Origin of the sequence: Kerstersia sp., from assembly GCF_052103615.1 — a bacterium.
Lineage (GTDB): Bacteria > Pseudomonadota > Gammaproteobacteria > Burkholderiales > Burkholderiaceae_B > Kerstersia.
Genome location: NZ_JBQEKA010000001.1, coordinates 96024 through 150927, shown reverse-complemented (window position 1 = coordinate 150927; position 54904 = coordinate 96024). Strand labels below are relative to the sequence as shown.

Genomic DNA, 54904 nt, shown 5'->3' with positions numbered 1-54904 from the left:
GCGATGAGCATGAGATTTTCAGGTGAATAGATGAAGTCCACTTCGTGTTTCCTGCGGGCTGGCGCGGGCCGAGGAAAGGCGGCCCGGATTGATCTGAATAGCAGATATTACCGCAGTCGCGGCGCGCCGGTGCTACCCGGGGTGCCGTGAGTGGCACGGCGAATGGACGGATGAATGGGAGGACGAATGCCACAAGCGCCGCCAAGTGCTGCCGAAGCCATTAAAATGGCCGGGTTCTACAACTCTTTTTGAAAGCCTGCCATGTATAAATTAGTGTTGATGCGTCACGGCGAAAGCCAGTGGAATCTTGAAAACCGCTTCACCGGCTGGACCGATGTCGATTTGACGGACACCGGCCGCGAGCAGGCACGGCAGGCAGGCGAACTGCTCAAACGTGAAGGCTATACCTTTGATGTGGCCTTTTCTTCCGTGCTCAAGCGTGCCATCCGCACGGCCTGGATCGCGCTGGACGCCATGGATGCCATGTATGTGCCGCTGGGCCTGAGCTGGCGCCTCAATGAGCGCCACTATGGCGCGCTGCAAGGCCTCAACAAGGCGGAAACGGCAGCCAAGTACGGCGACGAGCAAGTGCTGATCTGGCGCCGCGCCTACGCGATTGCGCCTAACCCGCTGGATCTGGACGATCCGCGCCACCCCCGTTTCGACCCGCGCTACGCGCGCGTGCCTGCTGAAAGCCTCCCGGCCACCGAGTGCCTGAAGGATACGGTTGAGCGCGTGGTGCCGTTCTGGAACGATTCCATTGCGCCGGCCATCCGTGCCGGCCGCAAGGTGCTGGTGGCGGCACACGGCAATAGCCTGCGCGCCCTGATTAAGTACCTGGATGATGTGTCCGAAGAGGAAATCGTCAACCTGAACATCCCGACCGGCCAGCCGCTCGTGTACGAGCTGGATGAAAACCTGCGTCCGATCCGCCATTACTACCTGGGCGATCAGGAAGCCATTGCGGCGGCAGTAGCTGCGGTGGCGGCACAGGGCAAGGCGGCGAAGTAAAGCGGGTATTCACAAGGGGCTGTCTATCATGAACCTCCGTCCGGGCGCGCTGTGCCGTCTGTGCCGATCGAGCCTGTTGTGGCTGGCGCTGCTGGCGCCGCCATGGGCCAGTGCCGCGCCGGATACGCAGCAAGTGAGCGACAGCCAGCGTGAAGCGCAGGAGCGCCGCAAGGAATTGCAGCAGCGCATTCGCAACGTGCAGCAGGAGCTGGAGCTGCGCGAAGGCGAGCGCAAAGATGCGGCGGACGCCTTGCGCCAGTCCGAACAAGCGCTGTCCGAGAGTAACCGGCGCTTGCATGAACTGGCCGAGCAGGCCCGCCAGCAGCAGGCTGCCTTGGCGCGCCTGGAGCGCGATATGGCGGCTTTGCAGCAGGATCTGGCGCAGCGCCGCCAGGTTCTGTCTGGCCAGCTGCGCGAGCAGTATGTCAATGAATTGTCGCCCTGGAGCGTCTGGTTGTCGGGGGGCGACCCGCAAGACAATGGCCGTCACCTGGCCTATCTGGATTATGTCGCGCAAGCCCGGGCGGAAACCGTGCGCGGTCTGGACACGGAAATCAGCCGTCTGGAGGCTTTGCAGGCGGAACAGCGCGCGGGCAATGAACGTTTGGCGGCCTTGAATCGCGATGCCGAGGCGCAGCGCAGCCAGCGTGCAGCCCAGCAGCGTGAGCGTGCTGCCGTGGTCGCGCGTCTGGAGGACCGCATCCGCGCCCAGCGTGTCGAAGCCAGCCGCCTGAACCGTGACGATGAACGGCTGGGACGTCTGGTCGATGACCTGGGCAAGCAGCTTGAGGCGGCTCGCCGCGCCGCCGAAGCGCGCCGCCAGGCCGAGCTGCGGCGTCAGGAAGAACTGCGTCTGGCGCGGGAGCAGGCGCAAGCCGAGCGTGCGGCGCGCCAGGCGGCAGCGCGGGAGGCGGCCAGGCTGGCTGCCGCGGAGAAAGCGGCGGCGGAGCGTGCGGCCCAGCGCGCCCGCGAGCGTGAGCGCGCTGTAGCGGCCCGTGAAACCCCCGCGGCAACCGGGCCGGTATCGACACTGCGGCAGGTGGAAGGCCCGCGTCTCGGAGCGGCAGCGCCGGCCTTGGCGCAGGCGGAATTGGCTCGCGACGAGCCGGTGGGCACGGTGGATGTGAGCCCTGCGGAACCGCCAGCGCCCGCGCCTGTCGAACCGACGGTGACGCAACGGCCAGCGGAACGGACAGTGGAACGGGCGGCAGTGGCAACAGTGGCGCCTGGCGGGCAGGGGCAGGCAGGCCTGAGCAATGGCTTGCGTTCTGGCTTGAAGGGACCGCTGTCTGGGCAAGTGCTGGCCCGGTTCGGCACACAAAAACCGGATGGCGGCGCCTGGCGCGGCCAGCTGATCGCCGCGCCGGAAGGAACGGCGGTGCGGGTCGTTGAATCCGGCACGGTGGTGTATGCGAATTGGTTGCGGGGTTTCGGCAACATCATCATCGTGGATCATGGCCGGGATTACCTGTCTGTTTATGCCCACAATCAGAGCCTCCTCAAGCAGGTTGGGGATGCGGTGGCGCGTCAGGAAGCCATCGCCCTGGCGGGTGCGACAGGCGGACAGGTGGATTCGGGCCTATACTTCGAGGTCAGGCATCGTGGCACGCCTGTCGATCCTGCGCGCTTCATTGCGCGTTGATTCCGGCGGCATGATGCCTTGGCAAGGCGGCAATCTATCGCCGGCGTTTTACCGCCGGCCTTCATACGGGAATGTGCATGAGCACTCGTAAAACGCGGAGTTTCGGCCTGGTTGCCTTGGGCGCCGTGGCCGGCGTATTGACCAGTATCGGCATCAGCGCCGTGGCAGAACGCAGCGGCACACCGCTGCCACTGGATGAACTGCGCCAGTTCACCAGTGTCTTCGGCGCCATCAAGAATAACTACGTCGAACCCGTCACCGATACCAATCTCATCAACGGCGCCATTTCCGGCATGCTGTCCAGCCTGGATCCGCACTCCGCCTATCTGGATGCGGAAGCCTTCGAAGATATGCAGACGGCGACTCAGGGCGAGTTCGGCGGCCTCGGGATCGAGGTCGGCGCCGAGGATGGTTTCGTCAAGGTCATTTCCCCCATCGAAGACACCCCCGCTGCGCGCGGCGGCGTGCTGGCCGGCGACCTGATCATCAAGATCGACGACACGCCGACCAAAGGCATGACTTTGACCGATGCCGTCAAACTCATGCGCGGCGCGCCCAAAACGCCTATTCGCCTGACTGTCGTGCGCGACGGGGTGGATCAGCCGATTGTGATAGACATCATGCGTGATGTCATCAAGGTGCGCAGCGTGCGCAGCAAAATGCTTGATGACGGTTACGGCTATGTCCGCGTGTCGCAGTTCCAGGAGCGCACTGGCGCTGATCTGGTGCAGCATTTGCGTGAGCTAGGCCGCAACGGCACGCCCAAGGGCCTGGTGCTCGATCTGCGCAATGACCCGGGCGGCCTGCTGACCGGCGCCATCGGCGTGTCGGCGGCATTCCTGCCGCCGGATGTGCTGGTGGTTTCCACCGATGGCCGGGCGCCGGAATCGCGGCACCGTTATCTGGCCAATCCCGTGGATTTCGCCCGTGGCGAAAGCAACTACATGCGCGATCTGCCCGAGTGGGCCAAGACCGTGCCGCTGGTGGTGCTGGTGAATGCCGGGTCGGCCTCGGCCTCCGAAATCGTGGCGGGCGCCTTGCAGGATCACGACCGCGCCAAGGTCATGGGTAACCGTACCTTCGGCAAGGGCTCGGTGCAGGTCATTCTGCCGCTGTCCGAAAATACCGGCATCAAGCTGACGACCTCGCGTTACTACACGCCCAATGGCAGCTCTATCCAGGCCAAGGGGATTGAACCGGACATCGTCGTTTCCGATACGGAAAAGGGCGATCTGTTCCGTCTGCCGCGTGAGGCTGATCTGCAGCGCCACCTGTCGAACAAGCAGACGCCGGAAGACGAAGTGCGCTCCAACGAAATGGACAAAGAACAGCTGAAGGACTTCAAGATGTTCGAGTTCGGCGGCGCGGATGACTTCCAGTTGCAGCAGGCTATCAATCAGTTGCGGGGCAAGCCTGTGGAAACCGGCGGCCCTGGCGGCAAGAGCGTGGTCGAAGCTGCGCCCGCAGCGCGCCAGCGCATCACGGTTGACGGTGTTGTGCCCGGCACGAAGTAAATGACCTGCCGTCATGAATGACGATCAGCTGTTGCGCTATGCCCGCCATATCCTGCTGGATGAGGCGGGCATAGAGGCCCAGCAGCACTGGCTGGACAGCACCGTGCTGATGGTAGGCGCTGGCGGCCTGGGCTCGCCAGCGGCGCTGTATCTGGCTGCCGCGGGCGTGGGCCGTCTGATTCTGGTCGATGACGACCATGTCGAACTCAGCAATCTGCAGCGGCAGATCCTGCACGATACGACGACAGTTGGCGAGTTCAAGGCTGAATCCGGCAAGCAGGCGCTGGGACGTCTGAACCCCGAAGTCGAGGTGCGGGCTGTGTGCCAGCGGCTGGATGAAGCGGGGCTGGCAGCGCTGGCGGCGGATGCGGATCTGGTACTGGACTGCACCGACAACTTCGAGACTCGCCATGCGATCAACCGGGTGTGCGTGCGGCTGGGCAAGCCCTTGGTCATGGGGGCGGCGATCCGTTTCGATGGCCAGATCAGCGTATTTGACAGCAGGCAGGCGCATTCACCCTGTTATCACTGCCTGTTTCCGGTCTCCGATGAGCCGGACACCATGACTTGCGCGACTTCCGGGGTCTTCGGCCCGGTGGTGGGCATTGTCGGGGCCATGCAGGCGGCAGAGGCCCTCAAGGTGCTCGCAGGGATGGGGCAGAGCCTGATAGGCCGCTTGCTGCGCCTGGAGGCGCTGGGCATGCAGTGGCGCAGTACCAAGGTCGTGCGCGACCCAGGCTGCCCTGTCTGCGGCACGCGTCACGGCGGATAGCCGACGGCGGCGCGCCGTGTGCCGATAGTCTGCCGGCCAGGCGCAATGGCCTGGCTTGAAACAATAAAAATGCCCATCCTGCTTCAGGATGGGCATTTTTTTCCGGCAGTCCCTGGCCGCCACGGCGGGACTGCCAAGACTGACGGCCAGGACGGCCAGCAGGATTCAGGCGCCCTGAATCATGGTGCCGACGCCCTTGTCGGTCAGGAGTTCCAGCAGCAGGCAGTGCGGGACGCGGCCATCGACCACGTGGACCGAGTTCACGCCATTGCGGGCGGCGTCCAGGGCGGATGAAATCTTGGGCAGCATGCCGCCGGAGATCGTGCCGTCATCGAACATGGCGTCTATGGTGGCGGCTGACAGGCGCGTCAGCAGCTTGCCGTCTTTGTCCAGCACGCCCGGGGTGTTGGTCATCATCACCAGCTTTTCCGCGCCCAGCACTTCCGCCATCTTGCCTGCGACGACATCGGCGTTGATGTTGTAGGCGTTGCCGTCCTCGCCGTAGCCGATGGACGAAATCACAGGAATGAATTGGTCGTCCTGCAAGGCCTTGACCACCGCCGGTTCGATGCGGGCGATATCGCCCACAAAGCCCAGGTCGATTTTCTGGCCCGGGTTCTCGCGGTCATCCATCAATTTGTGCGTTGCCTGGATCAGGCCGCCATCCTTGCCAGTCAGGCCCACGGCCTTGCCGCCAGCGGCATTGATCATCATCACGATGTCCTGCTGCACCTGGCCGCCCAGCACCCATTCCACCACTTCCATGGTTTCTTCGTCGGTGACGCGCATGCCCTGAATGAACTTGCCTTGTTTGCCCAGGCGCTGCAAGGCGTTGTCGATCTGGGGGCCACCGCCGTGCACGACGACCGGATTCAGGCCCACCAGCTTCAGCAGCACGACGTCATGAGCAAAGCTGCGCTGCAGGCGCTCTTCCGTCATGGCGTTGCCGCCGTACTTGACCACGATGGTCTTGCCGTGAAAGCGGCGGAGATAAGGCAGGGCCTCCGACAGCACTTCGGCCTTGATATCCGAGGGCAGTTGCGCGGTGGAGAGAGTAGAAGATTCAGACATGGCGATCGGGTCTCGTTCGGTAGCGGTTCGGCTGCAGCGGTGCAGACCATCGGTGCAGACCATCTGCGCGGCATTGTATCGCGCCCGCGGCAGGATTCACGCGGGATGGCGGGTGCGTGCCCTGGCGGCAGACACGTCTCCTGCGCTGGCCCGCCCGATGGCGGAGGGCTGATGGGCCAGGCAAGCAGACGGCAGCGCCCGCTGGCCGGAGCGGGCGGGGAAAGGCCGGATATTCCATTTATTCAATTAATTAATTCTTATGTTTCAGGCATTGAGAAGATGCCCATTTATGGCATGGCTTAGCACCTTTCCAGTGCTTTTGGAAATGCTGCAATGCACCAGATAGCGGCATCGAAAGTTTTTTCTTGAATTCATATTTATTTTTTCTGCATGGCCTAAGTCCATGAATGAAAAAAGGTTTTTCAAGAGTGAATTATTGGCTGAAAAACGCCATTTATTCCGTATTTGAAATGCTGTGATTTATTAGTGAAACGTTAATTCGATAGCGGAAATTTGGCACGGAATTTGCATGGCATTGAATGCGGGCTAAGGCAGTGTTTTCACTGATATCGGCTCAAAGGCGATATTGATTTAATTCATTCAAATTCCATTGGTGAATTGTTGTTTTACATATGAAACAAAGGGCGGAAATGCACCACCATATCGAATTCAATAGTGTCGCCAAACGTTTTCCGACGCGTATGCAAGCGGAACCGCCGTATGCCGTCCAGCACTTGAATCTGCAAATCGCGCGTGGCGAAGTCGTTTCGGTCATCGGCCCTTCGGGCTGTGGCAAAAGCACGCTGCTGAACATGGGTTCAGGGCTGTACCTGCCGACGGAAGGCAGGGTGACAGTAGATGGATCGCCCGTGACAGGCCCGGTGCGCCAGGTGGCTTTCATGCTCCAGAAGGACTTGCTCATGCCCTGGCGCACCATTTGTGAGAACGTCGAGTTGGGGCTGGAAATCAATGCCGTGCCGCGCGCCAAGCGGCGCGCTGTGGCTGAGGCGCTGCTGGTGCGTTGCCATCTGGGCGGCTTTGAAAACCACTACCCCTATCAGTTGTCCGGGGGCATGCGTCAGCGGGCTGCGCTGGCGCGTACCTTGGCCGTGAATCCTGATGTCCTGCTGCTCGACGAACCCTTCTCGGCGCTGGATGCGCAAACCAAGATGGTGTTGCAGCAGGATCTGGCAGCCACCTTGCATGAAGAAAAGAAAACCGCCCTGTTTATTACCCATGACCTGATCGAAGCCATTGCGCTGTCTGACCGGATTTTGGTGATGAGTGAGCGGCCTGGCCGGATCATCGAAGAAATCATCGTGGATCTGCCGCACCGGGACAACCCGATGCAGCGCCGCAGGATGCCCGAAGTGGCCCCGATTCAGGGGCGCCTGATGGAACTGCTCAAAGTCGGGCAGGACTCGCTGCACTGACGCCGGAACATCCGGCCCGGGCCTGGCGGCCTGCGCCGGGCTCCCACCCCCACCCCTTGAGGACGCTTTGTGATGACTCTGAACGGCATACCCGCAGTACGCAAATGGCTGGCGCCGCTGGCGCTGATCTGTAGTCTGGCCGTGCCGGCCGGGGCGCAGGCCCAGGCCGGCAAACTGGAAGAAGTGACGTATCTCCTGCCGGCGCCCGCGACGCTGACGGCGTTTGCGCCGTGGATGCTGGCCAAGCAGCGTGGCTATTACGAAGCGGAAGGGCTGGATGTGAATTTCGTGGCTGGCCGGGGGGGTGTGGATGTGGCCAAGCAAGTGGGCGCGGGCAATGCGCCTGTTGGCGGCGCCATCGGCGATACGCCAATCATCGTGCGCGCCAACGGGATTCCGGTCAAGGCGGTTGCGGTGCTGGGCGGCGGGTCGCTGACCTTGTTGGCTGCCAAGGAGGATGGCGATATCCAGCATGTCAAAGATCTCAAGGACAAGACGGTGACCGTCATGGCCTATAGCGACACGACGTTCTATGCCTTTCTGGGGTCTCTGGAAAAAGCGGGCCTGAGCCGGCGCGATGTCGATGCCCAGGCAGCCGGCCCGGCAGGGGTCTGGCAACTGTTTAATGCCGGGCGCGCCGATGCCATGGCAGCTGTGCCGGATTGGATCGCCAACGTTGAACAGACCGGCACCAAGGTGCGGATTCTGCCCAAGGACGAAACCTTCCAGAGCATGGCGCAGGCCATTCTGGCGTCCGAGCAGACCATCAAGGACAACCCTGAGCTGGTGCGCAAACTGGTGCGCGCCACGCTGCGCGGCATGGACGACATCATCCGTGACCCCAAGGCGGCCGCGGCGGCTTATATCGAGGCGGTGCCGTCCTACCGGGGGCAGGAAGCCATGATCGAACGGATTTTCGATCTCTACCGTGAATACGTGTACGCCGACCAGGAAGTGTTGGGGCGCATGGACCCCAAGCGTCTGCAGGACGTGCAGGCTTTTTATGTCGAGCAAGGCATCGTGCCCCGCGCCCAGCCGCTGGACGAGCTGTACACCAACGAATTTGTCGAGAGCCGCTGACGCCCAGGCGGACGGCGCATTACTACAAGGCAATGGCGCAATGAAGAAAGATTATTCCACCTACCTCAGCAGCGCAGCCGTGCTGCTGGTTTTCCTGGCACTGTGGCAGTGGGGGCCGGGCCTGTTCGGCATGCCCGAATATGTCTTCCCGAAGTTCACACGGGTGCTCAGCGAAGCCGGGCATATGTGGCACAACAGTGATCTGGCCTCGCACTTCTGGATCACCATGCTGGAAGTCGTGCTGGGCTTTGTGCTGGGGTCGCTGCTGGGGATCATGTTTGGTGTCGGCCTGGGTTTGTCCCCCAAGGCGGAATCCGTGCTGTCGCCATACATCCTGGCCTTGCAGATTGCGCCCAAGGTGGCATTCGCGCCGCTGTTCGTGATGTGGCTGGGCTACACCATCTATCCCAAGATTCTGGTCGCCATCCTGATCGTATTTTTCCCGGTCATGATCAACGTGCTGTCGGCCGTGCGAACGGTGGACCCGGATATGGTGAACCTGGTGCGCACCCTGAATGCGGGCCGGGTGCAGATCTTCCGCCTGGTGGAGTTTCCGTCTGCGCTGCCGTCGCTGTTTTCCGGTCTGCGGATTGCCGCGACGCTGGCGGTAATCGGTGTGACGGTGGGTGAGCTGGTCGGCGGCAACAAAGGCCTGGGCTACCTGCTGGTCGATGGCGAGGGGCAGGGCAATACCGCGGCGGTATTCGTGGCCATTGCCGCACTGACGCTGGTCGGCCTGCTGGCCTATTGGGCAGTGGTCTGGCTGGAACGCCGGGTGCTGCATTACCTGCCGCGCGCTTCGGTCACGACGACTTAAGGGCGGGCAAGCATCATGCAAAGTCAAAAGAATATTGCGCCAACGCTGGGAGCGGCAGACGATGCCAGCTTGCAGGGCTGGCTGGCATCTGTCCCGGCAGGCTTGCTGCAAGGCCGCCGCATTTTGGTGACGGGGGCCGCGCGCGGACTGGGGCTGGCCTTTGCGCGCAGCATCGCCAGGGCGGGTGCCAGCGTGGTGCTGGCCGACCGTCTGGAAGCGCAGCTGGCGCAGGCGGGCGAAAGCCTGCGCGCGGAAGGGGCCGATGCGCATACGGTCATGCTGGATCTGGCTGATCCCGCCAGTGTCGAGCGGGCCGTTGAAGAGGCGCTGGGCAGGCTGGGGGGATTGGATGGCCTGGTCAACAACGCTGCCATCACCAATTCCGGCGGCAAGGATGCGCACGCGCTGAGTGTGGCGACCTGGGATCAGGTCATGGATGTGAATGTGCGCGGCACCTGGCTGGCTAGCCGGGCGTGCCACGCCGCGCTCAAGGCCAGCGGCCGGGGCGCAATCGTCAACCTTTCGTCCGATACCGCTTTGTGGGGCGCGCCCAATCTGCTGGCCTATGTCGCCAGCAAAGGCGCGGTCTCCGCGATGACGCATGCGCTGGCGCGCGAATGGGGCGCTGACGGGATCACCGTTAATGCCGTGGCGCCAGGTCTCACGCTGGTGGAGGCCACCGAATATGTGCCGCAGGCGCGTCATCAGAAATACCTCGATGGCCGGGCGCTGCCGCGTGAACAGCAGGCTGCGGATGTCTGCGGCGCCGTGCTGTTCGCGCTGTCCGATCTATCGCGTTTTGTCACCGGCCAGGTGCTGCCGGTCAACGGCGGTTTTGTCATGCAGTGACGCGCCATACGCGTACGGCACCAAGCACCAAACCGCCAATTTCATCCCGCCCATCCCACTGAGCTTACGCAGGAGTCCGCCATGTCTGAAGTCGCTGATCAAACCCGCCACACCGAGCCTACCTGGACGCGTCCCGAAGGCGCGACATTCGAGGAGTGGATCAATAGCCGTATCGCCCGTTTCGCGACCCGCAAGTATGACTGGGATGCGCTGAAATTCCAGGCCGATTACGACCCCAAGTACCGCCGCGCGCAAATGCGTTATGTCGGCACTGGCGGCACCGGCGTGACCGCTGACACCAATACCGTGCCCAGTGAGCACTTCACGTTTTCCACGATGGTGATTCCCGCCGGGCATGAAGGCCCGCCCCATATTCATGTTGATGTGGAAGAAATATTTTTCGTCATTCGCGGCAAGCTCAAGCTGGTGATCACGCAGGGCGACCAGCGCTATGAAACCATCCTGACCGACCGCGACCTGGTCTCCGTGCCGCCTGGCGTCTATCGCGAGGAGATCAATATCGGCGATGAGGATGCGCTGATGTGCGTGATGCTGGGCGCAAAAAAGCCGGTCACCCCGACCTACCCCGAAGACCACCCGCTGGCCCATATCAAGCGGGCGCCCAAGTAAGCAGCGCCGCTGGCGTTGCTTCTTTCCTGGCATGGACAACATGACTGAGACCCTGACGGCTCCACTGGCGATGACAGCCGCGCAACTGGCGGATCTGGAGGCCACGTTCGGCCTGTTCAATATCCGTCTGGCGGATGGCGAACTGGTCTCCGTGCGCGATACCGTCGCGGGCGATGTGCGCAAGCCGGTGCTGGTCTGTTTGCACGGCATCGGCTCAGGCGCGGCGTCGTGGCTGGAACTGGCGCGTATTTTCAATCTGAAGTACCGGCTGCTGGCCTGGGATGCGCCGGGTTACGGCGAATCCACGCCGCTGTCCGCCGCCAGGCCGTCGGCGCTGGATTACGCCGCATCGCTGCGCCGTTTGCTGACGTCTTTGTCCATCGACGATTTCGTGCTGGTCGGGCATTCGCTGGGCGCTTTGGTCGCCGCTGCGTTTACCGCGCAGCAATGGCCGGGCTGTACGCCGCGCGGGCTGGTGCTGGTCAGTCCGGCGCAGGGTTACGGCACGCTGGCGCGCGAGGCCCAGGGCGGCGAAGTCCGGCAGCGCCGGCTGGCGGAAATCGCGCAGGCCGGGGGCATAGCGGCCATGGCTGCCAGCCGTCATGGCCGGCTGTTGGCCCCGCAGGCGGATGGCCGGGCGCGGGCCTGGGTGTACTGGAATATGGCGCGCCTGAATGAGGCGGGTTATGTCCAGGCGGTGGAGATGCTGTGCGGCGGCGATTTGTTGTCGGACTGCCGCCATATCGCTGCTGTGCAGCCTGCTTTGCCGGTGCAGGTCTGGTGCGGCGCCGAAGATATCGTGACACCGCCGGACGCCTGCGAAGCGGTGGCGGCAGCGCTGGATGTGCCTTTGCAACGCATCAGCGGTGCCGGGCATGCCTGTTATGTGGAGCAGCCGGCAGCACTGGCTGCCATGGTGGGGCAGGTGCTGCAAAACCTGCCTGCCCGAACCGATCAAGGAGTGGACAGATGAACGAGCAGATGGACGAGCAAAGCGTCATCAACACGCAGGATGACGATGCCCTGCGCTACATGGTGCCGGCGCTGGAGCGCGGCCTGCTGATATTGAGCGAGTTCAGCCGGGAAAAACGTCAAATCGGCGCGCCGGAATTGACGCAGCGCCTGCAATTGCCGCGTTCTACCGTTTTCCGGCTGCTCAATACGCTGGAATACATGGGCTATCTGGAACGCTCGGAAAACGGCCGCGAATACAAGCTGGGTCTGGGCGTGCTGCGGCTGGGTTTCGAGTATCTGGCGTCACTGGATCTGACGGAACTGGGCACGCCCCTGATCAACCGTTTGTGCCATGAAGTCGGCCACGCTGCCAACTTGGTGGTGCGCGACGGCCAGAACATCGTGTATGTGGCCAAGACCACGACGCCGAATACCCCGTTCATCGGGTCTGTGTCTGTCGGCACGCGCTTGCCTGCGCATGCCACGGCGCTGGGGCATGCCTTATTGGGCGGCCTGACGCTGGCGCAGCTCAAGGAACTGTATCCGGAGAACAGCCTGGAAGTGTTTTCGCCGCAAACGCCGAAAGATGTCAATGAACTGTATGAGTCCGCCATGCGGATACGCGAGCGCGGATATATCGCCGCCGAAGGTTTTTACGAGCTGCATATCTCGACCGTGGCGGCGCCGGTTTACAACCACCAGGGAAAGATTGTCGCGGCGCTGGGCCTGACGCTGGGCATGCCGCACATAGACCCGGCGCAGAAACTGATGCTGATCGACAGCGTTTGCCAAGTGGCCAATGAATTGTCTGGCTTGCTGGATTACGCGCCGGCGCAGCAGCGCCGCAAGCCGCAGTACTTGCTGAAAGGAGCGGCATGATGGGCATGAGCCAAGGAACGGGTGTGATGCCGCCGGAGCGGGTTGCGCCGGGGGCAATGCCGCCAGTGGCGGGCTGGCGTCCTGACGCGCTGGCAGGGCGGACGGCAGTGGTCACAGGCGGCAGTTCGGGCATAGGCCTGGCCACCGCTGAACTGCTGCTGGCCTGTGGCGCTTCGGTCGCGATCTGTGGCCGTGACAGCGCGCGCCTGGATGCTGCGCAGGCAAGCTTGCGGCAGCGCCATCCCGGTGCCCGGTTGCTGGCGCAGACCTGCAATGTCCTGGATGAAACCAGCGTGCGCGATTTTGCCAGTGCGGTGGAATGCGAGCTGGGGCCGGCGGCGATGCTGATCAACAATGCCGGCCAAGGCCGGGTCTCCACGTTTGCCAGTACGGGCGATGACGCCTGGCGTGAAGAACTGCACCTGAAATTCTTTTCCGTGATTTACCCGACGCGAGCCTTTCTGCCGCAGCTGGCGCAGTGCGCCAGTGAGCTGGGGGATGCCGCCATCGTTTGTTCCAACTCGCTGCTGGCGCGGCAGCCCGAGCCGCATATGGTTGCGACCTCGGCCGCCCGTGCCGGCCTGCTCAATCTGGTGCGTTCACTGGCAACGGAGTTCGCGCCTCAGGGGGTGCGGGTCAACGGCATCCTGATCGGTCTGATCGAATCCGGCCAGTGGCGCCGTCGTTTCGAGGCGCGCAGCGAACGCGGGCAGGATTGGGCGGAGTGGACGCGTGAACTGGCGCGCGCCAAACATATTCCCCTGGGCCGTCTGGGCCGTCCCGAAGAGGCCGCGCAGGCGGTGGTTTTTCTTGCTTCCCCTCTGTCCAGCTATACGACGGGCAGTCACATGGATATTTCTGGAGGTCATTCGCGCAATGCCTGAACATCAACACCCCCCGATGGTGACCGTAGGTGCGGTCGTCGCTGCCTTCCTGGAAAAGTGCGGCGTGCGCGCCGCATTCGGTGTCATTTCCATCCACAACATGCCGATACTCGATGCCTTCGCGCAGCGCGGCGTGGTGCGCTTTGTGCCGGCGCGCGGCGAAGCCGGCGCGGGCAATATGGCTGACGCTTATGCGCGTTCGACGTCCCAGCTGGGCGTCTGCATTACCAGCACCGGGCCAGCCGCCGGCAATATCGCCGGCAGCATGGTGGAAGCCTTGACCGCTGGCGCGCCGGTGCTGCACATCACGGGCCAGATCGAAGTGCCGTATCTGGATCGGGGCATGTCCTATATCCACGAGGCGCCGGCCCAGTTGAAGATGCTGGAAGCGGTATCCAAAGCCGCGTTCCGCGCCTACAGCCCGGAAAATGTGCTTGGCGTGCTGAAGAAGGCCGTGCAGGCGGCGCTGAGCGCGCCTAGCGGCCCGGTCAGCCTGGAAATTCCGATTGATGTGCAGCAAAGCCTGATTCCGCTGCCCGATGAACTGGCGCTGGAACCGCTGCCCGTGCCGCGCGCTGTCCCGGACGCGGCGCAGCTCGATGGCCTGGCTGACCAGCTCGCCGCCTCCCGGCGCCCTTTGCTGTGGCTGGGCGGCGGCGCGCGGCAGGCGGGCGCTGCCGTGCAGCGGCTGCGGCGCCTGGGTTTTGGCATCGTTGCCAGCGTGCAAGGGCGCGGCATTGTGCCGGAAGACGAACGCGGCTCGCTGGGCGCCTATAACCTGCAAAAACCGGTAGAAGCGTTTTATCAGCGCTGCGATGCCATGCTGGTCGTCGGCTCGCGTCTGCGCAGCAATGAAACCCTGAAATATGAATTGAAGCTGCCCAAGCCTTTGTACCGGGTAGATGCCGATGCGGCAGCGGCTGGGCGTTGTTACGCCAATGATTTGTTTGTCTGGGGCGATGCGCGGCTGGTGCTGGAAGGGCTGGCCGACCGTCTGGAGCAGCGCGGCTGGCAAGCCGATGCGGCGCTGATAGACGACCTGGAGGCCGTTAAGGCAGAAGCCGTGGCTACCTTGCGCGATGGCCTGGGCCCTTATCAGGCGCTGGTGGCGCAATTGCAGCAGGCCTACGGGCGCAATTTCAACTGGGTGCGCGATGTCACGGTCTCGAACAGCACCTGGGGCAATCGCGAGCTGCGAATTTTCGAGCCCAACCAGGGTGTGCATGCGACCGGCGGCGGCATTGGCCAGGGCATGCCCATGGCCATTGGCGCGGCGGTGGGGGCGGCGGTCACGCAGTCGGGCCGCAAGACGCTTTGCCTGGCGGGTGATGGCGGCTTCATTCTCAATCTGGGCGAATTGGCCACGCTGGTGCAGGAAGCTTGCGATGTGCTGATCGTGCTCATGAATGACAAGGGCTATGGCGTCATCAAGAACATTCAGGACGCCCAGTACGGCAGCCGCCGCTGCTATGTCGATTTGCACACGCCGGATTACGCCCAGCTGTGCCAGAGCATGGGCCTGGCGCATGCGCGTGTGTCGGATCTGGCGCAATTGCCGGGGGTATTGCAGCAGGCCAACCGCCGTGCCGGCCCGTTCCTGCTGGAAGTGGACATGCTGTCCATCGGTCAATTCAAGTCCGTGTTCGCCGGCCCGCCGGTGAATCAGCTCAACCAAATTCCGGCGTTGCAGCCGGCCACACTGTGAGCAGGAGCGTCTGACTATGTTACGCATCGCCCTGATTGGTTTTGGCGCCATCGGCAGCGCGCTGGCTGAATTGCTGGCGCAGGAGCCGGCAGTCAGCATCGCAGCGGTCGTCACGCCGGACGACTCGATGGTGGCGCGCCTGGCGGCGGCCTTGCCGGGCGTGCCAGCCGTGCGTCAGGTTCCCTTGGCGGATGTGGACCTGGTGGTGGAAGCGGCCGGCCACGCTGCCGTGATCCAGCATGTGCTGCCCGCGCTGCGTGCCGGGATGCCTTGCATCGTGGCGTCCATGGGGGCGATGGCGGAGCCGGGCATGGTGGAGCAGATAGAGCAGGCGGCGCAGGCCGGCGGCACTCAGGCTGAATTCGTGGCGGGCGCCATCGGTGCCATCGACGTGTTGGCGGCGGCGCGGCTGGGCGGGCTGGCGCAGGTGCGCTATATCGGGCGCAAGCCGCCGCAGGCCTGGCGCGATACGCCTGCGGAGCAGGTGGCCGATTTGGCCAGCCTGACCCAGCCGCAGGTCATTTTCGAAGGAACGGCGCGGGAAGCCGCCCGGCTGTATCCGCGCAATGCCAATGTGGCGGCAACGGTGGCGCTGGCCGGATTGGGGCTGGATGCCACGCAGGTGCAGCTGGTGGCCGACCCGGGCGTGAACGACAACATTCATCGCGTCGAAGCCGCGGGCACCTTCGGCAGCGTCGAACTGAGCATGCGTAACCTGCCCTTGGCCAGTAATCCCAAAACCTCCGCGCAAACGGTTTACAGCCTGGCGCGGGCGATACGCAACCGGGTTGCGGCCGTGGCGATTTAGCGCGACGGCCAACCTTAACGCACCAGGAAGATTCATCATGTATCCAGCGCTTTTGCCTATCAATATTGCCGGTGAATGGCGTCCGGGCCGCGGCGAGGAATACGCCAGCCTGTACCCGGCGACGGGCGAGGAAGTGGCGCGTCTGAATGCGGCCAGTGCTGCCGATGCGGAAGAAGCCATCGAGCGCGCGCATGCGGCTTTCTTGCGCACGGATTGGGCGCGGCGCCTGCCGCACCAGCGCGCCGAAGTGCTGTACCGGGTGGCTGCGCTGATTCGCCAGCGGGCTGAAATGCTGGCGCAATTACAGCGCCAGGACAACGGCAAGCCCATTCAGGAAACCCGCGCCCTGGTCGCCAGTGCGGCGGCGACGTTCCAATACTTTGGCGCGGCCTGCGAAACGCTGGGAGATGTCATTACGCCTTCGCGTGGCGATTACGTCACCATGAGTGTGCATGAGCCTATGGGGGTGGTGGCCGCCATCACGCCCTGGAATTCGCCCATTGCCAGCGACGCGCAGAAGCTGGCGCCAGCGCTGGCCGCCGGTAATGCCGTGATTCTGAAACCGGCAGAGGTAACGCCATTGTTGTCGCTGGAACTGGCGCGGCTGTGTGAAGAGGCCGGTGTGCCCAAGGGCATGATCAGTGTGCTGCCGGGCAAGGGCTCGGTGATAGGCGATGTCATCACGCGCCACCCTCTGGTGCGCCGCGTGTCTTTTACTGGCGGCACCACGACCGGCAAGCATATTGCGGGCATTGCCGCGCAGAAAATGATGCCGGTTTCCATGGAGCTGGGGGGGAAATCCGCCACCATGGTGCTCGATGATGCCGACCTGGATCACGCCGTCAACGGCGTGCTGTACGGCATCTTCAGCAGTTCGGGTGAATCCTGCATTGCCGGTTCGCGCCTGTTTGTGGCGCGTGGCATCTATGACGAATTCATGCAGCGCCTGGTGGCCGGCGCGCAGGCCTTGCGCGTGGGGGATCCCGCTGACGAAAAAACGCAGATGGGCCCGCTGATTACGTCGCGCCATCGCGACAGCATCGAACGCTATGTTGAGATGGGGGTCGCCGAAGGCGGGCAGATCCGCACTGGCGGGGTGCGTCCGGCAGGCCGTTCGTTCGAGCGCGGCTGGTTCTATACCCCCACCATTATCGAAGGCCTGGATAACCAGGCGCGCATTGCCCGCGAGGAAATTTTCGGGCCGGTGCTGGTGGCCATGCCTTTTGACGATGAGGACGCGCTGATCGAGCAGGCCAATGACAGCCTGTATGCGCTGGCTGCCGGGATCTGGAGCCGCGATTTCAAGCGCGCCTGGCGCCTGGGCCGGGCGGTACAGGCCGGCACGGTCTGGATCAATACCTACAAGCAGTTTTCGATATCGACCCCGTTTGGCGGTTGGCGGGATTCGGGCCTGGGCCGGGAAAAAGGCCATGAAGGCATCTTCCAGTACATGGAGCAAAAAAGCATGTACTGGGGCACGAACGAGGCACCGATTGCCTGGGCCAATCCGTCTCACTGAATCAGCAAGGAGCAGAACATGAGCATACTGGGCATAGACCAGATTACCTATGGCGTCGAGGATCTCGGCACCTGCCGGCGCTTCATGCTGGACTGGGGTCTGACGCTGGCCGGCGAGACGCCGGACGAACTCATATTCGAATGCCTGAATGGCTGCCGTGTGGTGGTGGCGGATGCGGCCAAGCCGGGTTTGCCCGCGGGGATTGAGGACGGCCCGACGCTGCGTGAAGTGGTGTGGGGGGTGGAAACCTCCGCCGATCTGGATGCGATTGCCGCGCGTATCGGGGATCAGCCGGGCTTTGTTGATGGCATGGCGGATGGCGTGCGCCGCATCGGCTGCACCGACCCCAATGGGCTGGCCGTGCGTTTGCAGGTGACACGCAAGCAAACGCTGGAGTTGCCGTGCGTGGCGATGAATACCTGGCAGGAGCAGCCGCGCGTTAATCAGCCCGCGCCTATCTATGAGCGCGCCACGCCTATCGAAGTCGGGCATGTGGTCTTTTTTGTTGCCGATGTGGCGCGGACCGAAGCCTTTTACGCCGACCGGCTGGGGTTCAGCGCGTCGGATCGTTACCCCGGCCGCGGCGCCTTCATGCGCTGCTCGGCCGACGGCGGCCACCATGACCTCTTCCTGCTGCAATTGCCCACCGGCAAACGCGGCCTGAACCACGTCGCTTTCACGGTGCGCGACATCCATGAAGTCTTCGGCGGCGGCATGCATATTTCCCGTTGCGGTTGGGAAACTCAGCTCGGCCCGGGCCGCCACCCGGTGTCGTCGGCCTACTTCTGGTACTTCCGTAATCCGGCCGGCGCGTTGATCGAGTACTACGCCGACGAGGATCACCTGACCGCTGAATGGGAGCCGCGCGAGTTCGAACCCGGCCCCACGGTATTTGCCGAATGGGCCATAGATGGCGGTATCGACGGCAATACCCGGCGCCAGAAGAATGCCGACGGCCCGCAGGGCAAGTTCCTGACTGAAAAATCCTGAGCGGCAACAGCGACTCGAAGCCCCTCGACTCGCACGATAACGACTCGAACCACCAAGACGAGAACCATCATGACGACAAACAATCATGCACATTCCAAGCCCATCGTCATCGCTGGCGCTGGGATCGGCGGGCTGACGGCTGCCATTGCCCTGCGCCGCCTGGGCCATGAGGTGCTGGTGCTGGAACAGACCCGGCAGTTCATGCGGGTTGGCGCGGACATCAATCTCACCCCCAACGCCGTGCGCGCGCTCGACGGCCTGGGTGATGACACGCTGAAACAGGCGATCCGCGCCAGCGCCGCCAGGCCCAGCCACCGCATCAGCCGCACCTGGGATACGGGCGAGGAAACCTCGCGCCTGGAAATGTCAGACCAGGCAGAGCGCGCCTATGGCGCGCCGCAGCTGACCATACACCGCGCTGATTTGCTGGCGGCCCTGGCCCAGGCCTTGCCGGCCGAAAATGTCATGCTGGGCGCCAAGCTGGAATCCTTTGTTCAGGATGCTTCTGGCGTGCAGATACAGCTGGCGGATGGGCGTCAGTTGCAGGCGGCTGCGCTGGTGGGGGCCGACGGCATTCACTCTGCCGTGCGCAAGGCCATGTTCGGGCCGGATCAGCCCCGCTTTACCGGTTTTGTCGCCTACCGCGCCGTCGTGCCTGCGGCCCGTTTGCAAGGCGTGCCGAATCTGGGGGCGTTCACCAAATGGTGGGGGCCGGATCATTACACCCAGATCGTCACCTTTCCGCTCAATCGCGGCGAAGACATTTTCATCTTCGCCACGACGGCCCAGGATTCATGGCATCAGGAATCCTGGACGACCCCAGGCCATGCCGATGAATTGCGCGCGGCCTATGCCGGTTTTCATGAGGATGCGCGGGCCTTGCTGCAAGCCTGCGACGAAGTGCTGAAAACCGCGCTGTATGAACGTGACCCCTTGCCGCGCTGGTCGCAAGGCTGCGCGACCGTCATGGGCGATGCGGCCCACCCGATGCTGCCTTTCATGGCCCAAGGGGCCGGGATGGCGATCGAGGATGGCGTCGTGCTGGCGCGTTGTCTGATGGGCACTGATAGCGCCGATGCGGCGGCCATGACCCAGGCGCTGCAACAGTTTGAACAGGCGCGCCAGGAGCGCACCAGCCGGGTGCAGCTGGGGTCGCGTGGCAACAATTGGCTGCGTGAAGGCGGCAATGCCGATTGGGTCTATGGCTATGACGCCTGGTCCACGCCGCTGGATCAAAGTGTGACGGCCTGAACCGCTGCCGCCCGTTTGCGCGAGGCGGCGCCATTATCCAAATAAGAGAAGGAGCACAGCATGCAAGCCGATGACCGTTATCTTGACCCGCACCAGGCCCGTACGCGTCCTGCCACCACTTACGAGGACCTGCTGGGCGATGCCCTGGAGCGGGCGTTCTCCATGGGTATTCATGAACTGGACGGTTTGGTCGAGTACCTGAACCGCACGGGCCCGGTCAGCCCCAGCGGCAAACCCTGGACTGCCGCGAGCTATCAGACCGAAATCAAGACGCTGGCACAGTAACTGCCATTGCGGCTGCGCAGTCGGGCAGCCTGTCCGCCATACCGCGCCGGTTTGCCGGCGCAAGCAAGAAGGAATCGAATCATGCAAACCCTGACTCAGATCGACCCTGTAGAGCAGCTGCTGGAGCAAGGTCTCAAAGACCTCTGGTATCCCATCTGCCCATCCGATTTCGTGAAGGAAACGCCGGTTTCGCTGCGCCGCCTGGGCCGCAAACTGGTGCTCTGGCGCGATGCCACGACATCCAAATTGCATGTGCTGGAAGACCATTGCCCGCATCGCGGCGCGCCCTTGTCATTGGGGGTTGTGCTGGGCGACACGATTGCCTGTCCCTACCATGGGGTGGAAGTGCGCGGCGATGGCGTGGTGACCAAAGTGCCAGGCAGCCCGGGCTGCAAACTGGAAGGGTCGCGGGCGGCGCGCACGTTTCATGTCCGCGAAGTGGCCGGGGCCGTGTGGGTCTATAACGCGTTCGAGCCGGATTGCGAAACGCCGCCAGAGCTGGCGCTGCCCGAGGAATTGACCGACGACGACACCTATTCGCGCTTTCTCTGCTACGTCGAGTGGAAGGGTGACTGGCGCTATGTGAGCGATAACGTCATGGATCCTATGCATGGCACGTTCCTGCACAAGCAATCGCACACCATGTTTGAAGGGGATACCAAGGCCAAGTTTGCCATCCGTGATACCGAGCATGGCTTTGTATTCGAAAAGGAAGGGCAGCGTAACGTCAACTTCGACTGGACCGAGTGGGGCGATACCGGCGCGCATTGGATGCGTCTGGAAATTCCCTATCCGAAGACCGGCGGCCCTGGCGGCAACTTCACCATTGTGTATGGCGTGTCGCCCATCAGCCCGACCCGGTCCGCCGTATTTTTCTGGCGCGTGCGCAAGCTGGCGCCCGGCTGGCAGCGCGATACCTGGCGCTTTCTGTACCGCAACCGGCTGGAAGCGCGTCACTGGGCCGTGCTGGAGCAGGACCGGGTATTGGTCGAGCACATGGAGGCCGACGCCAATCAGCGCGAATCGCTGTACCAGCATGACATGGGGCTGGTGCGTTTACGGCGTTACCTGCGGGCCCAGGCCAAACAGCAGATTCAGGCGCGCGAAGCGGCGCAGGCCAAACCTGCGGCGCGTGCCGCCAGTGTGGCCTGAACCTTGCCCGCCCTGGCGGGCGGACGGGGTGGCACGTTCTCACAACACTGATGAAGAAGCCTTTGCATGAGCACAGAAAAAACCCTGAATGCCCTGGTCCATTCCATTCGCTACGAGGCCGAAGGCATCGTCAGTATCGAATTGCGGCCAGATCAGGCGCAGACACGTTTCCCTGGCTTTGAGCCAGGGGCGCATATCGACCTGCATCTGGGCAATGGCCTGGTGCGCAGCTATTCCCTGTGTCAGCCGGCCGCGCCTGCTGAGGCCAGGCACGACTGCTATCGGGTCGCGGTGCTGAATGACCGCGGCAGCCGTGGCGGTTCGCGTTGGGTGCATGAGCATCTGCGGGTAGGCCAGCGCCTGACGATTTCCGCGCCGCGCAATAATTTCTCGCTGGATGAGGCCGCGCCGCATACCGTGCTGGTGGCCGGTGGCATCGGCATCACGCCTTTGCTGTGCATGTTGCGGCATCTGGCAGCGCGGGGCGCCAGCGTGGAACTCGTGTATTGCGCCCGCAGCCGGCGCGAAGCGGCTTTCATAGAAGCGATTGAAGACCTGGCTGGCGAGGCGGGCGTGCCCGTGTCCTGGCATATCGACCAGGAAGCCGGCTGCCCGCCGGATCTGGCCGGCATGCTGGCCGGTAAAGGGGCGGACACGCATTACTATTGTTGCGGCCCCACGCCTATGCTTGCGGCGTTTGAAGGCGCCTGCGAACGGCTAGCGTACCCGCATGCGCATATCGAGCGTTTTGCGGCGGTGGAGCTGCCGCCCGATGCGCAGGATGGCGCCTTCGAGGTCTATCTGGAGCAATCCGGCCAGACCGTGCAGGTGCCCGCGGGCAAAAGCCTGCTGGATGCGCTGCTGGATGCCGGTGTCGCCTGCGATCACTCCTGCAAGGAAGGGGTATGCGGTTCCTGCGAGGTGCGCGTATTGGATGGCGAGGTCGAACATTTCGACGGCATCCTGAGCAGTGTGGAAAAGGCCTCGAACCAGGTCATGATGATTTGCGTCTCGCGCGCCAAGTCACCCCGTCTGGTGCTGGATCTGTAGCGCCAGCCCCACGTTTTTCTCCGTGATCCCTGGCGGATCTGTCTGACCGGATGAAGGGCGGTTTTCTGCCGCCTGCCATCCGGTTTTTTTTGCCTGGCCGCAGAGGCTGTTGCCAGGCGGCGGTTTTATATCCGGCCGCACGGGTTATTTGCTGTGCTTATTACTTTTTTGGTTCTTAGCTAACAACCAGATGTGTTTTGGGTTTTGCGGCGCTTTTCATGTAATCTGCGCTTCTGCTTCCCAAATAAGGCAAATAGGGGGGCCAAAAGCCTCTTTATGCCTTTTGATGCTATTACTGTTGTGATCCATCTAGAAAATATTGAAAAGGTTTATCCGCCGGCGCCGGGCCGGCAGACTGAAGCGCAGGGCTATCATGCCCTGCGCGGCATAAACCTGCATATCCGCCGTGGCGAAGTCTTCGGCATCATCGGGCGCTCGGGCGCCGGTAAAAGCACGCTAATCCGTTTGCTCAATCTGCTGGAGCGTCCCAGCGCGGGCAAGGTCGTGTTGGATGGCCAGGATATTACCGATTTGCAAGGCGCTGGCCTGCGGCAGTTGCGCCAGCGTATCGGCATGGTGTTCCAGCATTTCAATCTGCTGGCGTCTAGCACGGTGCTGGAAAATGTTTGCTTCCCGCTGCGCCTGGCTGGCTTGCCGAAGGCGGAGCGCGAGCGCCGCGCCGATGAGGTACTGGCCCTGGTCGGGCTGGAGAGTCACCGCGACAAATTTCCCGCGCAATTATCCGGCGGCCAGCGCCAGCGGGTAGGGATTGCGCGAGCATTGGCCAACCGGCCGGAATTGCTGTTGTGCGACGAGGCCACGTCCGCGCTGGACCCGGAAACCACGCAGTCCATCCTGCGTCTGCTGACAGACATCAACCGCCAGCTGGGCTTGACCATTGTGCTGATTACCCATGGCATGGATGTGATCCGCGCTGTCTGCAACCGGGTAGCGGTGCTGGAAGCCGGGCAGGTGGTCGAACAGGGCGATGTGCTGGATGTGTTTCTGCATCCCCAGCACGAGGTCACCCGTTCGCTGCTGGCGGAAAGCGGCCAGGATGCCGATGGCTGGCGCGAACTGGTGCAGCAGGCGGCCGACGGCAGCCGCGTGGTGCGCCTGAGTTTCCGGGGTGAAACCACCCTGACGCCATTCCTGAGCCAGGTCAGCCGCGAGCTGGCGCTGGATTTGTCCATTCTGCAAGGCACGGTAGGCCGCATCAAGGATGAGCCTTATGGGCAACTGGTGCTGGCCGTCAGCGGGGCAGAGGCTGGCTGGCAGGCGCTGGCGGGCAAGCTGGAAGAAACTGGAATTGAATACGAGGTGCTGCGATGAGCGGAGCGGATGTGCAAGGCTTCTGGTCATTGCTGGCTGGACTGGATTGGGAACTGATAGGCTGGGCTACCGTAGAAACGCTCATGATGACGGGCGCTTCGCTGGTGTTCACCGTGTTGCTGGGTTTGCCGCTGGGCGTGCTGTTGTTTCTGCTGAGCCCGGGGCAGATGCTGGAGCAGCGCGGCACCTACCAGACCTTGTCGCTGGTCGTGAACGTATTGCGTTCGGTGCCATTTCTGATTCTGCTGATCCTGATGATTCCCTTGACCCGCATCATCATGGGGTCGGCGCTGGGGGTGCCGGGGGTGATTCCGCCGCTGGTGGTCAGCGCGGCGCCGTTCTTCGGGCGGCTGGTGGAAAACGTCTTGCGTGAACTGGACCCTGGCGTGCTGGAGGCCAGCCGTTCCATGGGCGCCAATACCCGCGAAACCGTTTTCTGGGTGCTGTTGCCCGAAGCGCGTACCGGCATTGTGGCGGCGATTGTCGTCACGGCCATTACGCTGGTCGGCTATTCGGCCATGTCCGGTGTGATTGGCGGCGGCGGCCTGGGTGATCTGGCGCTGCGCTTTGGTTATCAGCGTTACCAAAGCGATGTGATGTGGGCCACTGTCATTATTCTGGTGGCGCTGGTGCAGGCCATGCAGGTCTTCGGTGATGGCCTGGTGCGCCGCCTGCAGCGCCGCTGATGCTTGCAGGCTCTCCGGATGGCCGGGGAGTCATGCCCGCCGCGTCATAAGACGCGAGGGCGCTTGATTTGTCATAAGCCGCTGCCCGTGGCAGCAGGTACCTTTTATCTGGTTTTCAAGGAGCTTCATCATGAAATCGACCCTGATCCGTTCCGCCCTGCTGGCCGCCATTTTTTCCGTGGCTGCGGGCGCTGCCCATGCTGGCAAGCTGACCATCGCTGCCACGCCGACGCCGCATGCTGAAGTGCTGGAATTCATCAAGCCCGCCCTGGCCAAGGATGGCGTGGACCTGGACATCAAGGTGTTCACCGATTACATCCAGCCCAACCAGCAGGTGTTTGAAAAGAACATCGACGCCAACTACTTCCAGCACAAGCCTTACCTGGATAGCTTCAACAAGGATCATGGCACGGACCTGATTTCCGTGGCGCTGGTGCATGTCGAACCCTTCGGCGGCTACTCTAGCAAGATCAAAAGCCTGAGCGAACTGCGCGATGGCGCCACGATCGCGCTGCCCAATGATCCGTCCAATGGCGGCCGCGCCCTGGTGCTGCTGCAGCAACAAGGCCTGATCAAGCTGAAAGATCCGTCGAACATCCTGGCGACCGCGCGTGATGTGGTCGAGAACCCCAAGAAACTGAAGTTCCGCGAACTGGAAGCCGCTACGCTGGCCCGCGTGCTGCCCGACGTGGATCTGGCGCTGATCAACACCAACTACGCGCTGGAAGCAGGCCTGAATCCGCTGGAAGATGCCCTCTTCCTGGAAGACAAGGATTCTCCTTATGCCAACCTGATCGCCGTGCGTCCTGAAAATGCCAGCAACCCCGATATCGTGAAGCTGGTGGAAACGCTGCAAACGCCGGAAGTGAAGGCTTTCCTGGTCGAGAAGTACAAGGGCGCCGTGGTGCCCGCATTCTGATCCGTATTGCGGACTGAAGGGCGGCCAGGCCCGTGATCTGGCCGTCTGGCGGCCATCATGAAAATGGCCCGGCGCATTCGACGCCGGGCCATTTTTTGTTTGCGCGTCTGCCGGGGCATGCCTGGGCAGAGGCAGGCGCAATCAGTCTATCGCCATGACCTCAGGGCCGTTATTGCCAGACGCGGGCAGAGCGCTGCTTGCCGGTGCCGTGGCGGGGGCGGCCGGTGCCGGCGTGCCAGCGGGCTGTGCTTTGTCGGCTTCGGGTGAACCGTTGGCGTTATCCAGCGCAATGGCTTCTTCCGGCGTGACGTAATCGAACAGCTTGATGACTTGCTGCACGCCGCTAACGCGCGCGGCGGCGGCGGCCGCATAGGCGCCTTCGGTTTGGGTGACGCGGCCCAGCAGATACACCACACCGCGTTCCGTCGTGCTGACGATGGTGCGCGAGGGCACGCCCTTGGTGCGCAGCAAGGCCGTGCGCACCTTGGAACCCAGCCAGTTGTCGTCAGTGCGCTGGCCCAGGGTCATGGGTTCGGCCACCACCATGTAGTCCAGCACGCCGCGCACATTTTCTACCTTGCCGATGCGCTCGACAATGTTTGCCTTGGTGGCGGCATCCGGCACTTCGCCGGTCAGCAGCACCTTGCCCATATACACCGTGCTGACCACGCGCACGGAGTCATTGTCGAATTCCTTGACCAGAACCTGATCGGTCTTCAGGTCGATGTTCTTGTCTTCCAGCTGGGTGCCAGCGGTACGGCGGTCGGTTGCCACTAGCGCCGTGCCCGCTGCCGCGCCGCCGATAATTAGCGGGGCGCAGGCGGACAACAGGGTGGAGCTCAGCAGCAGAGCGCAAAGGCAGGCGCGCAGCGGTATCTGTTTCATTCCGGGTCTCCAAGCAGCAGGGCGTCAATGCCATCACAGAGGGCATGCAGCAACACAATATGGACTTCCTGGATACGCATGGTGCGATCGCTGGGAACGCACAGGTGAACATCATCCGTGGACAGCAGATCGTGCATCGAGCCGCCGTCCTTGCCTGTCAGGGCGATGACGCGCATCTCGCGTTCGCGGGCGGCTTCAACAGCCAGCAGCACGTTGGCGGAATTGCCGCTGGTCGTGATGGCCACGAGCACATCGCCGGGCTGGCCCAGCGCCTGAACCTGGCGTTCGAAAACATGCTCAAAACCGTAGTCGTTGCCGACGGCGGTCATGATGGAGGTATCGGTATTGAGCGCGACACCGGCCAGCGGCAGCCGTTCGCGCTCGAAGCGGCCGACCAGCTCAGCGATGAAGTGCTGCGCATCGGCGGCGGAGCCGCCATTGCCGCAGGCCAGGATCTTGCTGTTATTGACCAGTGCGTTGAATAGAATGTCGATGCCCAGCGCGAGCGGTTCGGTCAGCACATCCATGCTGGCCTGGGTAGCGGCAATATTGGCTTCGAAATGCGCACGGACGCGCGAGCTCATGTTCATGTGGCGACTTCCAATGCAAAAACCGGTGCGTGCGGCAGACCACGCGCCTCGCGCGGACGATGCGGCACATCAGGAAGCCACTGTACTACAACCCGACTGTGTCTGTTGGTGAGCATTGCGTAAAGTTTGTGCGGGAACATCAGTTGCAGAAGCATTCAGGCCGGCAGCTAGCGGAAATTGCAGCAGCCGAACAGGTTGCCGCCCAGATCCGTCACCTGGAATTGCTCGCGCATGGCCTTGCCCGGAGAGGGCAGCCCGACGGCCAGATGCAGGGCGTCGAGGTCGAGCAGAATCCAGTCCCGGTTCTTGCCATCCATCAGGCCGGTGCGCTTGAAATGATTGAGCTGGCGCGACAGGGTTTCCGGGGTGATATTGAGCTGGCGCGCCAGCGCATGGTTGGACACCGGGAAATGGATGCGCCGGCTGCGCTGTTCGCGGCAGAGATCCAGCAGATACATGACCAGGCGCTGGCTGGCATTGCCGACGGTGAGGTGGTCGATGCGGTTGACGGCCTGATAAATGCGCGCGGACATGGTGGCCAGCAGATGCATGCAGAATTCGCTGTGCCGGCGCGCTTGCGCCAGCAGCCCGGCGCGGGAAAAACGGTAGAGTGTGGCAGCGCTTTCCGCCTGGGCCGACAGCGGATAAAGGCAGGGGTCGGCAAACATGGCGGTTTCGGCGAGCAGGTCGCCGCCATGAAGAATCTGGAAGACTTTTTCGTTGCCTTCGTGATTGGGGCGGTACAGCCGGATGCTGCCTTCCTGGATCAAATAGAAGGACTCGGCCGGGCCGCCGGTATGGAAAACGTGCTCACCCGCGTGGAAACGGAAGGTGGACGCTTCTGCCGCCAACTGCCGGCACCCTTCTTCCGCCAGCGGCCGGAACAAAGGGTGGGAGGTCAGCGCGGCAAAAGAAATATCGTCAATCGAGGCCATGTCCGTATCGCGGTTGCGAGGCCGCAGCCGGGCCGGGGTGGCGAAGCTGCGCTAGGGATGCCTGGTGGGACATTGATTTTGGCATGAATAGCGGTGCTTGGGTGAGAAATAAGAACTATTCATTGATGGTTGTGATACCAGACAGGGCGGGGTGAGAGCAGGCTATCCGCATTGATGCGAGGAGGCGCCATGTTCATCGCCTGCCGGTTCGGCGCAGCCGTCCAGCCCGTCTGTGCGCGGCTGCGTCAGGATGGGCCAGAAATAGATGGCGTAGGCAGAAAACACGGTGGCCCACAGCAGCCCGGACAGGGCCAGCGTCAGGTGCTGGATGAACGGAGAGACCGTCAGGCCGGCCCAGGCTCGCAATAACGCTGACACGCACAGCGCCATGGCGCTCAGGGGGATCCAGCGCCGCTGATCCAGCCAATGGCCGCTATGGAACCGGCCGGCGATGCACATGACGGCGAAGATGGACAGGCCCATGCCGCCTATCATCAGCAAGTGGCGGCCGGCCGACAGGGCGCCAGGCATACCCAGCCAGTGCGCGCCCATCAGGCCGTAGCCCAGGGCCATGAGCCAGTAACAGGCGTACAGCATCAGCGCCCAGCGGGTGAACAAGGGGCGGCCGACATGCCAGTCATTGAGCAGGTTCAGCATGGCGGCGCAGGCGGCCAGGGCGCACCAGCCCAGCACCGCTGGCGGCGCGTGCAGGAATTCTAGCGCGGCGCACAGGGCAATGGTGAAAATGGCAAAGTTGCGGCGCGGCGGGCGGGCCAGATACAAAGGGGTTTCTGGCAAGGGATCCAGCAGCCGGCCTTCATGGATACGGCTATTGACGATGCGCATGGAAATGCGGCTGGCGGCCACGATGATCAAGGCCATCAGCGCGCCGACGGCAGCATGCAGCCAGCGCATGCTGTCGCCATGCATAAGCGACGCGGCAAAGAAACCGGCCTGCAGCGGCAGCAGGAAAATCAAGCCCCAGGCGAAACCGGACTGGCCGCGCCCGGAGGCGCGCAGCAGCGGCGGCAGGACGGTTGCGGCCAGCAGCAGGCCCAGGGCCAGATTGCAGAGCAAAGCAGGCCACAGCCCCAGCCCGAAAGGCCACAGGGGAGCCGCAAGATAGGCCAGCCTGGCCAGCAGCCAAAGCACGGCCAGAGTGGCTGCCCTGGCGCGCGAGAATGTCGGTGTCTGCGTAAATTCCGGTACAGCGACCAGCAGGAATCCGGCCACTGCGGCCATGCCGTAACCGTAGATCAGTTCATGGGCATGCCAGGCAGTGCCGCCGCCAGGCATGGTTTGGCGCAGCCACGCAAATAGCGGCAGCGGCGTGGCTGAGGCCAGCCACAGAAGCAGCAGCAAGGCGCCGCTGATGGCCGTCAGCAAGAAAAACGGCCGGAAGGCGCAAGTCAGTACCGGGTGCGAGAGTATCGTCCGGAGGCAGCGGGCAGGCCAGGCCTGGGAGGAGTTCAGGCGCATGAGTGTTCCGGGTGCGGGATGGGCGGCAGATCCGTCGCGGGTTCCAGTTCGAAACCTTGGCGTACCTCGCGCAGTTGCATCAGTTCGCCGGCAGTCTGGTAAATCCAGGCGTCATCGCGCAGCGCGCGTGGCGTGGCAAGCGTGTGGGTATAAACGATGCGCCCGGGCGCGGGCGCCATCATGATGATGCGGTCAGCCAGGCGGACGGCCTCCATCAGATCATGGGTAATCATCAGCACCGCGCAGCCGCGTTCATCCACATACTCGCGCAGCAGCCGGTACATCTCGGTTTTCAGGCCGATATCCAGCGCGGAAAAAGGTTCATCAAGCAGCAGCAGATCGGGGTCTATGGCCAGTGCGCGCGCCAGGGCGACACGGCTTTGCATGCCGCCGGACAGTTCATGCGGAAATTTGCGGTAATCGTTGACCGACAGTTCCATCCGGGCGGCCAGCGCAGCGGCATGCCGCATCCTGGCCACCCGCGACACGCCGCGGGCACGCAGGCCCAGCGCGATATTTTCCAGCACGCGCTTCCAAGGCAGCAGCCGGGCATCCTGGAAGACGCAGCCGATGCTGATGGCGCGATTTACGATCTTGCCATGCGACGGTTGCAGCAGGCCCGCCACGATATGCATCATCGTGCTCTTGCCGCAGCCGGAGGGCCCGATCAGCGCGACGGTTTCGCTGGCTTGCATAGCGAAATCGACGCCCAGCAGCGCGTCGGTGAGGGCATAGCGGTGATGAATGCCATGCAGTTGCAGCAAGGGCAGGGGAGCCGTGGCGTGCGGCATGCCAGCCGTTTCCGCGGAGGGTTGGCAAGAGCAGCTCATGCGTGCGGCCTCCAGCGTTCTACCTGGCGCTTGATGGGTTCCAGCAGCAGGTATTCCACAGCCAGCAGCAGGCCCAGAATGGCCGCAATCCAGGAAAGCGTCGCGACGGTATCCAGATGGGAGCGCGCTGCCGCCAGCGCCGCGCCCACGCCGTCAGACGAACTCAGCAGTTCTGCCATCACCACGACTTTCCAGGAGGAACCCAGCGCGGTGATCCAGGCCGGGAAAAGATAGGACAGCATGTGCGGCAGGTAGAGGTCGGTGAGCATCATGTGCCATGGCATGCGATAGGCGCGCGCCATGTCCTTCAGTTCATTGCCCAGCGTGCGCGCGCCTTGCATGGCAGCGGCGAACACAATAGGCACACAGGCGATGAATACCGTGAAAATGGGGGTGAGGTCGCCACTGCCGAACCACAGCATGGCCAGCACCAGCCAGGCGATCGGCGGCATGCCGACCAGCAGCGTGACCAGTGGCCGCGAAGCCATGGCAGCAGTCATGGACAGCCCGGCCAGCAGCCCCAGCAGACTGCCTAAGACCAAGGCCAGCGCAAAACCCGCCATGGCGCGGCGCGCCGAGATAGCCAGGGTTTCCCATGCCGGGAAGGTATCGAGCAAGTGCGCCAGCGACGCCAGAACCGCGCCCGGCGCTGGCAGGATCAGCGGGCCATAGGCCAGCGCCGCCCATTCCCAGGCGGCGGCGAACAGGCACAGGCTGGCGATGGCGCCCCAGCCACTCCAGAGATAGGCCAGCACGGCGGCCAGCAGACGGCGGAATAGAGTCATGACTTAATAGGGCCTGTTGACGCTAAAGAAAGCCTGGCTTGGACAGCTCTGACATGCGAAGAGAGACACGGGAATGGCCCAGGGAAAAACTGAGCAGGGAAGTTAACCTGCCATGTCACCAGATCGGGCATGCAACGCCAATGATAATTATCATTGGCCGGGCCGTGGCCGACTATTTTGTGCTGGCGAGCGCACGGGGCAGCCGGATGCGGGCCGGCGGGGTCGCATGGCCCCGAGGCATGGGCCAGCCCCGCCCGTGACGGCGCGGGGACGCCGGGGGTTGAACATAGGGGGCCTGGGTATCGGGGACTAGGTATTGAGGGACTAGATATTGGGGCCTGGGCATGTGGTGCTGTAGGGCGTCCTGCATGCCGGGGCAAGGGCCTGGCGGCATGGCGTTGGTGTGCTGGCGGGACAGCGTCGCCTTCCGTCTGGGCAGGCAGGTCTATGGCGTGTAATAAAAGCCGTCGTCGGGCAATTTTCCGCCCACCATCTGCGGGTTCTGCTCCAGCAGCGTCTGGTAGAAAAACGCCAGTTCAGGGCGTGCCTGGGCGGCGTTGGCCAGATAGCCTGGGGTATGGCGCAAGGCATCCGCGACAGCATCCGCCCGCAGCAGGTCGATGTATTTTTCCGCCAGCTCACCGCAGGCGTCCGGGTTGGCGATGCACCAGGCATGCGAATCGGCATGAGCGGCGGTAAAACGCGCAAGCAGCTCCGGGTCCTGCGCAGCCTTGCCCAGCGCGGCGATACCGGCCTGCGGAATACGCGGTTCGCGCTCCAGCAGCCGGCCCCATTCCTGCTGCAGATCGACACTGCGGTAAAGATCGGGCGCAATGACATTGGCGGGGAAGGACTGCGACTTCGCCAGCACCATGGAAACGGCAGGCTCGGCCAGCAAGGCATGATCCACCCGGCGAGTGATCAGCAATTGCGCTGCATCCATGGGCGAAGCCACATAGCGCAGCTTGAAATCGCGCTGCGGGTCCAGCCCCTGCGCGCGTGCCAGGAGCTGGAACAGGATATCGGGCATGTCGGCGCGAAACGGCATGGCGATTTCTTCGCCCTTGAAGTCTGCCAGCGTGTGGCGGTCCGGCGTGCGCGACACCAGCGCCAGCATGCCCCAGACGGACACATTCAGCAGTTGCAGCGGCACGCCGCGGTTATACAGATTGGCTGCCACATTGGAAGGCGCCGCAATGAAATCCGCGCTTTGCTCGATGGCGATGACACGCAGCTGGTCGGGATCGCGCCAGGGCTTGAACACCAGTTTTTCGGCAACATCGGCCAGCGGATTGGTTTCCAGCATGTGCAGCAACGGCAGGGTGACAGTCGCGGGCGGGCCGGAGAGGGTCAGGATAGGGTAGCGGGCAGGTGCAGCGGCTTCCGAGGCATGAGTATGCCAGGGCAGTGCTGTCGCAGCAGGCGCCAATGCCAGGGACAGCAGCAAACGGCGGCGTTGCGGGTGTGGAAACGGGCGATGCATGATGTCTGGATGGAAAGCCTTGATGCGTCGCAGTGTGGCGCGTCATGGCGTGAAAGACAATGACAATTATCATTCCCGCTGTCGTGGGTGCTGTTGGGTGTGCAGTCGAAGGCCGGTTTGCCAGGCCTGCCAGGGCTCAGAAGATGTACTTGAAATTGAGCGATGCTTCGCTTTGGCGATATTGATAGTGGATGATGTTGCTATCGTTGATGAGCCTTTTGAAGCGGATTTCCGGATAAATGCTGCCGATGCGCCAGCGTGGCATGCCCAGCGTGGCGATCAGCATTTTCTGAATGTCCTTGCGTGGGTTGTCCGACAGGAAGGTGCGCTCGTCATAGCGGCTGTCACGATAGAGCGCCATGGCATTGAGGTAAAAGCCGCTGTCGAGATATTTGAACAGGCCGATGCGCCAGGCCTGGTCCTTGCTGCTGGCGGCCGCCCAGGGGTAGCGGCGGCGGGTCCAATCGACCCCTGCGAACAGGGACCCCGTGGCAGACAATTGAAAGCTGGCTCCCAGGCCGGCCGAGGACTGCGTGTAGTCCGAGAAGTACAACTTTTCCGCGTCCGAGTAATGGTAGCGCTTGCTGTTGGCCTGGGCATTCAGTGTCCAGCGGCGGTTCAGGTCATGCGACAAACTGAGTTCCAGGCCGGGTGCTGTGTAATGGGTGTGCGTGCCCCGGTAATAGTGCTCGAAGTAGGGGGAGACGGAAAACTCCGTGCTGGCGTTTTTGTAGTTGTAGCCGGCATAGAGCACGGTGGTGTTGTCGCTGCTGTCCTTGAGAAAAGTGCTTTGGTTGTCTTCTTTGTGATATCGGGTGCCGTAGAGCAGCGGGCGGAGCAGCAGGTTGTGATGGCCGCCCAGCGCAATGCGTTTCTGCAGGGAAAGCTGGTAGTTCAGGAAGGACGACGCCACCGGTGCGGGCAGGGATTCGGTGACGAAGCATTGCTGCAGGATCTGGACGACGCAGCGTTGCGCACCATTGGCCTGGTTGATGTTGTTGCTGTAGCCGCCACCGATGCTGAGTGAGCCGTGCCAGCGGTTGCGTTGAGCGACGGCGGCAATGTAGGTGTCGATGGTGCTGCGGGTTTCAGGCGGAATGTCCTCGGCCCTCACGGCTTCGAATTGTTCGATGGCTTCGTGGCTCTGATAGTCCTCGGCATAAAGCCGCGCAAGTTCCAGGCGGATACGGGTGTCGCCGGGGGCGGCAAGCTTGGCGCGCCGCAGGCGCTCCAGCGCAGTTGCGGTATCGCCTCGTGCACGGGCATGCAGGCCTTCGGCCAGCAGGATCACTTCTGTCCGGCTGGCTGCTAACAGGCGGTACTTCGAAAGGAATTCCTCGACTTTATCCCACTGCTGCAGGTTGATGGCATAGAAGATACCCAATGCCAGGCCGGCGGCATCTTCTGCGACACGATATTCCTGGCCTTCGATGACCAGGCGTCTTTCTCCTGCTGGTGTATCGGCGTGCAACCAGTCCCGCTGCTGTTCGACACGCAGTTGCTGTTGCGTGGTGTTCAGCAGGAAACGGGTATCGTCGTCGTCTGCGCAGGCGGAAAAATAAGGGCAGGCCAGCAGGCAGGCCAGGAGCAGCTTGGGGAGCGGACGGGTCATCAGCGAGGCAAAGAGGGCGGCTGCGGCGGGTGCCGCTTTCCGGAGTCGGGACAGGGCCCGCCAACTTGGCGGGCCCTGTGTGGCTTGGGCTGGCCGGTTTATTGGACCCTGTTGCCGCCGAAGGCGACATCATCGGCAGGGTTGCTGGTGCCGCGGTTGGCATAGCCTGCCAACGCGTCTGCATTAGGCCCGAAGAATTGGCCGGAAATGATCCGGTTGCCGGCGGCGTCCTTGAAGAAAGTCCCGTCGTTGTTGTCGATGGTGACGTTATCGAATGCGACCACATCGCTGGTGTTGGACACCCGGGTCAGTGCGCCATTCAGGCTGCCCTTGTCTTGATTGCCGAAGGTGGCGTTCAGTTGCCCCTGGAAGAAATCATTCTGGCCGGGAACGTGCTGATTGACCCCCAGTACGGCATAGCTTGCGGTGCTGAGGTGCTTGGTGCTGCCCGTTGCGTTTTCACCGACATACCACACCGTGTGGTCTGCCGTATTCAGGTTGAGATTGGTATCGGAGCCCGTGCTGGGGTTGCCCGCACGCGGCCCCCATTCGCCGAAATAGACGGCCGTGCCTGCAGGCAGGTTGGGAACCTCGGCGATCACCAGACCACCGAATTTCGGTGCGGCCGGCAAGGCCGGGTTGGCGATCTGGCGGATGCTGTACACCCCAAAGATGGCCGTTTGTTGTCCTGCTATGGCTTCATTCGGGCTGCGTTGCTCGTACCAGATCTGGCCCAGAGTCGGGTTGGTGAACAGACCGGCGACGGCATTGACATCTTTGAGTGTCAGGTATTTCGGATTGGCCAATCCGTTCACGCTGGCGCTCAGCGAGCTATTGATGGGCGCGTTGTTGTACTTCTGGGCAATGTGATGAATCGGGCCATCTTTCAGGTTGATGACGAGCGAAGAGCCATTGAGCGAGAGCCCCGGCTTATTGGCGCCGAAGGGGAGTGCGGTCGAGGCTTGCGGGGCAACATTGGTGGCATTGCTGGTGCCACCGGTGACCGCCGCATGGGCAGGCACAAAGGCACCGAGCAGAACGATGGACAGGATAGTTTTGGACATCATGACAGGCTTCCTTGTGAGAGTGGGTAAGCATCCGGTTTTGCGTTTGAAAACCGGCAAAAGACGGTTCAGAACAGGGCTTGCATGCCCAGCATGACGGTGCGGCCAGGGCCGGGCGCAGCGACGTTGGACATCGGGTCCAGGTAGTAGCGGTTGGTCAGGTTGGTGACACTGGCATTGACTGACAGGGTGTCGTTGATCTGATAACGGCCATAGGCATCCAGGAGCAGCGTGGGGCGCCAGTGGTAAGGCTTGCCAGTGAAGGTGAAGATGTCGGCCAGCCCCTGTTGCAGCAGGCGGTCGTACTGGCTGGTTTTGACATCGCTGTGATAAATGCCGCGCACGCCCAGTTCAAGCTTGCGATCCAGCAGGCGCGTACCCAGATCCACATTGATCGAATACTTGGGCTGCTGGGACTGGTAGAAACGCGTGACGCCAAATCCGCCCTCTATGCATTCGGGAATACGGCGCAGGTACATATCAAAGGCAAATGCGGTATCGGCATCGCAGGTGACATTTTTCAGGCGGTAGGTGACACCGGCAGAAGCAAAGAAGCCGCCAGTGTCGATACGGCTTTGAAACTCCAGCCCTTTGACAATCTTCTTGTCATATTGCGTGATGCGCCGCGCCTCGGTCGTATCAATGACATTTCTGATCGTATTGCTGAAGTAGCTCAGGCGGATGTCGCCATAATCCAGCTTGTCCCAATACGGGGTGAAATCGAAGGCATAGCCGATTTCCCAGTTCCGGCTGCGTTCCGGCTTGAGATCGAAGCCTGGCGCAGTAGGCATGCTGACCAGCCCGTCGATGGCAGTGGATGTGGCCTCGTAAATACTTGGAAAACGCGTCATTTCCGCATAGCGGGCAAACAGGCGTTGTTGTGGGCTGAGCGAAACGGTCAGCGCCAGCATGGGTGCCCAGGCATCGCCTTTCAGTTTTTCTGGCCGAGCCCACTTCTGGTCGTCGGTGATGGGTCGGGTGATGGCTTTCAGCGCTCCGGAGTAATCTCCGTTAGGGTTGTACTCCCCTGCGGCGGTCGTGACTTGGCGGGTAGTGCTAGGGAGAAGCTTCCATTCTTCGTAGGGGAGGGCATCAGGCTTTGGGCCGCCCATCAGGTATTTGTAGTATTCGCCTTCCGTTGCCTGAGGCGTGCTGACTTTCTCATCGAACATGCCTGGCGTCAAAGTTGACGCCGAACTATCCGGTTTCCCGTTGCGAAATGGAATGACATTGTCGGAGCGGAACTGGTAGTAAATTATCTGTCCGTTCTGCGAGATTGACCGGACGGAATTAGGCGTTACCCCATATTGCTTGGTGAACGCCTGAGAGGATTCCGTAGCGCGTTGTGCGGCTGCGGGATCGCCTAAAGGGTTATCTTTTCCGATAGTGTTCGCCCATTGGTCAAAGAGATCCCTCTGGTTTTCATAATCCGCCTTGAACTCCGCAGAGCCGATTTCCCAATACGGCAGGGAGTAGGCGTCGATATATTCGTTGAAGCCCCCGCCCCAGGCGAACTGTTCGTTGCGTTGTTGCCGTTCTTCGGACATTGCCGTGTCTTCGCCCTTGAAGCGGGTATAGCGCACGCCAGCCTGGACATTGAGCCAGGAAACTGGCTGCCAGTCCGTCGTCATGGTCATGCCCCATTCCTGCCTTTTGCCGCTGCGCGGCCCGGCAAGTTTGGCCAGTCCGGTGACAGTGCCGTAGATGTTGAAAAGGTCGTCACTGTTGATGATGGTGCTTTCTTCCCCGAGTTTCTCGCGCTGGATGTCTGCGCCCAGGGTCAAATTGAAGTTGGGCGCCAACTTGAAGCGATTGCTGAGATTGGCGCCGTTGCGCGTCACCTGGGTGGTTTGCTGTGCGCCGGAAATGATCTTCTTGCCTTCGGTGCCGAAGATGGCATCGGATTCAGCGATGATTTCGTCTAGCGTGGTGCTTTTGTCGAAGCCCCACATATCGCCCAGTTCTTCGCAAGTAGATTCCGCCATACTCCATGGCGTCGTATTGCGTACATTGCACCAGTACCAGGCATCGTGCATGGTGTCGGGCGTATTGACCGCCAGGGACATGCCGCCGCTCTGATGACGGACGCTGTCGGTTTTGACGCGCCAGAGACTGGCCTCAAGATCTACCCAGCGGTTGTCTTCGGGTTTGAATTCGTACCCTAGCTTCCAGGTATCCGAGCGGATCTTGGAGTCAATGTTCTGGGTTTGTGGCGGTTTGGGCTGGTCGATGAAGTCAGGGTTCAACTCATAGAAATTCAGCGCCCAGGTGGACTGGAATGGATTGATCTCGCCGAATCGCACATCCGTGCGCATGTATTGCAGGCTGAGTTTCTGGTTGTCGCCGAAGTGCCAGTTGTTCTTGGCCAGCAGTGTTTCGGTACGGGTATTGCTGTTGAAGACTTCTGCACCGGCCGGATACATCTCTCCCATGTTGGGGACAAAGGCCGCTGAACTTTTGCAGTCGATACCGCAGTTGTCCATGTCGTAGATCGGATTGTCCAGATAATCGCCCACGCCGTTCTTGCCGGCGAAATAATTGCCCTTGTTGCGATAGGCGTAACTCAGCAGGCCATCGGTAATATCCGTCTGAAACGCAGCCGCGAGCATGGCAGACTTGTCTCCACCGAAACGCCAGTTGTCAGCGCTGCCCTTGTCCCTGGGGGCATCGACGTCATCCATGAGCAGGGCGTAAGGGCTGAGCTCACCATTCTGGAAACCGCCGCCGGCGCCATCGGCGGTGCCGCCGACGCGGCGATAGTCCTTACCCAGGAATTGGTCAAGCTTGTTCTGTGGCTTGATCGTATTGTTTGCACCTTCCAGCTTGAGCTGCAGCGCCCAGGTGTCGCCGTTCTTGACGATGTCACTGGCTTCAATGGTGCGAATGGCGATGGAGCCGCCGACGCCCGGCTTCATATTGCGGCTGAGATCCGGGCTCTTATCGACGGCGATGCTGCGGAACAGGGCGGGATCGACGTAGTTGCGGTCACCGACGCCATAGTTGTTCTGCCAGACATCCACGGTTTGTTCCGTGCCGTCTATGGTGACGGGGATGCGCCCCTTTCCGGAAATACCGCGGATATTCGGCGTGATGGCACCGCCAGCGGTGCGAGTGTTCATGTTGTAAACGCCGTTGAGGCCCTTGAGCACGTCGCCCGCTGCGTCGATGCGGTAGCGTTCGATTTCTTCCTTGCCCATATAAACGTTTGAGACGTTCTTGTGGAAGACATCGTCAGCGCCTTTCTCGTCATCCGTGCGTTCAGGGGCGACAACTTCGACTGCATGCAACTGAGTGATACCGTCCGTGCTGTCTTGAGAAGCCTCATGAGGCTGAGGGAGTGTTTCAGATGCCCGCGGCGGATTTTTGGGCTCAGCTGTCCGGATGTCGGCAGCCAATGGCTGGGCGGCAACTGGCGGTAAACCGCTGGCAACGTAGCCGAGGCCGGCGATGATGAGCGCCAGGAGTTTGGGCGGGGAGCAGTGTTCTGAAGACATGTTCTATCTGGTGTTGTCCCGTGATCATGGGAATTCGATCAAATGGGCGCGGAATCGGGGGCACGGCGGGAGCATGGAAAAGCAGCACGACTTCATCAAGGCTTTCAGGTCAGACAATGACGAATTAGAGAATGAGTGCAATTCTCAAATCTGTTACGGTTCTAGCCGATGATTTTTGTCAATTTCCGGAAAATATTGTCGTATTCATAGGTGTGCGCTGGCTTTTGTTCATGGCTCTGAATGGCGAGGGCATTCAGGGGGAGGCGGCTCTTGAGCTGGAACCTAGCTGAGGAAGGCGCTTTTCAGCCAGTGGATGGTGCGACCGTCGATGGCAAGCACGTCAAAGCGGCAGCGCGGTTCTCTGCCATGGAAATAGACACGTTGGATCTGCGGAAGAAACCGCGCTGCAGTGGCCAGCAACCGCCTTTGTTTACCGGCATCTACGCTGGCCGCCGCGCCGCCATGGCGGCAATCGCTGCGCTGGCGGACTTCCACGAAGACAAGTTCCTGGCCGTCGCGCATGACGAGGTCGATTTCTCCGGCGCGGCATTGCAGGTTGCGCGCCAGCAGTCGCAGCCCGGCGGCTTGCAGGTGCGCCAGGGCGAGATCTTCCGCGCGGTCGCCGAGCTGGCGGGCAGGCCCGTGCTGCGAGGCTGGGCGGGATGGCGGGTGCGCAGGGGCGTATGGCGCGGGCGGCGTTACGGCGCCGCCGTGTCCGGCGTGTTGCCGTGCCAGCCGCCGCTTGCGGTTGCGCCGCGCGCGCTTTTGCGCTTGTTCGATTTGCTGCCAGATCGGGGCGTACGCGGCGCCGCTGAAAATAGTATCCTCGCGGGATGAACGAGACATCCGATATTTTCCTATCCGCGCCTTCGGCCTGGCTGCGTGCCGCAGAGAAAGTGCTGGCGCAGCATTGGCCTGCTTCCGCCCTGTACGTGGTGGCCACGCCCATCGGCAATTTGGGCGATTTGAGCGTGCGGGCCTGGCAGGCGCTGGCCAAGGTCGATGTGGTGGCGGCCGAGGATACCCGTGTGACCCGCACCCTGTTCGACGCCTGGGGCCTGTCCACGCCCCTGATGGCGGCGCATCGCCACAACGAGGCCAGCGCGGCGCAGGATATTCTGGAACGCCTGGCGGCTGGGCAGCGGGTGGCCCTGGTATCTGACGCGGGTGCGCCAGCGGTCAGCGACCCTGGCGCGCGCGTGGTGCGTGCCGTGCGGGAAGCGGGCTATCAGGTGGTGCCGGTGCCGGGCCCGAGCGCGGTGATTGCTGCCTTGATGGCCAGTGGCGCGACGTCGGATGAAAACCCGGCTTTTGCTTTCGCCGGGTTTGCGCCCCACAAGAGTATGGCGCGCCAGCGCTGGCTGCGGCGCTGGGCGGCGTTGGCCGCGCCCGTGGTGTTTTTCGAGTCGCCGCACCGGCTTAAGGCGACCTTGGCCGATGTGCTGGAGATCGGCGGCCCGCAACGGCGGATAACGATTGCGCGTGAGTTGAGCAAGCGCTTCGAAGAGGTGGCGACGGTGCCGGCTGCTGGCGCCCAGGCCTGGCTGGAAGCCCAGCCGCACCGCGGCCAAGGGGAGTTCGTGCTGATTCTGCACGAAAGCGAGGCGCAAATCAGCGATGAGGATGAGGATGCGGCCGATGCAGGGGATCCCGCGCTCGATACGCTGCTGGATGCACTGCTGGAGAGCTTGTCCTTGCGTGACGCGGTGAAGGTGGCGCAGAAGGTGACGGGGGGCGATCGCGATGCGATTTATCGCCGTGCCTTGCAACGCAAGAATGAAGCAGATTGAGGCCATGGCGCCAGTCTGCCGCGCCTGAGCCAGCGGGGGAAGCCGGCCAGTGCTGGAATTGTCCACCCTGGCGGGCGGCTCAGGCTTTGATTTCTATGGCGGTGCCGTTAGGAACCCGCGACCAGATTTCCCGCATTTCATCGTTGCTGACGCCGATGCAGCCGTCGGTCCAGTCCATCCAGTGGTGGATGGGGCCGAAGGCGCCCCACCCATTGGGCAGGCCGTGGATCATGATATCGCCGCCTGGCGGGTAGCCCGCGGCAGCGGCCGCCTGGCGATCCTGCGCATTGGGGTAGGAAATGTGCAGGCTGAGATAAGCCCGCGAGCGCGGGTTGCGCCAGTCGATCACATAACGGCCTTCCGGTGTGCGCTGATCGCCCGATTTTTGTTTATGCCCGGCTTCTGGCGCGCCGCCAAGGGCAATGCGATAGCTGCCCAGCAGCTTGTTTTCCTGCCAGAGTTCCATGCGTCTGGCGGATTTGTAAACACGCACCAGATCGGCCTGCGGCATCCCTTGTTCGACAGCTGGCGGCACGCCTGGCGCCAGCCGGCCCATGATACGGGTGTAGGCCAAGGCAGCCAATGCAAGCAGCGCCAAGCCTAACAGCAGGTATAGCAGAAAGCGGCGCGCGGCATTCACGAGCAGCGGTTTCTCAGGGTTGCAAAGCGATGGAAGGCGATATGCCCAGCTGGCGGCCGATATGGCTGGCCGCATCTTCCGCGCTGCGGCGGTCCGGGTAGGGGCCCAGACGGACGCGGTAGATGCCATTGCCGCCTTGTTCCAGCCGCAGGCGGGGATCGTTGTTGAGTGCGCCGCGCATTTGCGCCAGGAAGGCATTGGCGTTTTCTGCTGAGCCAAAAGCCCCCAGTTGCAGGAAGATGCCTGAACTTGAGCCGGAAACGCCGGATGTGCTTAGGGCAGGAGCGGGGTCGGGGGGGACGGCAAGCGCGACGGCGGGGGCCGGGCCTGAGGGCTGCGGCACCCGGTTGCCGCGGATGTCGTCCGGGCTGATCCATTCGACCAGCACTTCACCGCTGCCGGGGGCGATGATGTCCAGCCTGTGGGCGGCGGCGTAGGAAAGGTCGATGATGCGGCCATCATGGAAAGGGCCGCGGTCATTGATGCGGACAATGACACTGCGGCCATTGGCGGTACGGGTCACCTTCGCATAGCTGGGGATGGGCAGCGTGGGATGCGCTGCCGTCATCTTGTACATATCGTAGGTTTCGCCGTTGGACGTCGGTTGGCCGTGGAATTTCTTGCCATACCAGGAAGCGGTGCCGCGGTTACGGTAGGCGCGGCCGCTGGTGTCCGGCACATATTTCTTGCCGAAAACGCTGTAGGGGCGGTTGGGGCCGCTGGCGTAAGGTTCCACGCGGGGCACGGCGTCCGGGACTTTGTCCAGGTCAGAGGGCACGCGCGCATGCGGGCCATCATCCTTGTAATAGCCGCCGCCGCGTTTGGGCGCGCTGCCGCAGGCCGCCAGCAGGACGGCCAGCACGCAGGCCAGCAGCAGCCAGGGCCAGCGGCGCGCCGCCGTGACAGGCAGAATGACGGACGCGCCGGGTCTCATGCGCGGGGAATATGGATGGGCGAGCGGTGCCGCACCAGCAGGGGGGAATGGGAAGCAAAGCGCAGGGCGAGCTGTTCCACGACATAGACGGAACGGTGCTGGCCCCCGGTACAGCCCACCGCAACGGTGAGATAGCTGCGGGTATCCTGCATATAGCGCGGCAGCCATTTGCGTACCAGGCCGTAGATATCGTCGATCATTTCGCCGACTTGCGCATAGCCTTCCAGCCATTTGGCCACTGGCGCATCTTTGCCGGTCAGCGGGCGCAAGGCGGCGTCATAGTGCGGGTTGGGCAGGCAGCGGGCATCAAAGACCAGGTCGGCGTCGCTGGGCACGCCGATCTTGTAGGCAAAGGATTCGAAGGTGAGCAGCAGCGGCAGCCGTTCCACCTGGACAACCTGGCCGATCCAGTGGCGCAATTGCGCCGGGCTGAGATAGGAGGTGTCGATGATGTGTTCCTGTTCGCGCAGCGGCGCCAGCAGTTCGCGTTCCTGCTGGATGCATTCCGTCAGAGTCAGCGTCTTGCCGGAGGCGGATAGCCTGTCTGTCAGCGGATGGCGGCGGCGGGATTCGGAGTAGCGCTGCACCAGGGCTTCTGTGCTGGCATCCAGGAACACCACGCGCAATGGGATACCCATGGAGCGGATGGCGGTGAGCGCTTCCGGCAGGTCTTCAATTTCCCCGGGCGAGCGGGCATCAATGGCAACGGCCGCGTGGCTGGGCGGCTGTGAATTCAGATCGACGCAGAAATCCTGCAGATAACGGATGGGCAGGTTGTCGATACAGGTGTAGCCTGAATCCTCCAGCATGCGCAGCGCAACGGATTTGCCGGAGCCGGATATGCCGGTGATGATGACGATATCCTGAACCGGCGGATTCATGGCTTGTCTATTCCCTGCATGATGGCCTGGGATTGGCGGCTCATGAATTCTCCCAAGGTATCTATGCCACGCAACTTGAGGATGGTGTTACGCACGGCGGCTTCGACCAGAACGGCCAGGTTGCGGCCTGCCGCTACCTGGAGCATGACCCTGCGTATGGGTAAGCCTAGCACATCCTGGCTCAGGTCCTGCAATGGCAGGCGTTCGAATTTCTCAGTGGCGCTGGAGCGCACCAGGTGGACAATGAGTTTGAGCGGCATTTTACGCCGCACCGAGGTTTCGCCGAAGATGGTTCGGATGTCCAGCAGCCCCAGGCCCCGCACTTCCAGAAGATTCTGTAGGAGCGGCGGGCAATAGCCCTCGACCAGGGTGGGGGCGGTACGGGCAAAATCGACGGCATCGTCGGCCACCAGGCCGTGGCCCCGCGAAATCAGTTCCAGCGCCAGCTCGCTTTTCCCCAGGCCGGATTCGCCGGTAATGAGCACACCCAGGCCGAGCACGTCCATGAAGACGCCATGCACGGTTGTGGTGGGCGCCATGCGCTTGCCAAGATAATTGCGCAGCAGGTCAATCACGCGTGCCGCCGGCATCGGCGTGGCCAGCAAGGGAACCTGCTGGCTTTCACAGGCCTGGATGAGGTCGGGGGGCGTGCGGCTGATGGAGTCTTCAGCAAGAATCATGGCTGGCACGCCTGCTGCCAGCAGTTCCGCCATATGCTGGCCGCGGCGGCGGCGCTCCAGGCGGCAGTAGAAAGCAATTTCCTGGTCGCCGAAAACCTGAATGCGTCCGGGATGGATCAGGTTCAGGTGCCCGATGAGATCGGCGGCCGAATCCCCATCATTGGGCATCTCGCGATCAGCGGCCGCTTCGCTGGCGATCCAGGTAAACGGGACGAGGGGGGCGTTGTCCTCGACCAGGTTGCGGATCGTCACCATGGCGGGCGACCCTATTCCCCAGACGCCCCGGAAGGCGTGTATTGGGTCAGCAGTTGATGAACGATGCCCGGGTCAGTTTCCGTCATCAGGCGCTCGCGCAGTGCTTTGTCGGAAAGCAGCTGGGCCAGTTCAGCCAGGATGTCCAGGTGCTGCTGGGTAGCGGTTTCCGGTACCAGCAGGAACATCAGCAGGCTGACGGGCTGGCCGTCGGGGGCATCGAAAGGGATGGGTTGCGCCAGGCGGTAGAACGCGGATAGCGCGTGCGTCAGGCCTTTGACGCGGCCGTGCGGAACAGCAACGCCGTGGCCGAGTGCGGTGGAACCCAGCCGTTCCCGGGAGAACAGGCTGTCAAACACGGTGGAGCGAGCCAGGCCGTGATGGTTTTCAAATAGCAGGCCGGCCTGCTCGAATGCCCGTTTCTTACTGGTGACGGGCAGATCGAGCACGACATTGCCGGCAGGCAGAATGCGCGACAAATGGTTCATGGTTTCGCATTATAGGGACTTATACCGCAATGCAAAAATCTTTTCGCTTTGCAGGCGCCGGAAACGCACACCGCCCGGCTGAGCGGGCGGTGTGCGGGTTGTTGCCGGGTTATTCAAGGACCTGGCGTTTGGCGGATTCGTGCGCGTGGTCGCGGACACGGTTCTTGTGGTCGGTGACTTGCCTGTCGAGTTTGTCGGCTAGCAGGTCGATGGCGGCGTAGAGGGTTTCTTCCACGGCTTCACTGTGCAAGTCCTTGCCTGGGACGCGGACGGTGACTTCAGCCTTGTGGCGCAGCTTCTCGACCGACAGAATGACCTGGGCGTCGATGACGCTGTCGAATCGGCCCAGGGCGCGGGAGAGCTTGGAGGTGACGTAGTCGCGGATGGCAGGGGTGACTTCCAGGTGGTGACCGCTGATATTCAGATTCATATTGCTCCCTCCGGGGTGATGATCCCGGGGCGCCTGCCTGCTGGCCTGAGCCCCGGTGCCTGGCGGAATATTTTTCCGCCGTATGTTCCCAGTGTATCGGGATGAGCGCCGAAATCAAGCCCACCTATGCTGTCATTGACACTGTCCATGAGGCAGGACAAATCCGTGCGGAAATTGCCGGGGGTTTGCGGCCAAACCCCCGGCACATGCTGCTTTGCCGCCTGTCTTACATGCGGAAGTGCTCGCCCAGGTACACACGCCGCACCGCCGGGTCCCCGACGATTTCATCCGGGTGGCCGTTGGTCAGTACCTTGCCTTCGCTGATGATGTAGGCGCGGTCACAGATCCCCAGGGTTTCGCGCACGTTGTGGTCGGTAATGAGGACGCCGATGCCGCGCCCCTTGAGAAACCGCACGATGCGCTGGATTTCGATCACGGCGATGGGGTCAACGCCGGCGAAGGGTTCATCGAGCAGGATGAAGCGGGGCCGGGTCGCCAGCGCCCGGGCGATTTCCACGCGGCGGCGCTCGCCGCCGGAGAGCGAAATCGCCATGCTTTCGCGGATATGGTCGATCTGCAGTTCGTCCAGCAGGTTTTCCAGCTGTTCATCGACCTCTTTGGTGGGCAGGGATTTGCCATTGGCGTCGATTTGCAGTTCCAGTACGGCGCGGATGTTCTGTTCCACCGTCAGGCGGCGGAAGACGGAAGCGTCCTGGGGCAGGTAGGACAGCCCCAGGCGGGCCCGGCGATGGATGGGCAGCGCGGTGGCGTCGTAGCCGTCGATCTCAATGCGGCCGGCATCCGCCGGAACCAGGCCGACGATCATGTAGAAACTGGTGGTTTTGCCCGCGCCATTGGGGCCGAGCAGGCCGACAACTTCGCCGCTATCGACGGAGACGGACACGTCTTGCACCACAGTGCGTTTGTTATAGGTTTTGCGCAGGCCGGTGGCGCGCAGGCTGCCGGGCTTCTTGCTGCCCAGCGCGGAGGGGGAGATATTTGCCATCGTGTGCCTTATTGCTGCCTGGCGGCGGGGCGGCCCAGGCATTCAGCCGCGGCGGCCTCGGTCTTGTTGCGCGGCTGAGCCACGGAACGGACCCGGCCGGAGTCGCTGCTGGCCGAATAGGTGTCGTTTTTCTGGTTGTAAACGATACGGTCGCCATGGATGCGGTCGTAGGGTTTGCCGCAAATCATGCGCACAATGCTGGCATTGCCGTTCAGCACAATGGTTTCTGCCTTGCTGTCGTAGTCGGCGCGCTGGCCGCGGGCTTCGAAGATTTCGGCATTTTCCGGACGTTCCTGGCGGATGCGCACCTGTTTGCCGCTGTTGGCGGTTGCCGTGCCATATTGGAAGCCGTCCTTGTCTTCCCGCATTTCCAGGCGGTCGGCATTCAAGGTCATCATGCCGCGCGTCATGATGACGTCGCCGGAGAAAATGCTGCTGCGGTTGAGGTCGTCATATTCCAGCGAGACAGACAGGATTTGCGTGCTGGGGTCTTCGGCATTTGCTTGCTGGGCCTGCGCGGCGCCGCACAGCAGGGCGGCGCAGGCGCTCAACAGGAGGATGGGGCGGGCAAGAAAGGATGGATTCATGGCTGTCGTGAACGAGAGGATCGGAGCCCCGGCTGGTTTTCGCCGTCGATATGGACTTGCGTGGAAGACTGTACCTTCAACTGCCGGCTGGCATTGTCGTAGCGCATGCCGGTGCCCTGCATGCGCGATTTTCCATGGGTAACGGTGGCGGGCGCATCGGTGTAGGCCAGGTCTTCGTCCGGCAGGATAATGATTTCTTCGCTGCGGACTTCCAGCGCCGGGCGGTCGGTATCTGCCTTGCGCAGCAGCCGGGCATCGCCCTGCAGTGTAATGCGCTTGCCGTCTTGATCCATGATGCCGGTGCGGGCTGTGCCTATCGTAACCGGATTGGCTGCCTGCTGGCTGATGGCGCGCGGGGCATCCACGGCGTAGGAATCGTCGTCCGGGAAGTGCTCCATGCGGCTGCCTTCCAGGCGGCTGGTCGGGCGGCCCTGCGGATCGGTCTGCATGAGGGCGAAGGCCTCTGCCCAGGCGTCCGGCTCGTGCGTCATGCGCGGCGGCGGGTCGATGGGGATGGAGCGCTGGGCGTAATCGGCTGCCCACCAGGTACCGGCCACCAGGGCCAGCAGCAGGATCAGGGCAGTCAGGGAAGGCATGCGGTCGCGCATGGATGGCTCCGCTACTGAACGACGGGCGCGCCAGCGCCGCCGGATTGCACGCGCTGGCCCAGTTTGCCCTGGGCAGCAAGAATCAGGTCGCAATATTCGCGCACGGCGCCATGGCCGCCAGACAGGCTGGCGACCCAGTGCGCGGCCTGGCGCACATAGGCTGGCGCGTTGGGAACGCTGGCGGCCAGGCCGGCGCGCTGCATGGCCGGCACATCTATCAGATCGTCGCCCATGAAAGCGGTTTGCGACAACAGCAGGCTGTGTTCGCGCGCCAGCTCTTGCAGGGCGCTGTATTTGTCGCGCACGCCCTGAAGCACGATGCTGATGCCCAGATCCGCGGCGCGGCGTTCCAGGATCAGGCCTTTGCGGCCGGTAATCAGCGCGACCAGAATGCCGTTATCACGCAGCATTTGCAGGCCGTAACCATCCAGAACGTTGAAGCGCTTGAGCGCTTCGCCCTGTTCGCCATAAATCAGGCTGCCGTCCGTCAGGACACCGTCCACATCCAGCGCCAGCAGGCGCACGGCCGCGGCGCGCTCACGGGTCGCTTCGGGCAGGCCCGACAGGACAAGCGCGTCGATCGGGTGCGGCGTGGGGCTGAGCGGAGAGGTCGTGGTCATTGGCTTCCTTGATACGGTATGCGGGCGGGTGGGTCAGATGACCTTGGCGGCCATCAGGTCATGCATGTGCAGGGCGCCTACCAGCTTGCCCTGGGCATCGGTGACGAGCAGCTGGCTGACGCGCAGCTCGTCCATGCGCGCGGCCGCATCGACGGCCAGCGCTTCGGGGAGGATGGCGCGCGGCTGGCGCGTCATGCCTTCGCTGACGCTCAAACCTGTGATGCTGCCGCGCTTTTCCAGCACGCGGCGCAGATCGCCATCTGTGAAAATACCGCAGGGGCGGTCTGTGTCATCCAGCACGATGGTCATGCCCATGCCCTTGCGCGAGATTTCTTCCAGTGCCTGGATCATGCTGGCTTGCAGGGAGACGGTAGGCAGCGCATCGCCCTGGCGCATGACATCGCGCACCAGCGTCAGCAGGCGGCGGCCCAGCGCGCCGCCGGGGTGCGAACGGGCAAAATCCTGCGCATTGAAGCCCCGGGCTTCCAGGCAGGCAACGGCCAGCGCATCGCCCAGCGCCAGCGCGGCAGTGGTGCTGGCCGTGGGCGCCAGGTTGAGCGGGCAGGCTTCCTGCGCGACGGCGCTGCTGAGATAGATGTCGGCATTGCGCGCAAGTTCCGATTGCGGATTGCCGCTGATGGCGATAACCGGGACGCCCAGGCGGCGCACCGCCGGCAGAATGGTCAGCAGCTCCTGGCTGCCGCCGGATTGCGAAATGGCGAGCAGGATATCTGCGCCCGTCACCATGCCGAGATCGCCGTGTACCGCTTCGGCGGCATGCAGGAAGAACGAGGGGGTGCCGGTTGACGCAAACGTTGCGGCGATTTTGGTCGCGATATGGCCGGTCTTGCCCAGACCCGTGACAATCACCCGTCCTTTGCAGGCCAGGATGCGCGCTACGGCGTCGGGAAAGGCGGTGCGCAGGCCGTCACGCAGCGCCAGAATGGCCTGCGCTTCGGTTTCCAGCGTCCGGAAAGCGCTGGCCAGCGCGAGTTCAGGGGTGAATGCGGTGTTGATGTCCATAACGGGATTTTAGTGCAGTGCAGACCGCGCAGGCGTATCTGGGATTTGCAAAGCCGCCAGGCGCGTGGCAATCTGGCAGCCGCAGCTGCCGGGCAGCCGCAGCTGCCGGGCAGCCGTGCCCGCCAGGATTATGGCGCATTGCGCCAGCCGTTCGCGGCGTTTCCTCTTGTGTATTGTCATTCATTTATGGAGCAGGTTCATGCCGACCGCCAATGCCGCCGTTGTGCTGGGTACCCCTTTGTCCGACCGCGCGGTGCGGGTCATGCTGCTGGGCGCGGGCGAACTGGGCAAGGAAGTGGTGATTGCCTTGCAGCAGCTGGGCGCCGAGGTCATTGCGGTTGACCGCTATGAAAATGCGCCGGGCCAGCAGGTCGCGCATCGCGCCCACGTGATTCCGATGACGGATCGTGACGCGCTGCGTCGTGTGGTTGAGCAGGAAAGGCCGCATATTATCGTCCCGGAGATAGAGGCCATTGCAACCGATCTGCTGGTTGAGCTGGAACAGGCTGGCGTGGCGCGGGTCACCCCGACGGCACGGGCGGCGCGCCTGACCATGAACCGCGAAGGCATCCGGCGCCTGGCGGCAGAAGAGTTGGGCCTGCCGACCTCGCCTTATCAATTTGTTGACAGCCTGGCGGAGTTGCAGGCCGCCATTGATGGAGCAGAGGATGGCGCAATCGGTTACCCCTGCGTGATCAAGCCCGTGATGTCGTCGTCAGGCAAGGGCCAGTCGGTTATCCGTTCGCAGGATGCCGTGGCCGAGGCCTGGCGCGTGGCGCAGGAAGGCGGCCGGGTGGGCGGCGGCCGCGCGATTGTTGAAGGCTTCATCCATTTCGATTATGAAATCACTTTGTTGACTGTGCGTTCGCGCGCGGCGGACGGCTCGACGCAAACCAGTTTTTGCGCGCCCATCGGCCATCGGCAAGTGGATGGCGATTATGTCGAAAGCTGGCAGCCGCACCCCATGTCGGAAGCCGCGCTGGCACGCGCGCGGGACATTGCCGCAGCGGTCACCGGCGCTCTGGGCGGTTGGGGCGTGTTTGGCGTGGAACTGTTTGTCGCGGGGGACCAGGTCTGGTTCTCGGAAGTCAGTCCGCGTCCGCACGATACCGGCATGGTCACGATGGTGACGCAGACGCAAAGTGAATTCGTGCTGCATGCGCGGGCCTTGCTGGGCTTGCCGGTGGATGCTTCCTTGCGTCAGCCGGGCGCGAGCAGCGTGATTTATGGCGGTGTGCAGGCCGGTGCCGTTTCTTTTGAAGGGGTGGCGGATGCGCTGGCCGAACCGGGCGTGGATCTGCGCCTGTTTGGCAAACCGGAATCCTTCGTGAAGCGCCGGATGGGTGTGGCGCTGGCCGTGGCGGACGATGTGGAAGCGGCGCGCGCCAAGGCCAGGCAAGCCTCGGCCAAGGTGAACGTGGTCGCGTGACGCGCTGCCCGGCAGCGGGGCTGCCGGGCGTCAGAGGCTTTCCCGGGCGGGTTGAAGTCAGGCCTGGGGGGCTTCGCCGCTGGTGTCCGGCGAGCTTTTTCGGGTGCTTGCCGGGCGCACGAATGTCAGCGCGGTTTCTTTCAGCGGCACGGCCGCGCCGATGGCGGGCGTGGCAGGAGTGACGGGAGTGACGGGAGTGACGGGCGTGGCAGGGATGGCTGCCATGACGGAAATGGCGTCATCGGCTGCGTCATGTTCGTCTGGCGCTGGCGGGTCCTGGAACTCATCGCCATCAAAGGCCTTGTCGCCTTCGGTGTCTGGAATGCCGGTTGGCCTGAGCCCGGCGAAATCGAAGAGCTCGCGATCCATCAGGTGTGAAGGCACGACACGCGCCAAGGCATTGAAAATATTCCAGGAGCGGCCAGGCTGTTCCTTGTCCCATTGGGCGATCATGCGCCCGACTTCCTGGCGCTTGAGGTTCTCCTGGCTGCCGCACAGATTACAGGGGATGATGGGGAACTGCATGTGGCGCGCGTAGGCAATCAGGTCGCGCTCATGGACATAGGCCAGCGGCCGGATCACCGTATGGCGGCCGTCATCGGATACCAGCTTGGGCGGCATGCCTTTCAGTTTGCCGCCATAGAACAGATTCAAAAAGAAAGTGGCCAGGATATCGTCGCGATGGTGGCCCAGCGCAATCTTGGTGGCGCCCAGTTCATCGGCGACGCGGTACAGAATGCCGCGCCGCAGGCGTGAACAGAGCGAGCACATGGTCTTGCCTTCCGGAACCACGCGCGTGACGATGGAGTAGGTGTCCTGGGTTTCGATATGGAAGGGGACATCCAGGCTGCGCAGGTATTCCGGCAGGATATGGTCGGGAAAGCCTGGCTGCTTCTGATCCAGGTTGACCGCGATGATATCGAAGTGGAACGGCGCGCGGCTGCGCAGGCGCATCAGAATATCGAGCAGGCCATAGGAATCCTTGCCGCCAGACAGGCAGACCATCACCCGGTCGCCTTCCTCGATCATGTTGTAGTCAGAGATGGCGCGGGTGGTTTCGCGCGCCAGGCGCTTGGCGAGCTTATTGTTTTCCAGGCGTTCGCGGGCGAGCGCCCTGGCGCTGGGGGCGGCACTGGCGGCGGGTTGTGCCGGGGTGTCTTGCGGCATGCCGGCGGCTTGGTCGGCGGCATGCGTTGAGGCAGAGGCGTGCGCAGGCTGGTTCATAGCGTGGTATTCCGGTCCATGGTGACTTCTACGCCAACGGCCGCGCAATCCGAGAAAACCGTGGGTTTGCTGATGCGCAGTTTGACGGTCTGGATATCGCTGAAATCCGCCAGCAGGCGCAGGCCGACTTTTTCGCACAGGGTTTCGATCAGATTGACATGACCGCGCGTGCATTCCGCGATGATGGTATCGCGCAACTGGCGGTAGTCCAGCACGCTGCGGATATCATGGTCGTTGACCGGCTGGCGGATGATGACGTCGAATTCGGCGTCGATATGCAGGGGCTGGGTGGTGCGCAGCTCGTGGGCCAGAATGCCGATATTGGCGTCCACCGCCAGGCGGGAAAAGAAAACGCGGCGTAAGTACATGATGATGTGGTTCAGGAAAATAAGGGCGGATGGGCGCGGCAGAGTGTGAGTGATGGCGCCCAAGGCGCGTTGGCGCAGTGCTTAGTGCTCAGTGCTCAGTGCTCGGGGCCGGGCGCCATCATGCTGAAATCGCGGGCAAAGCCCACCAGGTGCTGGCCGCCATCCACCAGCAGAGTGGTGCCGGTAATCGCCGGATTGTGCGCCATGAAGACGGCGGCATCGGCGATATCGGCTGCCGTGCTGGCTTGCCCCAGCGGGGCCAGGCGGTGCGTTTGCTCAAAGGCCTCCGGCGTTTGCAGGTGGCTGGGGAGGGTCAGGCCTGGGGCAATGCCGACCACGCGTACATGCGGCGCCAGCGCCTGGGCCAGCATGGTGGTGGCGGATTCCAGCGCGGCCTTGCTCAGTGTGTAGCTGAAAAAATCCGGGTTGTAGTTCCAGAGTTTCTGATCCAGCAGGTTAATGACCACACCCTTGCCCTGGCGCGCGCGCACATGGCGGGCCAGGCCGCGCGCCAGGGCGACGGGCGCCACCAGATTGGGCTGCATGTGGCCGAACAGCAGGTCCGGGCCGAAACTGTCGGCATCGTCGTAATCAAAGCGCGAGGCATTGTTGACGACCGCATCGAGCTGGCCGAAGGCAGCCAGGGCATCCTCGAATAGCTGTGCCGCGGCGCCTTCTTCCGCCAGGTCGGCCGTGACGATGACAGCCCGGACGCCGCAGGCGCGCACGGCGTCGGCGGTCGCCTGCGCTTCATCAGGGCTGGCGCGGTGATGGATCACGACGTCCCACCCGCGTTGCGCGAAGCCCAGCGCAATCGCGCTGCCCATGCGTCGGGCAGCGCCGGTGATGAGAACGGCGCGGCGAAGGCCGGAAGAAAAGGAACTCTGGTTCATGCGCCGGATTTTAGGGCATTCCGCTGCCTGAGGGCGGCCTTCCTGCCGCGGGTGTGGCGGGCGGCTTTACTTCGCCGCGTTGGCGCTGCGGCTGATAGTCCAGCTGCCCGTCTGGGCCGGATTCAGCGTGACCTTGAATTGGCGCAGTTCGTCGCGGCGGAACACATGGAACAGCACCACATCGCCAGATCGGCGGCGCGCCAGCATGGCGTTGAGCGCATCGACCGAAGCAATGCGCAGGCCATCGGCCGCAATAATGACATCCTGTGCCGACAGCCCGCCACGGTGGGCGGCGCCGCCTTCATGCACGGCGGCGATGCCGGCGCCGTCATTGCTGGCGCGGCTGCGGATATCCAGCGCAGGTGTGCCGCTTGCCGCGGCGGGGGCGGCCTGCAAGCCTTGCGTGGCAAACAATTGCGGCAGCGGCAAGTCGTCCGTGCCTTCAGTCCATGCGGCGATTTCCGCCGAGGCATCAATGCCGGTGGCTTCCTGCACCAGGGCGGGCATGGCATCTTCCGGAATGCCGCGCGCCAGGCCGCGATAGAACTCCCGCCCATAGCGTTTCCACAGCAGGCGCATGACATCATCCAGCGATTTCTTGCCGCCGCTGGCATTGCGCAGGTGGAGATCCAGCGCCAGGGCGACCAGCGAACCCTTGGTGTAATAGCTGGAAATCGCATTGACGGAGTTTTCGTCCTGCTTGTAGTAACGCGTCCAGGCATCGAAGCTGCTTTGTGCAACGGATTGCTTGAAACGGCCCGTGCCGCTATGCACCGCATGCAGCGTCTTGCCCAGCAGCTTGAAATAATTGGCTTCGCTGATGACGCCGGCGCGCAGCAGCATCAAATCATCGTAGTAAGACGTAAAGCCCTCGAAGACCCACAAGAGGCGCGTATGCGCGGGGCGGTCCAGCACATAGGGCGAGAAGGCCGCGGGCTTGATGCGTTTAACGTGCCAGGTGTGGAAATACTCATGGCTGACCAGCCCCAGGAAGCTGCGGTAGCCATCGCTTTGTTCGGTCTCGCCCAGCACCGGCAGGTCGTTGCGCGAGACCAGCAGCGCCGTGCTGGCGCGGTGCTCCAGGCCGCCATAGCCGTCACCGGTCACCTGTACCAGGAACACATAGCGGCGGGCGCTGTCGAGGAACGGCGCGCGGCGGGTGTCGGGCTCGAAAAAGGCGATCTGCGTTTCGCAAATGCGGCGCACATCGTCAATGATGCGGGGCAAGTCCAGTTGCGGCACTACGCCGGTAAAGACAATTTCATGTTCGGCGCCATGGGCGTCGAAACGGGCGGCCAGCGGCGTGCCCATTTCCACGGGATGGTCGATCAGCGCGTCATAATCGGGCGCCAGATAGCTGCCGAAACCGTGGCGGCGGGCGCAGCCCGGCAGGCCTCGGGCTTCGGGCAGGCTGGTATGCACTTTCCAGCCGCTGATGCCGGTTGGCGCGGCGATATCCACCAGGCAGGGGCGGTCTTCCTGGCCTATCACTTGCAGGAAGACGCTGGTGCCATTGAAAAAGCCGTGGCTTTCGTCCAGGTGCGCACCGCGCACGGAGAGGTCCCAGGCATAAACGGTGTATTCCAGCTCCAGCGGGCCATCGACGGCATCGGCTTGCCAGCGGTGATCGTCCAGCTTGCGCAGCGCGACGGCGGTGCCGCCGGCGCGGGCGGAAATGGTTTCGATCTGGCGCGCGAAATCGCGTATCAGATAGCTGCCGGGAATCCAGGCAGGCAGCGCGAAGCACTGGCCGCCGGCATCCGGCTGTTCGATTTTCAGCCGCACGCGGAAGCGGTGCCCGGCCGGGTCGAAAGGTTCGATACGATACTGAATGGGAGTTGGGGTTTTGCTGACGGTATTCATGGCGCAATTGTAGAGCCAGGCGCGCCATGCGCCCGGCTCTTGTGTCAGCAGAGCTTTCAGCCGTGGCTGATGCGCGTGCCCAGCACTTTCAGGAATTGCGCCATCCAGGCCGGGTGCGCAGGCCAGGCGGGGGCCGTCACCAGATTGCCGTCTGTATGCGCCTGATCTACCGGAATATTCATATAGGTGCCGCCGGCTGTTTCCACATCCGGCTGGCAGGCCGGGTAGGCGGAGCATGAACGCCCTTTCAGCACGCCTGCGCCAGCCAGCAATTGCGCGCCATGGCAGACCGCCGCCACCGGCTTGCCGGCCTCGAAGAAATGGCGCACGGCGGCGATCACCTTGGCATTCAGGCGCAAATACTCGGGGCCGCGGCCGCCAGGAATCACCAGCGCATCGAAATCGGCGGGGTTCAGGCTATCGAAACTGCCATTGAGCGTGAAATTATGGCCGGGCTTTTCGCTGTAGGTCTGTGCCCCTTCGAAATCGTGTATCGCCGTTTTGATCTGTTCGCCTGCCTTCTTGCCGGGGCAGGCCGCGATCACCTCATGGCCCACCGCCAGCAGGGTCTGGAACGGCACCATGGTTTCGTAGTCTTCGCAGTAATCGCCGCAAATCATCAGGATTTTCTTGCCTGTCATGAGTCTTCTCCTTGAGGTCTCGTGATGGACGGGGCATGTCTCAGCGTTGTGGAACCATTGTGCGCCGGGCCCCTGTGACAGGGTAGTAGGGGATTCCTGCGGGAGGATGACGGCGGGCGAGCCATGTCTGGGAGTTCCGCATGCCGTTCAGCCCCGC

At 62.8% G+C, this 54904-nt stretch carries 54 protein-coding genes and 1 pseudogene (1 of these 55 running past the window's edge); 26 read left to right on the top strand and 29 right to left on the bottom strand.

Annotated elements, in window-relative coordinates; all coding sequences use genetic code 11:
* Nucleotides 1-41, bottom strand: partial view of a rhodanese-like domain-containing protein gene (locus ACTJGZ_RS00695; RefSeq protein ID WP_441661037.1) — the beginning only. The gene continues 376 nt to the left of window position 1, outside the view; only the first 41 of its 417 coding nucleotides appear in the window; its start codon is at nt 39-41; its stop codon lies beyond the left edge, outside the window.
* A gap of 220 nt (nt 42-261) precedes the next feature.
* On the opposite strand from ACTJGZ_RS00695, the gene gpmA reads away from it, so the two are divergent.
* From gpmA to ACTJGZ_RS00675, 4 genes are all read left to right on the top strand, one after another.
* Entirely contained in the window at nt 262-1011 is a 750-nt protein-coding gene (gene gpmA, locus ACTJGZ_RS00690) for a 2,3-diphosphoglycerate-dependent phosphoglycerate mutase (RefSeq protein WP_441661036.1), read from the top strand.
* Nucleotides 1012-1039: 28 nt separating this feature from the next.
* Entirely contained in the window at nt 1040-2653 is a 1614-nt protein-coding gene (locus tag ACTJGZ_RS00685; RefSeq protein ID WP_441661035.1) for a murein hydrolase activator EnvC family protein, read from the top strand.
* A 77-nt stretch (nt 2654-2730) separates the two neighbouring features.
* Nucleotides 2731-4167, top strand: coding sequence for a S41 family peptidase (locus ACTJGZ_RS00680; RefSeq protein ID WP_441661034.1), 1437 nt, complete (start codon nt 2731-2733; stop codon nt 4165-4167).
* Nucleotides 4168-4180: 13 nt separating this feature from the next.
* A complete protein-coding gene (locus tag ACTJGZ_RS00675) occupies nt 4181-4939 on the top strand; it encodes a HesA/MoeB/ThiF family protein (RefSeq protein ID WP_441661033.1) in 759 nt (252 codons plus the stop codon).
* Nucleotides 4940-5104: 165 nt separating this feature from the next.
* On the opposite strand, the gene argB is transcribed toward ACTJGZ_RS00675, so the two are convergent.
* A complete protein-coding gene (gene argB / locus ACTJGZ_RS00670) occupies nt 5105-6010 on the bottom strand; it encodes an acetylglutamate kinase (RefSeq protein ID WP_441661032.1) in 906 nt (301 codons plus the stop codon).
* Between the two features lie 632 nt (nt 6011-6642).
* On the opposite strand from argB, the gene ACTJGZ_RS00665 reads away from it, so the two are divergent.
* From ACTJGZ_RS00665 to ACTJGZ_RS00575, 19 genes are all read left to right on the top strand, one after another.
* Nucleotides 6643-7443 carry an ABC transporter ATP-binding protein gene (locus ACTJGZ_RS00665; protein WP_441661031.1) on the top strand — a complete coding sequence of 267 codons (801 nt, stop codon included), beginning with the start codon at nt 6643-6645 and terminating at the stop codon, nt 7441-7443.
* A gap of 72 nt (nt 7444-7515) precedes the next feature.
* Nucleotides 7516-8523: an ABC transporter substrate-binding protein gene (locus ACTJGZ_RS00660; protein ID WP_441661030.1), complete on the top strand. Its 1008-nt coding sequence runs from the start codon at nt 7516-7518 to the stop codon at nt 8521-8523.
* Nucleotides 8524-8563: 40 nt separating this feature from the next.
* On the top strand, nt 8564-9340 hold the full coding sequence (locus ACTJGZ_RS00655; RefSeq protein ID WP_441661029.1) for an ABC transporter permease: 777 nt from the start codon (nt 8564-8566) through the stop codon (nt 9338-9340).
* A 15-nt stretch (nt 9341-9355) separates the two neighbouring features.
* On the top strand, nt 9356-10189 hold the full coding sequence (locus ACTJGZ_RS00650) for an SDR family oxidoreductase (RefSeq protein WP_441661028.1): 834 nt from the start codon (nt 9356-9358) through the stop codon (nt 10187-10189).
* Nucleotides 10190-10270: 81 nt separating this feature from the next.
* Entirely contained in the window at nt 10271-10819 is a 549-nt protein-coding gene (locus tag ACTJGZ_RS00645; RefSeq protein WP_441661027.1) for a cupin domain-containing protein, read from the top strand.
* 40 nt (nt 10820-10859) lie between these two features.
* Nucleotides 10860-11792 carry an alpha/beta fold hydrolase gene (locus ACTJGZ_RS00640; protein WP_441661026.1) on the top strand — a complete coding sequence of 311 codons (933 nt, stop codon included), beginning with the start codon at nt 10860-10862 and terminating at the stop codon, nt 11790-11792.
* Nucleotides 11789-12652, top strand: a complete 864-nt coding sequence (locus tag ACTJGZ_RS00635) for an IclR family transcriptional regulator (protein WP_441661025.1) — start codon at nt 11789-11791, stop codon at nt 12650-12652. The genes ACTJGZ_RS00640 and ACTJGZ_RS00635 overlap by 4 nt, the downstream gene beginning before the upstream one ends.
* 56 nt (nt 12653-12708) lie before the next feature.
* A complete protein-coding gene (locus tag ACTJGZ_RS00630) occupies nt 12709-13536 on the top strand; it encodes an SDR family oxidoreductase (RefSeq protein WP_441661042.1) in 828 nt (275 codons plus the stop codon).
* Entirely contained in the window at nt 13529-15241 is a 1713-nt protein-coding gene (locus ACTJGZ_RS00625) for a thiamine pyrophosphate-binding protein (RefSeq protein WP_441661024.1), read from the top strand. The genes ACTJGZ_RS00630 and ACTJGZ_RS00625 overlap by 8 nt, the downstream gene beginning before the upstream one ends.
* 16 nt (nt 15242-15257) lie before the next feature.
* Complete coding sequence (locus tag ACTJGZ_RS00620; RefSeq protein ID WP_441661023.1) at nt 15258-16049, top strand: aspartate dehydrogenase; 792 nt, start codon at nt 15258-15260, stop codon at nt 16047-16049.
* Between the two features lie 37 nt (nt 16050-16086).
* Nucleotides 16087-17568, top strand: coding sequence for an aldehyde dehydrogenase (locus ACTJGZ_RS00615; RefSeq protein ID WP_441661022.1), 1482 nt, complete (start codon nt 16087-16089; stop codon nt 17566-17568).
* 18 nt (nt 17569-17586) lie between these two features.
* On the top strand, nt 17587-18558 hold the full coding sequence (locus ACTJGZ_RS00610; protein ID WP_441661021.1) for a VOC family protein: 972 nt from the start codon (nt 17587-17589) through the stop codon (nt 18556-18558).
* Between the two features lie 69 nt (nt 18559-18627).
* Nucleotides 18628-19809: an FAD-dependent monooxygenase gene (locus tag ACTJGZ_RS00605; protein ID WP_441661020.1), complete on the top strand. Its 1182-nt coding sequence runs from the start codon at nt 18628-18630 to the stop codon at nt 19807-19809.
* 60 nt (nt 19810-19869) lie between these two features.
* Nucleotides 19870-20094, top strand: a complete 225-nt coding sequence (locus ACTJGZ_RS00600; RefSeq protein WP_441661019.1) for a recombinase-like helix-turn-helix domain-containing protein — start codon at nt 19870-19872, stop codon at nt 20092-20094.
* Nucleotides 20095-20175: 81 nt separating this feature from the next.
* Nucleotides 20176-21246 (top strand): Rieske 2Fe-2S domain-containing protein, encoded by a 1071-nt coding sequence (locus ACTJGZ_RS00595; RefSeq protein WP_441661018.1) that lies wholly within the window; start codon nt 20176-20178, stop codon nt 21244-21246.
* A 66-nt stretch (nt 21247-21312) separates the two neighbouring features.
* Complete coding sequence (locus tag ACTJGZ_RS00590; RefSeq protein WP_441661017.1) at nt 21313-22296, top strand: PDR/VanB family oxidoreductase; 984 nt, start codon at nt 21313-21315, stop codon at nt 22294-22296.
* A gap of 300 nt (nt 22297-22596) precedes the next feature.
* Nucleotides 22597-23628: a methionine ABC transporter ATP-binding protein gene (locus ACTJGZ_RS00585; RefSeq protein WP_441661016.1), complete on the top strand. Its 1032-nt coding sequence runs from the start codon at nt 22597-22599 to the stop codon at nt 23626-23628.
* Nucleotides 23625-24314: a methionine ABC transporter permease gene (locus tag ACTJGZ_RS00580; protein WP_441661015.1), complete on the top strand. Its 690-nt coding sequence runs from the start codon at nt 23625-23627 to the stop codon at nt 24312-24314. Before ACTJGZ_RS00585 ends, ACTJGZ_RS00580 begins: the two co-directional genes overlap by 4 nt.
* 130 nt (nt 24315-24444) lie before the next feature.
* Nucleotides 24445-25233, top strand: a complete 789-nt coding sequence (locus tag ACTJGZ_RS00575; protein ID WP_441661014.1) for a MetQ/NlpA family ABC transporter substrate-binding protein — start codon at nt 24445-24447, stop codon at nt 25231-25233.
* Nucleotides 25234-25374: 141 nt separating this feature from the next.
* On the opposite strand, the gene ACTJGZ_RS00570 is transcribed toward ACTJGZ_RS00575, so the two are convergent.
* From ACTJGZ_RS00570 to ACTJGZ_RS00525, 10 genes are all read right to left on the bottom strand, one after another.
* The gene (locus tag ACTJGZ_RS00570; protein ID WP_441661013.1) at nt 25375-26118 is read right to left on the bottom strand and encodes a BON domain-containing protein; all 744 of its coding nucleotides are present in this window, start codon (nt 26116-26118) and stop codon (nt 25375-25377) included.
* On the bottom strand, nt 26115-26708 hold the full coding sequence (locus ACTJGZ_RS00565) for a phosphoheptose isomerase (RefSeq protein WP_441661012.1): 594 nt from the start codon (nt 26706-26708) through the stop codon (nt 26115-26117). Before ACTJGZ_RS00565 ends, ACTJGZ_RS00570 begins: the two co-directional genes overlap by 4 nt.
* 167 nt (nt 26709-26875) lie before the next feature.
* Nucleotides 26876-27643, bottom strand: a complete 768-nt coding sequence (locus ACTJGZ_RS00560; protein WP_441661011.1) for a Crp/Fnr family transcriptional regulator — start codon at nt 27641-27643, stop codon at nt 26876-26878.
* A 162-nt stretch (nt 27644-27805) separates the two neighbouring features.
* Nucleotides 27806-29122 (bottom strand): NnrS family protein, encoded by a 1317-nt coding sequence (locus ACTJGZ_RS00555; RefSeq protein ID WP_441661010.1) that lies wholly within the window; start codon nt 29120-29122, stop codon nt 27806-27808.
* On the bottom strand, nt 29113-29913 hold the full coding sequence (locus tag ACTJGZ_RS00550) for an ABC transporter ATP-binding protein (protein ID WP_441661009.1): 801 nt from the start codon (nt 29911-29913) through the stop codon (nt 29113-29115). Before ACTJGZ_RS00550 ends, ACTJGZ_RS00555 begins: the two co-directional genes overlap by 10 nt.
* Before the next feature lie 35 nt (nt 29914-29948).
* Entirely contained in the window at nt 29949-30737 is a 789-nt protein-coding gene (locus ACTJGZ_RS00545) for an ABC transporter permease (RefSeq protein WP_127773002.1), read from the bottom strand.
* 445 nt (nt 30738-31182) lie between these two features.
* On the bottom strand, nt 31183-32220 hold the full coding sequence (locus ACTJGZ_RS00540; protein WP_441661008.1) for an ABC transporter substrate-binding protein: 1038 nt from the start codon (nt 32218-32220) through the stop codon (nt 31183-31185).
* 136 nt (nt 32221-32356) lie between these two features.
* Entirely contained in the window at nt 32357-33832 is a 1476-nt protein-coding gene (locus ACTJGZ_RS00535; RefSeq protein WP_441661007.1) for a surface lipoprotein assembly modifier, read from the bottom strand.
* A 98-nt stretch (nt 33833-33930) separates the two neighbouring features.
* Entirely contained in the window at nt 33931-34899 is a 969-nt protein-coding gene (locus ACTJGZ_RS00530; protein ID WP_441661006.1) for a Slam-dependent surface lipoprotein, read from the bottom strand.
* A 65-nt stretch (nt 34900-34964) separates the two neighbouring features.
* The gene (locus ACTJGZ_RS00525; protein ID WP_441661005.1) at nt 34965-38183 is read right to left on the bottom strand and encodes a TonB-dependent receptor domain-containing protein; all 3219 of its coding nucleotides are present in this window, start codon (nt 38181-38183) and stop codon (nt 34965-34967) included.
* Nucleotides 38184-38521: 338 nt separating this feature from the next.
* On the opposite strand from ACTJGZ_RS00525, the gene ACTJGZ_RS00520 reads away from it, so the two are divergent.
* Nucleotides 38522-38680, top strand: coding sequence for a hypothetical protein (locus ACTJGZ_RS00520; protein ID WP_441661004.1), 159 nt, complete (start codon nt 38522-38524; stop codon nt 38678-38680).
* Here the strand turns inward: ACTJGZ_RS00520 and ACTJGZ_RS00515 are convergent.
* A complete protein-coding gene (locus tag ACTJGZ_RS00515; protein WP_441661003.1) occupies nt 38673-39236 on the bottom strand; it encodes a YraN family protein in 564 nt (187 codons plus the stop codon). The two genes, ACTJGZ_RS00520 and ACTJGZ_RS00515, sit on opposite strands and share 8 nt — an antisense overlap.
* Between ACTJGZ_RS00515 and rsmI the strand changes: the two genes are divergently transcribed.
* A complete protein-coding gene (gene rsmI, locus ACTJGZ_RS00510) occupies nt 39224-40180 on the top strand; it encodes a 16S rRNA (cytidine(1402)-2'-O)-methyltransferase (protein WP_441661002.1) in 957 nt (318 codons plus the stop codon). The genes ACTJGZ_RS00515 and rsmI overlap by 13 nt on opposite strands.
* Nucleotides 40181-40259: 79 nt before the next feature.
* On the opposite strand, the gene ACTJGZ_RS00505 is transcribed toward rsmI, so the two are convergent.
* The 11 genes from ACTJGZ_RS00505 to ACTJGZ_RS00455 all read right to left on the bottom strand — a co-directional run bounded on the left by ACTJGZ_RS00505 (nt 40260) and on the right by ACTJGZ_RS00455 (nt 48329).
* Entirely contained in the window at nt 40260-40820 is a 561-nt protein-coding gene (locus tag ACTJGZ_RS00505; protein WP_441661001.1) for a L,D-transpeptidase family protein, read from the bottom strand.
* Between the two features lie 13 nt (nt 40821-40833).
* Nucleotides 40834-41754: a septal ring lytic transglycosylase RlpA family protein gene (locus ACTJGZ_RS00500; RefSeq protein ID WP_441661000.1), complete on the bottom strand. Its 921-nt coding sequence runs from the start codon at nt 41752-41754 to the stop codon at nt 40834-40836.
* Entirely contained in the window at nt 41751-42635 is an 885-nt protein-coding gene (rapZ, locus tag ACTJGZ_RS00495; RefSeq protein ID WP_441660999.1) for an RNase adapter RapZ, read from the bottom strand. Before rapZ ends, ACTJGZ_RS00500 begins: the two co-directional genes overlap by 4 nt.
* A complete protein-coding gene (hprK, locus tag ACTJGZ_RS00490; RefSeq protein ID WP_441660998.1) occupies nt 42632-43570 on the bottom strand; it encodes an HPr(Ser) kinase/phosphatase in 939 nt (312 codons plus the stop codon). Before hprK ends, rapZ begins: the two co-directional genes overlap by 4 nt.
* Before the next feature lie 11 nt (nt 43571-43581).
* The gene (locus ACTJGZ_RS00485) at nt 43582-44055 is read right to left on the bottom strand and encodes a PTS sugar transporter subunit IIA (protein WP_441660997.1); all 474 of its coding nucleotides are present in this window, start codon (nt 44053-44055) and stop codon (nt 43582-43584) included.
* A 109-nt stretch (nt 44056-44164) separates the two neighbouring features.
* Nucleotides 44165-44485, bottom strand: a complete 321-nt coding sequence (gene hpf / locus ACTJGZ_RS00480; RefSeq protein WP_441660996.1) for a ribosome hibernation-promoting factor, HPF/YfiA family — start codon at nt 44483-44485, stop codon at nt 44165-44167.
* A gap of 226 nt (nt 44486-44711) precedes the next feature.
* Nucleotides 44712-45491 (bottom strand): LPS export ABC transporter ATP-binding protein, encoded by a 780-nt coding sequence (gene lptB, locus ACTJGZ_RS00475; protein ID WP_441660995.1) that lies wholly within the window; start codon nt 45489-45491, stop codon nt 44712-44714.
* Between the two features lie 8 nt (nt 45492-45499).
* Nucleotides 45500-46078, bottom strand: a complete 579-nt coding sequence (gene lptA / locus ACTJGZ_RS00470; RefSeq protein ID WP_441660994.1) for a lipopolysaccharide transport periplasmic protein LptA — start codon at nt 46076-46078, stop codon at nt 45500-45502.
* Nucleotides 46075-46686, bottom strand: coding sequence for an LPS export ABC transporter periplasmic protein LptC (lptC, locus tag ACTJGZ_RS00465; RefSeq protein WP_441660993.1), 612 nt, complete (start codon nt 46684-46686; stop codon nt 46075-46077). The genes lptA and lptC overlap by 4 nt, the downstream gene beginning before the upstream one ends.
* Before the next feature lie 11 nt (nt 46687-46697).
* Nucleotides 46698-47306, bottom strand: a complete 609-nt coding sequence (locus tag ACTJGZ_RS00460; protein ID WP_441660992.1) for a KdsC family phosphatase — start codon at nt 47304-47306, stop codon at nt 46698-46700.
* 33 nt (nt 47307-47339) lie between these two features.
* Entirely contained in the window at nt 47340-48329 is a 990-nt protein-coding gene (locus tag ACTJGZ_RS00455; protein ID WP_441660991.1) for a KpsF/GutQ family sugar-phosphate isomerase, read from the bottom strand.
* 199 nt (nt 48330-48528) lie between these two features.
* Between ACTJGZ_RS00455 and purT the strand changes: the two genes are divergently transcribed.
* The gene (gene purT / locus ACTJGZ_RS00450) at nt 48529-49758 is read left to right on the top strand and encodes a formate-dependent phosphoribosylglycinamide formyltransferase (RefSeq protein ID WP_441660990.1); all 1230 of its coding nucleotides are present in this window, start codon (nt 48529-48531) and stop codon (nt 49756-49758) included.
* A gap of 258 nt (nt 49759-50016) precedes the next feature.
* Here purT and ttcA read toward each other — a convergent pair.
* From ttcA to ACTJGZ_RS00425, 5 genes and pseudogenes are all read right to left on the bottom strand, one after another.
* Nucleotides 50017-50925, bottom strand: a pseudogene (gene ttcA, locus ACTJGZ_RS00445) (tRNA 2-thiocytidine(32) synthetase TtcA); the annotation flags it as partial.
* A gap of 53 nt (nt 50926-50978) precedes the next feature.
* Nucleotides 50979-51350: a dihydroneopterin aldolase gene (locus ACTJGZ_RS00440; RefSeq protein WP_441660989.1), complete on the bottom strand. Its 372-nt coding sequence runs from the start codon at nt 51348-51350 to the stop codon at nt 50979-50981.
* Between the two features lie 95 nt (nt 51351-51445).
* The gene (locus ACTJGZ_RS00435) at nt 51446-52243 is read right to left on the bottom strand and encodes an SDR family oxidoreductase (RefSeq protein ID WP_441660988.1); all 798 of its coding nucleotides are present in this window, start codon (nt 52241-52243) and stop codon (nt 51446-51448) included.
* Between the two features lie 66 nt (nt 52244-52309).
* Nucleotides 52310-54106 carry a M61 family metallopeptidase gene (locus tag ACTJGZ_RS00430; protein ID WP_441660987.1) on the bottom strand — a complete coding sequence of 599 codons (1797 nt, stop codon included), beginning with the start codon at nt 54104-54106 and terminating at the stop codon, nt 52310-52312.
* Between the two features lie 56 nt (nt 54107-54162).
* Nucleotides 54163-54747 (bottom strand): DJ-1/PfpI family protein, encoded by a 585-nt coding sequence (locus tag ACTJGZ_RS00425; protein WP_441660986.1) that lies wholly within the window; start codon nt 54745-54747, stop codon nt 54163-54165.
* Nucleotides 54748-54904 lie beyond the last annotated feature (157 nt).

Excerpts from the sequence above, each read along its gene's own strand:
- ACTJGZ_RS00455 (WP_441660991.1), bottom strand. The coding sequence starts at position 48,329 with ATGGACATCAACACCGCATTCACCCCTGAACTCGCGCTGGCCAGCGCT.
- ACTJGZ_RS00635 (WP_441661025.1), top strand. The coding sequence starts at position 11,789 with ATGAACGAGCAGATGGACGAGCAAAGCGTCATCAACACGCAGGATGAC.
- ACTJGZ_RS00610 (WP_441661021.1), top strand. The coding sequence starts at position 17,587 with ATGAGCATACTGGGCATAGACCAGATTACCTATGGCGTCGAGGATCTC.
- argB (WP_441661032.1), bottom strand. The coding sequence starts at position 6,010 with ATGTCTGAATCTTCTACTCTCTCCACCGCGCAACTGCCCTCGGATATC.
- ACTJGZ_RS00500 (WP_441661000.1), bottom strand. The coding sequence starts at position 41,754 with ATGAGACCCGGCGCGTCCGTCATTCTGCCTGTCACGGCGGCGCGCCGC.
- ACTJGZ_RS00675 (WP_441661033.1), top strand. The coding sequence starts at position 4,181 with ATGAATGACGATCAGCTGTTGCGCTATGCCCGCCATATCCTGCTGGAT.
- ACTJGZ_RS00625 (WP_441661024.1), top strand. The coding sequence starts at position 13,529 with ATGCCTGAACATCAACACCCCCCGATGGTGACCGTAGGTGCGGTCGTC.
- ACTJGZ_RS00600 (WP_441661019.1), top strand. The coding sequence starts at position 19,870 with ATGCAAGCCGATGACCGTTATCTTGACCCGCACCAGGCCCGTACGCGT.
- ACTJGZ_RS00460 (WP_441660992.1), bottom strand. The coding sequence starts at position 47,306 with ATGACCACGACCTCTCCGCTCAGCCCCACGCCGCACCCGATCGACGCG.
- ACTJGZ_RS00660 (WP_441661030.1), top strand. The coding sequence starts at position 7,516 with ATGACTCTGAACGGCATACCCGCAGTACGCAAATGGCTGGCGCCGCTG.
- ACTJGZ_RS00570 (WP_441661013.1), bottom strand. The coding sequence starts at position 26,118 with ATGAAACAGATACCGCTGCGCGCCTGCCTTTGCGCTCTGCTGCTGAGC.
- ACTJGZ_RS00685 (WP_441661035.1), top strand. The coding sequence starts at position 1,040 with ATGAACCTCCGTCCGGGCGCGCTGTGCCGTCTGTGCCGATCGAGCCTG.
- ACTJGZ_RS00485 (WP_441660997.1), bottom strand. The coding sequence starts at position 44,055 with ATGAACCATTTGTCGCGCATTCTGCCTGCCGGCAATGTCGTGCTCGAT.
- ACTJGZ_RS00680 (WP_441661034.1), top strand. The coding sequence starts at position 2,731 with ATGAGCACTCGTAAAACGCGGAGTTTCGGCCTGGTTGCCTTGGGCGCC.
- purT (WP_441660990.1), top strand. The coding sequence starts at position 48,529 with ATGCCGACCGCCAATGCCGCCGTTGTGCTGGGTACCCCTTTGTCCGAC.
- ACTJGZ_RS00590 (WP_441661017.1), top strand. The coding sequence starts at position 21,313 with ATGAGCACAGAAAAAACCCTGAATGCCCTGGTCCATTCCATTCGCTAC.
- ACTJGZ_RS00620 (WP_441661023.1), top strand. The coding sequence starts at position 15,258 with ATGTTACGCATCGCCCTGATTGGTTTTGGCGCCATCGGCAGCGCGCTG.
- ACTJGZ_RS00540 (WP_441661008.1), bottom strand. The coding sequence starts at position 32,220 with ATGCATCGCCCGTTTCCACACCCGCAACGCCGCCGTTTGCTGCTGTCC.
- ACTJGZ_RS00520 (WP_441661004.1), top strand. The coding sequence starts at position 38,522 with ATGAGTGCAATTCTCAAATCTGTTACGGTTCTAGCCGATGATTTTTGT.
- ACTJGZ_RS00550 (WP_441661009.1), bottom strand. The coding sequence starts at position 29,913 with ATGCCGCACGCCACGGCTCCCCTGCCCTTGCTGCAACTGCATGGCATT.
- lptA (WP_441660994.1), bottom strand. The coding sequence starts at position 46,078 with ATGAATCCATCCTTTCTTGCCCGCCCCATCCTCCTGTTGAGCGCCTGC.
- lptB (WP_441660995.1), bottom strand. The coding sequence starts at position 45,491 with ATGGCAAATATCTCCCCCTCCGCGCTGGGCAGCAAGAAGCCCGGCAGC.
- ACTJGZ_RS00615 (WP_441661022.1), top strand. The coding sequence starts at position 16,087 with ATGTATCCAGCGCTTTTGCCTATCAATATTGCCGGTGAATGGCGTCCG.
- ACTJGZ_RS00555 (WP_441661010.1), bottom strand. The coding sequence starts at position 29,122 with ATGCGCCTGAACTCCTCCCAGGCCTGGCCTGCCCGCTGCCTCCGGACG.
- ACTJGZ_RS00430 (WP_441660987.1), bottom strand. The coding sequence starts at position 54,106 with ATGAATACCGTCAGCAAAACCCCAACTCCCATTCAGTATCGTATCGAA.
- ACTJGZ_RS00595 (WP_441661018.1), top strand. The coding sequence starts at position 20,176 with ATGCAAACCCTGACTCAGATCGACCCTGTAGAGCAGCTGCTGGAGCAA.
- ACTJGZ_RS00650 (WP_441661028.1), top strand. The coding sequence starts at position 9,356 with ATGCAAAGTCAAAAGAATATTGCGCCAACGCTGGGAGCGGCAGACGAT.
- ACTJGZ_RS00535 (WP_441661007.1), bottom strand. The coding sequence starts at position 33,832 with ATGACCCGTCCGCTCCCCAAGCTGCTCCTGGCCTGCCTGCTGGCCTGC.
- ACTJGZ_RS00530 (WP_441661006.1), bottom strand. The coding sequence starts at position 34,899 with ATGATGTCCAAAACTATCCTGTCCATCGTTCTGCTCGGTGCCTTTGTG.
- ACTJGZ_RS00655 (WP_441661029.1), top strand. The coding sequence starts at position 8,564 with ATGAAGAAAGATTATTCCACCTACCTCAGCAGCGCAGCCGTGCTGCTG.
- hprK (WP_441660998.1), bottom strand. The coding sequence starts at position 43,570 with ATGGTGACGATCCGCAACCTGGTCGAGGACAACGCCCCCCTCGTCCCG.
- ACTJGZ_RS00645 (WP_441661027.1), top strand. The coding sequence starts at position 10,271 with ATGTCTGAAGTCGCTGATCAAACCCGCCACACCGAGCCTACCTGGACG.
- ACTJGZ_RS00605 (WP_441661020.1), top strand. The coding sequence starts at position 18,628 with ATGACGACAAACAATCATGCACATTCCAAGCCCATCGTCATCGCTGGC.
- ACTJGZ_RS00640 (WP_441661026.1), top strand. The coding sequence starts at position 10,860 with ATGACTGAGACCCTGACGGCTCCACTGGCGATGACAGCCGCGCAACTG.
- rsmI (WP_441661002.1), top strand. The coding sequence starts at position 39,224 with ATGAACGAGACATCCGATATTTTCCTATCCGCGCCTTCGGCCTGGCTG.
- hpf (WP_441660996.1), bottom strand. The coding sequence starts at position 44,485 with ATGAATCTGAATATCAGCGGTCACCACCTGGAAGTCACCCCTGCCATC.
- gpmA (WP_441661036.1), top strand. The coding sequence starts at position 262 with ATGTATAAATTAGTGTTGATGCGTCACGGCGAAAGCCAGTGGAATCTT.
- ACTJGZ_RS00575 (WP_441661014.1), top strand. The coding sequence starts at position 24,445 with ATGAAATCGACCCTGATCCGTTCCGCCCTGCTGGCCGCCATTTTTTCC.
- ACTJGZ_RS00545 (WP_127773002.1), bottom strand. The coding sequence starts at position 30,737 with ATGACTCTATTCCGCCGTCTGCTGGCCGCCGTGCTGGCCTATCTCTGG.
- ACTJGZ_RS00565 (WP_441661012.1), bottom strand. The coding sequence starts at position 26,708 with ATGAACATGAGCTCGCGCGTCCGTGCGCATTTCGAAGCCAATATTGCC.
- ACTJGZ_RS00665 (WP_441661031.1), top strand. The coding sequence starts at position 6,643 with ATGAAACAAAGGGCGGAAATGCACCACCATATCGAATTCAATAGTGTC.
- ACTJGZ_RS00435 (WP_441660988.1), bottom strand. The coding sequence starts at position 52,243 with ATGAACCAGAGTTCCTTTTCTTCCGGCCTTCGCCGCGCCGTTCTCATC.
- rapZ (WP_441660999.1), bottom strand. The coding sequence starts at position 42,635 with ATGAATCCGCCGGTTCAGGATATCGTCATCATCACCGGCATATCCGGC.
- ACTJGZ_RS00630 (WP_441661042.1), top strand. The coding sequence starts at position 12,709 with ATGCCGCCAGTGGCGGGCTGGCGTCCTGACGCGCTGGCAGGGCGGACG.
- ACTJGZ_RS00515 (WP_441661003.1), bottom strand. The coding sequence starts at position 39,236 with ATGTCTCGTTCATCCCGCGAGGATACTATTTTCAGCGGCGCCGCGTAC.
- ACTJGZ_RS00440 (WP_441660989.1), bottom strand. The coding sequence starts at position 51,350 with ATGTACTTACGCCGCGTTTTCTTTTCCCGCCTGGCGGTGGACGCCAAT.
- ACTJGZ_RS00580 (WP_441661015.1), top strand. The coding sequence starts at position 23,625 with ATGAGCGGAGCGGATGTGCAAGGCTTCTGGTCATTGCTGGCTGGACTG.
- ACTJGZ_RS00560 (WP_441661011.1), bottom strand. The coding sequence starts at position 27,643 with ATGGCCTCGATTGACGATATTTCTTTTGCCGCGCTGACCTCCCACCCT.
- ACTJGZ_RS00425 (WP_441660986.1), bottom strand. The coding sequence starts at position 54,747 with ATGACAGGCAAGAAAATCCTGATGATTTGCGGCGATTACTGCGAAGAC.
- lptC (WP_441660993.1), bottom strand. The coding sequence starts at position 46,686 with ATGCGCGACCGCATGCCTTCCCTGACTGCCCTGATCCTGCTGCTGGCC.